The sequence below is a fragment of the Clostridium sp. D5 genome (assembly GCF_000190355.1).
Lineage (GTDB): Bacteria > Bacillota > Clostridia > Lachnospirales > Lachnospiraceae > Faecalicatena > Faecalicatena fissicatena_A.
Map to the genome: position 1 here is coordinate 1,456,494 of NZ_GL870809.1, position 57,671 is coordinate 1,514,164.

The window sequence follows — 57,671 nt, forward strand, 5'->3', positions numbered from 1 at the left end:
TGCTTCCTTGCGTATTTTGCGAAGCCAGTAGTAGTAGCTCTTTTCGCTGATGTCATGATCCATCATCCACTGTTTGGCAGTCTGTCCTTCCGGTCGCTGTTGACATTGCTCAATAATTGATTTCCAATTAGCAAGCCTTACTTCATGAGTGGTTTTATCCATAGTATTTACCTCCACTTGAAAAAACTAGTTAGTTTTTTGCATTTTTTCAAGTGTGCCATAAAACTCATCAGAAAGAAAGGCGGATGGTTTGACGTTTACAGTATTCCTAATCCCTCATCCAGTTTATAAATTAAGGAAATCTCCAACAGTGCCTGATAGGCTGGTTGACCGTTTGGTTCTTTCCTCGTCTGTCATTGCCTTTACCTAATCTTAAAAAGGCTCTTCTTGCATTCATTTTGTCAACAGTATATTTCTTCGCACTGAGCCCCTCTTTTTGTTAATTCCCTTTTCCAGAAGCCACTGCCCTCAAGTCTGCTCTTTCGGTATAATAAAACACATAAAAATGCACAAAAGAAACTTAATAAATAATAAAAAAACCAAAATATTAGACAATTAGAATAAAAAACAGCATATACAAAAACACCGAAAAAATATAGAATTTATATAAATTAGTAATTCATTTATGTAAAGGAGAGAGCGTATGAGAAAAAGATTTGGAGCAGCATTAGCAGCAGTGTTAGTTGTAAGTACTATAATAGGTGGATGCGGTTCAAGTGGCGGATCAAAAGAGGAAGTGAAAAAAGATGGGGGCAAGGAACAGATGGTCTTTATGGCAACAGGAACATCGAATGAACAGGCAGCCATTGATGCAGTTGAGGCAACTATTAAAGAATTTAATGAATCAAATGAGTTTAATGTAGAGATTGTACCAGAGTGGTACGAAACGGAACAGTATAAGACAAAGCTGGCAACATTAATGACGCAGGATCAGGCTCCTGATGTATTCTTTACTTATGAAGCATCATATATAAAGAATTTTGTAGATGCGGGAAAAATTCTTCCAATTACAGAAGAGTTAGATGCGGATCCGGAATGGAAAAATAAATTTTATGATGGTATTTTTACACCGCTTACTTTTGACGGAGAAATTTACGGAATGCCAATTACACAAGATAGTTGTATGATTTACTATAATAAAGCAACCTTTGAAAAATATAATTTAACACCACCGGAAACATGGGATGATTTTATTAAAATTGTCAAAACGTTAAAGGATGCCGGGGAGTTACCAATGTCTATGGGTTCACAGGATGCATGGGTTATGGGTAATTTGATGTTACAGTTGATTGGCGGAGTAGGTGGTCATGAAGTATATGACGATTTAATAGCCGGAAAAATTGACTGGACAGATCCAAGATTTGCTGAAGCGGGTGAATTGGTTAAAGTTTTAAATGATTTGGGTACATTCCAGGATGGGTATTTAGGAATATCTTATGATGAAGGAAGAGATACATTTACAAATGGAACAGCAGCGATGACACAACAGGGAACGTGGGAAACTGCTAATATCTCTGGTATTATGGGGGACAATGTTGGAGTATTTCTGATGCCAGGGTATAACAAAGAATATACGGATACTCAAATTTCAGTTTTAGGGAAAAGCTATGCGATCGGAAACCATTGTAAAAATAAAGAGGCAGCTGTAGCATTTTTAAAAGCACTATCTTCTGAAACGAGTATGAAGAGATATGTGGAAACTGTAGGTGCAATTCCAACCATGCCGGTAGATGCTGATGAAAGTAAATTAAGTCAAGCAGCACTTGATATCATGGAATTATTAGGAAATGTAAAATATACAATGTGTGCAATAGACAGGGTTTTAGGACCTAATGTAGGCGGAGAATTCAATAATGTTTCAGTAGCCATTGCCGGTGGAGCAGATCCGAAGGAAAAATTTGACTGGTTAGCAGATTATCAGAAACAGGAAGCAGAGCAATAGAATTGAGGTGGAATTTTGAATAGGTTACTATCAAGAAAAAGGTATATATTATTGTTTGTAGCCCCGGCATTTATTTTGTATTTCGTGTTTGCACTGGTTCCTCTGGTATATAATGTATATTTGAGCTTTTTTAAAACAAACTTAATGGGTAATCAGTCTTTTATAGGACTTGCCAATTATACAAATCTAATGAATGACCCATTTTTTATTCAGGCAGTAAAAAATAATATTATATTTGTTATTACATCTTATATAGCACATATGGGAATCGCACTTGTGATTTCCTATGTGCTCTACCAAAAGGTGAAAGGGGCAAACTTTTTTCAAAGTGTTTTCTTCATGCCATCGGTTATTTGTGGTACAGCTATTGGTATGCTGTGGTCGTTTATCTATCATCCTAACTTTGGATTGATAAATAGTGTATTAAGGTTATTAGGCCTGGAAAATGCTACAAGGGTTTGGCTGTCAGATGAAAAAACAGTATTGCCATGTTTGTTTGTTATCAGTATGTGGCAGTTTATTGGTTATCATATTGTTATTCAATTAGCTGGAATGAAAAACGTGGACAGTTCCTTGTTTGAAGCAGCATCAATCGACGGGGCAAGTAAATTTCAGCAGTTTACGAAAATCATGTTTCCATTAATAAAACCGATATTAGCAATAGATTCCGTATTAATTGTTACTGGGTCATTGAAATTATATGATTTGGTTGCAGTTACAACCTCCGGAGGTCCAAATCACGCCAGTGAGGTTATGAGTACTTATATTTTTTCACAGTCATTTCGTGCATATAAATATGGATATTCCAGTGCAATGGCTGTAGTGCTGCTTGTTTTATGTATAGCATTTACTATGTTAATCCGTTTTTGCTTTAGAGAAAAGAAGTGAGGTGCAGCATGAGAAAAACAAGTAAAACAAAAAAGATAGCAGTTTACACGTTGCTGATATTGTTTACAATTGCATGCATATTCCCATTATTATGGTTGATTTTAAGTTCATTTAAAACGCAGGAGGAATTATTTGTTAATGTGTGGGGATTACCAAAGGTCTTTACATTACAAAATTATATTGACGCAGTCACGATTGGGAATGTTGGCATATATTTTAAGAATTCTGTGATTAATGGATTCCTGACGGTTATTATTACATTAACATTAGGTGTTATGGCATCTTATGGAATTACGAGATTGAAATGGAAATTGTCTGGAAAAGTATTGGGATTGTTTGTTTTAGGAATGATGATACCTACTTATGGTTCCATTATTCCATTGTACAGCATGTTTATAAAGATGCATATTTTGAATCATAGAATTTCAGTTATCATACCATTAGTAGTATTTGGTCTTCCTATGGCAATTTTTATTCTTACAGGTTTTTTCTCATCCCTGCCAGATGAGTTAGAAGAAGCGGCAGTCATTGACGGGTGTTCGGTGATCGGATCTTTTTGGCGAATTATTTTACCGTTGGTTAAACCTGGGACTGTAACAGTAGCGGTTATCACCTTTATTAATGCCTGGAATGATTTATTGTTTTCACAAATCTTTTTAACGGATAAATCAATGATGCCTTTACCGATCGGACTCCTGGAGTATAATGGAATGTATAGTACAAACTATGTTGGAATGATTGCAGCAGTTGTAATTACAGTGATACCGGTTATAATTGTATATAGCTTGTTACATAAAAAGATTATTGATGGAATGATTGCCGGAGCAGTGAAAGGTTAAACAATTTAGAAAGATGGAGTGAATATATGAAGTTGCTGATTGTAGATGATGAAAAAATAATTCGGGAAGGATTACTGAAAATAGATTGGCAGTCAGTAGGCATTACAGAAGTAAAAGCTACAGATAATGGAATGGAAGCCCTGAGGATTATAAATGAATATAATCCTCAAGTTGTTTTAGCAGATATTCAGATGTCAGGACTGACAGGAATTGAGCTTGCAAAAGAATTAATACATAAATCTTGTAAAGTTATTTTGTTATCTGGCTATGGAACGTTTTCTTATGCACAGGCAGCAGTGCGCTATGGTGTGTTTGATTATATTTTAAAACCATCCAGTCCGGAAGAAATTCTGAATGTAGTTTCCCGGTGTCTGGAAGATGTAATTGAAGAGCCGGAAGAACTATCTATTTCTTATGACATTAGTAATAATGAAATGACTAAGATTATAAAATATCTGGGAACGAATTATATGGCTGATGTGTCATTACAAAGCTTAAGTGAGTATATACATTTATCACCATCGTATCTTTCTAAACTGATAAAAAAAGAAACAGGTTATAATTTTACCAGAATACTATCTTCTATTCGGATGATGAAAGCAGCTGAATTGTTGAAAAAAACTGAATTAAAAATATATATTATCTGCCAAAGAGTAGGGATTAATGATCAAAGGTATTTTAGTCAGCAGTTTTTCAAAATATATGGGAAAACACCAATGGAGTACAGAAAAGAAAATCAAAAAACAGAAAAAAAAGGTATGATTAATATCATAAAGGGGATTTAGTGGTGTATGCGTGAAAAGGCAAATCAAATTTGGGGAAATTTTTCGATTAAAAGAAAATTGCTTATTAGCATGTTGGGCATCACTTTCTTTTGCTGTATGATTATAGGTTGTATTTCTTATGCTATAAGCTATGAATTGGTTTCGGATTATTCAGATAAATTTGTATGCAATACTATGAGTCAAGTTGCAAACGAACTTAATGGAAAAGCAAAATATATGAATGATATTGTTTATGATATTTCTCTTTCTGGAGATCTGCAGGCAAATATAAAAAAATTAAAGCAAAAGAATGTTAGTGATTATGAACGTTTAGAAAAAATAAGAAGCATTAGAGAATTTTTAATGGTTCAATTATGTAAAAGTCCGGAAATAAATGGTGTATATATTTATCCATATCAAGAGGATTGTGTTTATGCATCACAATTAAATGCTGCCAAACCATTAAATCTGTCTAAATATTCGCAAAAAAAAGGATATAGCTTTTGGACATATAATGATGAGGAACTCATAGTTGGCAAGGCTATCTATGATATTTCCAATATGAATTATTTGGGGAATATTATAGTTACTATAAATAAATCTTATTTTTCTGATGCGTTTAGTAAACTAAGTTTTACTCAAGATGATAATTACCTGATAGTAGATGAGCGAAATAAACTCGTATATTGTGAAAAGAATGTTGATGAAGATTTGTTTTGTAAAATTGAGTCTGGAAATAAAGAAAATGTATCTACATTTGCATACGGCGGAAAGACTTATCAGAGTTGTACATTTGATATTCAGTTGTTATCCTGGACGGTATCTAATGTAATACAAGATAGTTTTAAACAAAATGCGTTGTTCCGATTGAAAATGATTACGGGGTTAGTATTTGCAGGGATTTTTATTTTCGTTATAAGTACAATATCAATTATTTCCAAGCAGATTTCTTATCCGTTAGTGCGGTTAAGCGAATCTATGGAAAATTTGACAAAAGGAAAGTTTAAGACGAATTTAAGCGTAGGGGTTAAATATAAAGATGAAATAGGCATCCTTAGAGACTCATATAATCGAATGGTTGTGGAGATGGAAGGGCTTTTGAGGGAATGTGAGACAGAAAAAATTCTGAAGCAGGAGGCTAAAATTCATGAACTGCAGATGCAGATGAATCCTCATTTTTTATATAATACACTTGATACTATTAATTGGCTGGCTAATGATATTGGTGCGAAAGAGATCAGTGAAGTTACAAGAGCTATGGGAATTTTATTTCGATTTTCACTTGGGAAGGAAATGTGGATTTCTTTGGAAGAAGAATTGGATGCGATTGAGCAGTATATGATTATACAGAAGTACCGTTATGGCGAAAATTTGTCCGTTAACGTGGAAATTGCCGAAGAACAGTTATACGAAGAGATTCCGAGACACCTGATTTTGCCTCTGGTAGAAAATAGTATTGAACATGGATTCTGTGAAACCAGAAAAAAACTTACTATCGCAGTAAAGATTCAACAAAAAGAGGATGAAATGATTATTCGTGTTGAAGATGATGGGGCTGGTATGACTGAAGGAGAATTGAAAAGCTTATATCAGTGGATGAATAAATCTCAGTCAGCAGATATAAGAAAACAAGAACATATGGGCATTGCACTGAAAAATATAAATGCAAGATTAAAATTATATTATGGTGAAGAAAGTGGTGTAAGTATTTTTAGTCAGAAATATCAAGGAAGTGTAATTGTTCTTTCTATTAAAAACAAACAAAGAGAACTAAAGGTTTTAGAAAGAAATTTATTTGATTAAGAAAAGGAGATGAAGATATGACGAGAAGAGAAGCAGTTATTCAGACCTTATTACATAAAGAAGTATTTCCGATTCCATTTCATATGGATTTTACTGAACAGGCACTGGTTCAGTTAATTGAATATACAGAAGATGCAAATATTGAAGAAAGAATAGGGACATCTTTATACTACAAACAATATTGGGGATGGCCAACAGAAATTCCAGAGAAACCAGGATATTTTCGAGATGATTTTGGCGTAGTATGGAATCGGAATGGAGCAGATAAGGATATAGGCCTTCCAGAGGAAAATGTGATTGAAGATTTAGAAGATTATGATTATGAATTTCCACAGGCAGATGAAGCAAGATTGCGTGCAGAATTCGAAGAAATGACCAAAGATAAGGAAAAGGATGACCGTTTTATCATGTATGGTTTTGGCTTTTCTATGTTTGAAAGAGCCTGGTCGTTAATGGGAATGGAAAATATTTTATGTAGTATGATCGCCTGCCCGGAAGAAACAGAAGAGTTTTTTGGAAAAATAGGGGATTACTTTGGTCATTTGGTTGATATTGCTTTGGAATACGATTTTGATGGAATTTATTTTGGAGATGACTGGGGACAGCAAAAAGGATTAATTATGGGTCTTGAACATTGGAGACATTATATTAAACCTCAAATGGCAAAGTTATATAAAAAAGTAAAAGATAAAGGATTATTTGTATTGCAGCATTCTTGTGGTGATTGTCACGAATTATTTCCGGATTTGATTGAAATGGGATTAGACTGCTATCAGACTTTCCAGCCAGAAGTGTATGATGTTGTCGAAATGAAGCGTTTATATGGTGATAAATTATCATTCTGGGGTGGAATTTCTACCCAGCAATGTCTGCCTTATAAAACAGCAGAAGAAGTGAAAGAGGAAACAGTTAAAATGTATCATGCACTGCATGAAAATGGAGGATATATTATTGCACCAACACATGCTTTGGCATTTGATGTTCCACCTGAAAATATTATGGCAATGGTTGAGGTATTCCATAACCAAGAGAAATATTTTAAATAACAGGAGGTATGAATAGATGATTAGAGGAATCGATTTTAATGAAAACTGGAAGTATCATTTTGGAGATATTGCGCGCGGCCATTTGCAGGAAGCAGATGAGACGGCATTTCGCTGTATTACATTACCCCATGATTTTAGCGTGGAGGGCTCATTTGATCCTGAAAATGGAGAAGCATGTACTGGTTATCTGATGGGCGGAGAAGGATGGTATCGAAAGCATTTTCAGACTACAGAAGAAATGGCAGACGGAAAAACCTTCTTAAATTTTGATGGAATTTATGAACGGGCACATGTATATGTAAATGGGGAGCTGGTTGATTTTCATCCCTATGGATATTCTCCTAAAATTATGGATATCAGTGGCTATTTGTTAGAAGCAGGAAAAGATAATCTGGTGGCAGTTCATGTAGATCATACCAGATATGCCAATAGCAGATGGTATACAGGTTCTGGAATTTATAGAAAAGTAACCATGTATGTCATGTCTAAAGTATATATTCCAGTATGGGGAACGCAGATTGACTCCAAAATAGAAGCGGATGGATCAGCAGCAGTAGACATTCATACACAGGTAATTAATGAAACAGGAAAACAGCAGAGAGTATATTTAAATGTAGATTGTTATGACAAAGAAAATAAAAAAGTCGCTAATGCTGTCACAGCAGTTTCTTTGGAATGCGATGAAGAAAAAACGGTATCTTTGAAATTTACCATTGAAAATCCTTATTTATGGGAAATTCTAAAGGGAGGATGCTATCAGGCAGAAGTATCTCTTAAAAGGGAAGGCGTCATACTGCAAAAAGAAACAGAAAGCTTTGGTGTTCGTTATTTTCGCTTTGATACAGAAAAAGGATTTTTCTTTAATGGTGTGAATACATTGATTAAAGGTGTATGCTTACACCATGATGCAGGGGCAGTTGGAGCCGCCGTGCCTTTAGATGTTTGGAGAAGACGGCTGGAAAATTTAATCTCCTGTGGCTGTAATGCAATTCGTACTGCGCATAATCCGGCATCTGAAGATTTCCTGAATTTGTGTGATGAGTTGGGGTTAATTGTTCAGGAAGAATTTTTTGATGAATGGGATAATGCAAAGGATAAAAGACACAATGGATTATTAGATAATCAGGGAATGGATTATATTACTGAGGCTTATACCTCCTATTTCAGGGATTATGCAAAGCAGGATTTACAAAATACGGTAAAAAGAGATTATAATCATCCATGTATCTTTCAATGGAGTATTGGGAATGAAATTGATTTATCTTATGCGAGATATAATGATGCTACAGGATATAATGATGCGGCAGCCAGCCTGGAAGACGGAATCGGATATCTTGGATACTGGTACGAAATGCCGCCAAATAGTCATGAAGAGATTGTCAAAAATATAAAAGAAATCCCCAGACATAAATATGATATAGGATCAACTGCCAACAAGTTATCTAAGTGGGTAAAAGAATTAGACACTTCCCGGGTGGTTACTTCTAACTGCGTATTCCCGGAGGTGGGATACGAAACAGGTCTGACAGATGCGTTAGATGTAGTGGGATTTAGTTACCGCGGGAATATTTATGATTATTGTAAAGAGTATTACCCGGAAAAACCAATGCTTGGTACAGAGAATGTGGGGCGGTACAGAGAGTGGAAAACAGTGATGGAACATGAGTTTATTGCAGGTGTGTTCTTATGGACTGGAATTGATCATATGGGAGAAGCCTGGGTACAAAAGTCTTATCCAAGAAAGGGATCTAATTTGGGCTTATTAGACTTTGCAGGAAACGAAAAACCCTCTTATTACATGTTTAAGTCCCTTTGGACAGATGAAACAGTGATTCGGATGGAAACCCAGACTTTGGAGAAATCATTGTATACATACGATGAACAAATGAATCTGATAGAAAAGGAAAAAGATGCCTGGAAACATACAGAGTGGCATTGGCAGGATGTAAATCCTTACTGGAATTACAAAGAAGGTGAAGATGTAGTAATCGAAATGTATTCTAACTGTGATTCAATCACATTATATTTAAATGACAAAGAAATTTCTACACAGAAACTGGCATCTTTTGAAGACCATATTTATAAGTGGTGTATTCCATTTGAAAAGGGGGTATTAAGGGCAGCAGGTGTTCGTAATGGGGAATCTTTTGAAGAGATACTGGCAACAGAAGATGCACCGGATCATATGACCATCGTTTCGGATAAGAAAGAGATCATGGTTCACCCGGATTCGGTTGCACATGTCAGTGTACATGTTTGGGATCATAATGATAATCCAGTTAGAAATGTAGAAAGTAAGATTACATTTACAGTTTCAGAGGGAGCAAAGATCCTGGGTATTGATAATGGAAACCCGGACAATGTAGAAGATTATCAGAATAATCAAATACACACCTGGCATGGAACATGTATGCTTTATGTACAAGCTTTGCAGACTGGTACTGTAGAAGTAAAAGCTGGCTGTGAAGATATGGAAGATGTGATGGTTACAATTGAAGTGAGATAAAATAAGCAATGGAACTATGGAAATCAGGAGGGATGCCGGAAACAACGGTCCTGCATAATATAGATTCTGCAGGGGATGAATGTCATATATGGCAGTAAAAAGATACAGACGGCTCAGCAAAACAACCATCGAATTACGTTGGAATTGCAGACACATAAGAAATACCAGCTTTTAGTAGAAGCAGAAGTGGAGGATGGAACATGTGAAAAGGTATCTTTCATCAGTGGAATTTGTAAGCAGGAAGGGCATTTACTTAAAGAAATAAAATGGATACCCGATTTTATTTGCGAGTGGGAAAAAAGATTGATAAAATAAGAGCATATAAAAGCCTGAAAATACAACCGGAAAAACAATCCAGGAAAATGATTGACAGTTAAAGAAATAAATGGTAAACTTTATCAACAATCAGAAATATCCGTGAGGGAGTAGTTAGCATAGTGAATATGTGGCAAGTCAACATACTGACCATGAAGGTCTGGCTTGTCTTAAATAACGAGACTCATGTATAGCGTAATAGTTATACATGGTCTCTTTTTTTGCCCAGGTATAGCTTTATCCGCTATACCTGGGTCTTTTTGATTGCAATAAGATAATCAAGGAGGAAACATATGGACGCATTCATGGAACGCCCGGAGCAGACATTGGCACGTCTCGGGTCGGATAGTGAAAAGGGGCTGTCTGACAGTCAGGTACTGGAGAACAGAAAAAGATGTGGGGAAAATTCATTTTCTAAGGAGGCCCCCATTCCGCTGTGGAAAAGAATCTGGGAGGCAGCGACGGAACCTATGCTGATCATGCTGCTGATTGCCGCATTTATTACGTCAGGCGTGAATATCGCCAGATATGCAACAGGCGGTGAAGCCGATTTTCTGGAGTGTGCGGGTATTTTTGCCGCGATTTCGCTCTCGGTTGTTATTACCGTAGTAATGGAAGGCAGAAGCGCAAAGGCATTTGAAACATTAAGTAAAATTGGAGAAGATACTCCGGTAAAGGTAATCCGGAATGGGGAAGTCTGTCTTATTCCGCAGAGGGATGTGGTTGTGGGAGACATCCTTTGTGTGGAGACAGGAGACAAACTTCCCGCGGACGGTCGTATTTTAGAGTGTTATGAACTTATGGCGGATGAATCGGCGCTGACGGGGGAAAGTATGCCGGTACATAAAAATGCAGAGGCCGTTCTTGAGAATCCGGGGACCCCGGTTGCGGAACGTGTAAATCTTTTATATTCAGGCTGTTTTATTACGGGTGGCAATGGAAAAATTGTGGTTACCGGCGTGGGCGACAATACGGAGTTTGGCAAAATTGCCAGGGAACTGGCAGCAGCCGATAACAGCAGCACACCCCTCCAGGAGAAGATGGCGTCGCTGGGGAAAAAGATCACCATTCTGGGATCAGCTGCCGCGGCCGTGGTATTTATGATCCAGCTGGTGATTTTCCTCAGGAACGGGACCGCTTCCCTGGATACAGTGTCCGAGGCTTTTATCACCAGTATAGTTCTGATTGTAGCTGCAGTACCGGAAGGGCTTCCTACTATTGTCGCAGTTTCACTTGCAGTGAATATTATTAAGATGTCAAAGCAGAACGCTCTGGTAAAAAAGATGATTGCCTGCGAAACCGTGGGGTGTATTAATGTAGTCTGTTCAGATAAGACGGGGACACTGACAGAGAACCGGATGACGGTGACGGATATATACAGCCATAAGCGCATGCTGAAACCGAATGAATTAAAGAATGTCCATTTGATAGAAAATTTTTGTATTAATAGTACTGCAGATATCCAGTTTGAGGGGCAGCAGATGAAATTTATCGGAAATCCCACGGAATGTGCGCTTTTGGCAGCAGTCCGCCAGAATGGAAGTGATTATACTGCTGTAAGGGAGACGATGGAAGTCCTGCATGTCTATCCGTTCAGTTCGGAATTGAAGTATATGACTACCGTGATAGACGGGGGAGATGGGATCGAAGTGTTTGCAAAAGGAAGTCCTGAGAAAATTATGGACATGTGCAGCATGGCGGAAGCGGAACGGGAAAAGGCTGTCCGGCAGATTACGGAGTTTCAGGAAAAAGCACGCAGAGTCATTGGATTTGCCCATAGAACAATGAAGCCAATAGACGATTATGAAAAGGATCGGCAGGTACTTGAAAAGGAGATGGTGTTCGACGGGTTTGCGGCAATTGCGGACCCAATCCGCGGCGATGTGTATGAGGCTGTAAAACGGTGCAGCCATGCGGGCATTGAGCTGAAAATACTAACCGGCGATAATATAGTAACGGCCACGGTAATAGCAGAGGAACTTGGGATTTTGGATGAAGATCACATCGCAGTGGAATCACAGGAAGTGGAAACGCTTTCCGAAGAAGAATTCCTAGAGAAAATAAAACACGTCCGTGTAATAGCCAGAAGCACACCGGTTATAAAAATGAGGGTAGTTAAGGCGTTAAAGTCACAGGGCAGCGTTGTGGCAGTTACGGGAGACGGAATCAATGACGCTCCGGCGCTGAAGCATGCGGATGTGGGAATTGCCATGGGAATCACAGGTACGGAAGTGTCCAAAGAGGCCAGTGATATTGTACTGTTGGACGACAGCTTTTCAACGATTGTAAAGGCTGTCCAGTGGGGGCGGGGAATCTATGAGAATTTTCAAAGATTTATACAGTTTCAGCTAACGGTCAACCTGTCTTCGGTAATTGTAGTTCTGGCATCTATTTTGGCAGGGTTTACGGCCCCATTTAGCGCGCTGCAGCTGCTTTGGATTAATATTATTATGGATGGACCGCCGGCACTTACGCTGGGGTTGGAGCCGATACGCGGAGATTTGATGGAACAGAAACCGACTCCGAGAAACACTGGAATCGTATCTAAATCAATGCTTTCCCGTATCGTTGTAAACGGAGTTTATATTTCCTGTGTATTTATGGCACAGCACTGGGGAAATTTCCTCGGAGGGAACCAGGAAGAGATGCCGACGATTCTGTTTACACTGTTTGTCGTGTTCCAGCTTTTTAATGCCCTGAACAGCCGGGAACTGGCCAATGCAAGTATTTTTAAGAATATAGGCAATAACAGACTGATGCTTGCTGTATTTGCAGGAACGTTTGCATTGCAGGTAGTAATTACACAGTTTGGCGGTATGTTCTTCGGGACAGTACCGCTTGGTTTTGTAATGTGGCTGAAAATATTAGGGACTGGTTTTACTGTAGTTGTGATTTCAGAGATTATGAAGTTGATAAAAGGAGCTGTTTAGACAGGGAATGAACTGGTGGCTCGTTCAGACCGTGCCGTGCACTCCGCTGCACTAAGGTTCCTGCATAAAAGTGCATTGACAAGCTAAAATACACATGGTATGATTTTACAGTAAGATTTTAAGGGAATGAGGTTCTCCCGTGGAGTATTCCAAAAGCGCATTTTGCTGATGACTTCTGTGTAAAAGCAGGGTTATCAGCTTTTTTTGTCTAAAGCTGTATCTGCAGATCGCAGTCCGTTTTTTAATTGACCAGAGGATGAGAAGAGGATTGGGCTGCCTGCCGTTTGTTTTAGACACGCTAGAATTGGCAGGAGTCTGCTATAGACAGAGGGAACGGCGATGGGATTGAGAAGAATCTTTTTTCGAAAATGAGAGAGAGGAAGAAAGAATATGAATGACAGAATAAAGAGGACATTCCGGACTTATGAAGAACTGGTGGTTTTGGGGCTTCTGGGAATTCCGATCGGGTTCGTGGTCGGCGGAATCGATGCGGTATTCGGGAGAGTTCTGCTGGCAATTACGGATTTCAGGAACGGGCATCCGATGCAGCTGATTCCATTTCTGGCTTTGGCAGGTGCTGTTATTGCATTTTGTTATCTTAAGTTCGGAGGGAAGAGCAGTAAGGGTATGAATCTGATTTTTGAAGTCGGGCATGGAGAAGAGGAAGTGATTCCTTTGAAACTGATCCCCTTTATCATATCCGGAACATGGATCACACACCTGTTTGGCGGCAGTGCCGGACGGGAGGGGGTAGCAGTACAGATTGGCGCCACTTTTTCCCATTGGGTGGGCAGGAAAATCCCATTGAAAAACAGCGCCCATATTTTTCTTGTGACAGGTATGGCCGCCGGATTTGCCGGACTTTTTCGGACACCAATTGCAGCTGTATTATTTGCAATGGAGGTTCTGGTAGCCGGGGCATTGGAATACCAGGCGCTGCTGCCCGCTGTTACGGCTGCATTTACAGCCAGTGCAGCTTCGCAGCTTTTTGGGCTTGAAAAGTTTTCATTTTCATTGACAGCAAATCTGAGTCTGGATGTTCCGAATATGGGAAGGCTGGTCTTAGTGGGAATTTTATTTGGAATTGTAGGCGGCGCTTTTGCCTGGTCTTTGAAATACATGAAAGGAATTCTTTCCAGGCTTTGGAAACAGCCGGTTCTCCGGATTTTTTTCACAGGTCTTATTTTGAGTGTTTTGCTGCTCCTTTTATATAAAGGCAGATATGCGGGGCTTGGAACGAATCTCATCCATGCAAGTTTTTTCGGTCAAAAAATCTGGGGATATGACTGGATATTGAAATTCATCCTTACGATACTGACGCTGGCAGCAGGTTTTCAGGGCGGAGAGGTCACACCTCTGTTCGCCATCGGAGCCAGCCTGGGAGTAGCGGTTGGTCCGGCTTTTGGCCTGCCTGTGGAGCTTGCGGCGGCGTTTGGCTATGCAGCAGTTTTTGGAAGTGCTACGAATACGTTCCTGGCTCCGGTACTGATTGGCGCGGAGGTGTTCGGGTTTGCTTACCTTCCACATTTTTTTCTGGTATGTGTATTTTCATATTTGTTTAATTTGAACAAATCCATTTATTCCCTGCAGAAAATAAGGCATGGACGCTTGGGAGAAGCGCAGCGGGAGCAGCAGAAAGAATATACGGATGTTGTGCAAGGCAAAACAAAACCGGCAGAACAGCTCGAATAGCGCTTTATGCAGCTGTGTGATTCTTAAGGTTACAGGTTTTCCCATGCAGAGAACAGTAAATCATCCAGTATGTTGGTTCTGATTCACCGTTAATCTCTAACAGATCAATATTATAATCATATCCGTCAATTGTAATTGTACTGCAGTTGAGATCCGGATGGGCTCTGTATATTAAGCAGTGTTCACGGCAGAAATGTGCAATTAAATCAAGGATTGCTTTATTATTTTCCGGCTTCTGTCTGCTGAATAAAATGTATGCAGTTTTCATAAGATACCTCCACTTACATGAAATTGATTATTGATTGTGTTTTAAAATGGAACCCGAATTTCCGGGAGTATGTATTGTAACAGAACTCATACGTTTCTTACAGTTAAGCAGATTGTATTTCTGCATTGTGGAATATAGTTTTTCGGCCATTGTTGCGTCCATGTCGCAGAGGGGAAGCCTGCAGGGGCCGGCCTGATAACCTAATGCGCGCATGGCCTGCTTAATGGGAATGGGGTTGACATCTAAAAACAATGCTTCAATCAGCTCCAGATATTTGAGCTGCAGGCTGTCGCTCTCGCTGCTGTTTCCATTAAAGTATGAGGCGCAGATGGCATGCACTTCGGCAGGCACGATGTTGGAAAGGACGGAAATCACGCCTTTTGCGCCCAGGGCCAGAGCTGAAGTTATCTGATCATCGTTTCCGGAATAAATAGCAAGGTCGTCCTTGCAGAGCGCAGCGATTTTGGCGATTTGGGAAAAATTGCCGCTTGCTTCTTTGACTGCTACGATATTCTCTATTTCACTGAGCCGCTTGAAGGTTGCCGGATAAATATTTACGCCGGTGCGGGACGGTACGTTATACAAAATGATCGGCAGATCCACTGCCTCAGCACATGCCGAAAAATGTAAAAATAACCCCTGCTGGGAAGCCTTGTTATAATAGGGCGTAACATGGAGCAGAGCGTCTGCACCTGCTTTCTCGCATTCTTTCGACAGATAGACGGCATGGGCGGTGTTGTTGCTGCCGGCTCCCGCGATCACCGGAATCCGTCCCTTTACATGCCTGACTGCATGTTGTACGAGTGTGATATGTTCGTCATCAGTCAGTGTGGAACCTTCCCCGGTTGTTCCTGCAACGATGACGGCATCTGCATTTTCACCGATCTGCATATCTAACAGGTCGTCAAAGGCAGGAAAATTGATTGAAAAATCGTTATTCATAGGGGTAATGACTGCAGTACCCGCTCCTTTAAAAATTAATTTTTTCATTATGCTGTCTCCTTATCTGGATTGTTGTTTGAGTTACTATTATCATATAAATTTCCCTGTAAAAAAGGGATAATAGTTTTAGCAAATGTTATTAAAACCGTATAAGTATTCTAAACCTTTACTGATTAACCTGTTGCTATGTGATTAAGTCACAGTTAAAATCTTCGGAATTATGTATGCTGGGAACAAATGAAGTCGGAGGTTATTGATTGTGGCTGATAAGAAAATGCGTAGAAAGGCTTTTATTGAACGTACAGAATGTGTGGCATGCGGATGCTGTGTGAAGGTATGCCCGAAAGATGCAATTCAAATTGAGAAAGGAATTTTTGCCGATGTTGATCTGGCAAAATGTGTTGGCTGCGGTAAATGTGCCCGCGAATGTCCCGCATCCGTGATCGGAATCCGGGAGGTGCTCGTATGAAAAAACACTGGTATGATTATCTATGGATATTTTCAGCGGTTTATCTGCTGCTCGGTTTTTTCAACATCCTTTTTGCATGGATCGGTCTGCTTTGTTTTTTTATCCCATTGATTATTTCAATTGCCGGGGGCGGCAAGGGGTATTGCAACCGCTACTGCGGAAGAGGGCAGCTGTTTTCATTGCTGGGCGGACGGTTTGGCCTGTCCCGCAAAAAAGATCCGCCGAAATTTTTGCGCAGCAAGTGGTTCCGCTACGGGTTTCTGCTCTTTTTCTTTACCATGTTTTTCCAGATGCTGTGGAACACCTGGATGGTATTTGATGAGGTGCATGGACTGAGGCAGATAGTGACCGTCCTGTGGACGTTTAAACTGCCATGGCACTGGGCGTATCACGGAACGGCAGTTGCCCCGTGGGCAGCACAGTTTGCCTTTGGATTTTACAGTGTTATGCTGACGTCCACGATACTTGGCATGATTACGATGGTGCTGTTTAAGCCCCGATCCTGGTGTGTATACTGCCCGATGGGTACGATGACACAGCTTATCTGCAAAGCTAGATCAGGCCGGGATGTGAGCGTGTCACAGACTCAGGGACAGAATATTGGGAGGATCTGAGTAAGAGGCAAACAGGGATTGGTCTTATCGAATAAATACTTAAATCAGGGCGTGCTTCTGGAATAAAAAGGAGTGAAATTTAAATTGCCTGCTGTAGCCGTATATGATTCTGAAAAATCATACTTCGGCTGCATTTTTTTGTGCTATACTGAGAAAAGAAGTGTACAGAGGGGGACAGACTGCGTGAGGTGTATTTTCTGCAAAGAGCCGTCGGGATTTTTTAAGGCATACCATGATGATTGCTATAATAAAGTTCAGGCAGTGCTTGGAAAGATGGAACAAATTGTGAATGAGTATACGCGGAGAATACATCAATAGAAATTCATTGTTATGGTCTTATATGGTTCGAATCCCTGATTCAGACAAAAGTGGGAACTATAAATATTCAGTATGATGGAATTAGGTGTGCCGTTGATTTTGGTATGTTCCCGCACAATTCTTTCTGCCACGCTTTTAACAGTCCAGAATTTGTAAACTACAACATTGAGTTTCACTTCTCTTGACTGATCGGTTGATACACTCAAGTCATTTACTATTTCATAGTCCGGAAGTAAGTTAACCATCGTTAGAATTAAGACCAGAGCTATTAAAATAAGAGATAATTTCTTTTTCATGGATGATTCCTCCTATAAAAATCATAGGACGGAAAAAGCCACAAAGCTACTGGTAAAATATGGTAATTAAATAGCGGTATGAATGTGGAAAAAATTATATGTGACGGTGTATAATGTAGATAAATTACAGAAGTCTGAAATAGCTGCTGTGTATGGAAGGACATATATTACAGACTGGGAATATAGCCGGAAAATATAAACGGTAGAAGAGGGCGCTATGGCAAAAGGATTAATAGATTTATTATTGGATAATATATTTGACGCCGAGTGGATAGGACGCCGCGGGGAAAAATTAACAGAGGGGGAACTTAATCTGGTCAGATTGTTTGGGCGGAGCGGCAGGGTGCTGCGCAACATTTATGTGCCAAAGGATAATGGAGAAACGTCTGAGATAGATGTTTTATTTATTACACAGAAAGGTGTTTTTGTAATCGAAAGCAAAAATTATTCCGGTTGGATTTTCGGTGATGAAAAGGCGGCGTACTGGACGGCAATGCTGCCTAATAAAGCAAAGAATCGTTTTTATAATCCGATTAAGCAGAATAAATCACATATCAAATGGCTGGAAAAATATCTGGATGATGATATACCGTTGTTTTCAATCGTTACTTTTTCTGAGCGCTGTGAATTGAAAAAGATTAACGTTGAAAGTCCAGATATTTCAGTTATAAAAAGAGATAAGTTGTATGCGGCTGTACGACTCACCTGGGGCAATGCCGAGGACAAACTTGATAAGCCTAAGATATCTGAAATATATGATAAACTCGAAGTGTTAACTCATGTAGATCAGGCTGTAAAGGCAGCACATATAGATAAAATAAAAACCAAATATATGAAAGCGGAAATTCAGACAAATACCAAACAGATTGAGCCTGCAGAACCAACGGGTGAAACTTTGATTTGCCCTCACTGTGGAGGAAAACTGATACTGCGTGTTGCAAAGAAGGGAGCTAATGCAGGCAATAGCTTTTATGGCTGCGCAAATTTTCCAACTTGCAGATATGTACGCAATATAGATGGAGAATTCGAAAAGAATAAGGAATGACTGGAGAAAAATATGAAAGAAAGATTTGAGACAGAGCGCTTAATACTGAGACCATGGAATACCGGGGACGCAGAGGCGTTGTACCGCTATGCCAAAGATGACAGGATTGGTCCAATTGCGGGATGGCCGGTGCATACCAGTGTGGAAAACAGCCGCCAGATTATAGAAGATGTACTTTCCGCCAGGGGAACCTATGCGGTTGTATTAAAGGAGAGTAACCTTCCCGCCGGGAGCATCGGCCTGATGACAGGAGATGCAAGCAATCTGGTAACTACGGAGGCTGAGGCGGAGATCGGTTACTGGATCGGTGTTCCGTACTGGGGCCAGGGATTGATTCCGGAGGCAGCACGGGTACTGATAAAATATGCATTCGAAGAGCTGGGTATGGAAAAGCTCTGGTGCGGTTATTTTGATGGTAACAATAAGTCGTTCAGAGTACAGCAGAAATGTGGTTTCGTATATCACCATACGAATGAGAATATTTTCTGGCCGCTTATGGGCGATATCCGAACGGAGCATATTACCTGCATGACGAGACAGCAGTGGGAAGAAACTGGCGGGGCAAAGTGCAGAGATAAAGAACTGTTGTTAAATTTGGATAAGCTGCATACTACCGATTTGGGAGTTGGACGGATCAAAAAGAATCTCTGTATTGACACAGATGATGTGAGCGAATGGTGCAGAGCGAAAATACAGGAGCCATGCAGCAGTATTACAAGAAGAGGAAAGAACTGGTATATCAGCTCGGAAGATTGTATCATAACAGTTAATGCAAATAGCTATACTATTATTACGGCGCATAAGCACAAGTAATAGAATTGCTTTAGTGCCGTATATGAAACTGAGAGTTTTTGTCAGTTTATTGCACCTGTTCGTTTTCTGAAATTCACTATAACTAAAAACAGGAAGACGAATAAAAGCTGATAATAAAAACGAAAAAAGGCTTTGACAGGTGGATGGAGATGCGGATTTAAAGAATATAAGAGATACCACAGCCTGGTGGAGACACTAGAAAAGAGCAGGACATGGAGATGAAAGAAATGGATATAGAATTGAGAGTTGAACGTCCGGAGGATTACAGAGAGACAGAGAATCTTGTCCGGGAAGCATTCTGGAATCATTATTCACCAGGCTGCAGTGAACATTATCTGCTGCATATTATGCGTGATTGTCAGGAGTTTGTACCGGAGCTTAATATAGTTGCGTTACACCAGGACAAAATCGTTGGCAATGTTGTTTATATGAAATCCAGAATAGAAGGCGATGACGGAAAGACATACGAGGTTTTAAGTCTGGGACCGATTGCGGTACTGCCGGAATTTCAAAGTTCGGGAATCGGTGGACGAATGCTTGATTATACAAAGAAAATCGCACGTGATATGGGATTTCGGGCAGTTCTGCTCTGCGGTGATCCGGATTATTATTCCCGTCATGGATTCATACCGGCGGAAAAATTGGGGATCAGAACAGCCGATAACAAATATGCTGCGGCCCTTCAAGTCTGTGAGTTGTATGAAGGTGCATTGTCAGGTACAGGCGGGAGATATTATGAAAGTTCCATATATGAAGTAGATGAGACTGCCGTAAAGGAATTCGATAAATATTTTCCTGTGAAAGCAATTGTGACAGGAACGTCGTCTCAGGAGCGTTTTCAAATACTTTGTGCAATGGTGAAAGATGCTGATTAAAGCAGAGGTCAGTAAGGAAATGAAACAATAGAACAGATATGTCATGAAAAACTGGTATGAGGGCAGCGTCCTTATGCCGGTTTTTTTGATATATTCTTAAATATATTTCAGGCACTTATCGATTCGATGCACTATTCTTGTCGTATTGCAGTGTTTGATGTTAATATATAATTAACTATTTTAAGAAATCCGAAAGGAAATGAAATTATGAAGGGAATAAAGCGCTATGTAAAAAACCTTGGTATCAATCAAAAATTTATCCTGAGTCTGTTGACTTTTCTGATCATTCCGCTTGTTATACTATTGTTTATTGTAAATTATAATATTCGTCTCAATACGAATACAAATACCTGTGAGACGAACCTGGAGATACTGAAGCAGACCAGAAACGGTATTTCCAACTTTATCAATGACATCAAGCTGGTTTCCCTGAATGTTGGGACAGATGATGATGTGCAGGATCTGATTCGGATGTATAATCATCAGGTTTCGACTTCTGAAAAAGAAAAACAGCGGGTCGACACCTCTTTTCGGGTGATAAGCTCTTTGGAGGCGCGGGAGAGCGTAAGGAGCATATCTATATTCAACAAAGATGAAATCATATACCAGTATGGAGATTTTGTGCTGAAAGAAGACAGACAGTTTATAAACGATCTGGATCAGCTGGACGGAATTCCGCTCTGGACCGGTATACACGAAGGGGAAACTACAAGCTACGGTGCTTTTTATCAAAAGCTATACCTGCTTCAGGCAATTAAAGATATGCGTACTTTTGAGGTGATCGCATACGAAAGGCTGACTGTTGATGAAGCTGATCTGAGGGAACACTATAAGGGATTGCTGGAAGGGAAAAGCAGGATTGTAATATTAGGGAGTGATGGGAAAATTCTATCGGCTTCAGAGAAAGATATACTGGGAAAAGATTATACGGCAGCGGGAATTAAAAGTCTTCCCGAGGATGATCATGGCTATCAGATACAAGGAGACAGGGTTACGACGTGGTATAGTTTAGAAGAACCCGGATGGACGGTGGTAAAGCTGGATTCCGCCAAAGAACTGTTCTACAGCAATATGCTGGGCAATAGTATCATAATGTTATGTATCCTTTTAACGGTTATATTCGGAGTCATATTTATGCTGCTGCAGAGACGGACTATGATAAGACCTATTGTAAGACTGTCGGAGGAGGCCAGGGATTTTAAAAAAGAAAATTTTAAAATGCCTCTTTTGACTGACAGTAAGGACGAAATCGGCAGGTTGAATCAGAATCTGACGCAGATGGTGGAGTATATTCAGGATCTGATTCTAAACCAGTATGAAAACAAAATTAAGCGCAGGGAAATTGAATTGAAATATATGCAGAGCCAGATCAATCCGCATTTTCTTTATAATACTCTTGACAGTATCCGTTGGATGGCAGTGATAGAGGGCAAAGCGGAGATCGCAGAACAGGTTGAAGCACTATCAGATATATTCCGTCATGCACTGAGCGGTGGCAGAGAGGTGGTAACGGTAGAGAAAGAAATCGAACATCTGAAGAATTATATTTTGATTCAAAAAAATCGTTTTGGGGACAGGCTGCAGGTAAATATTCAGGTGGGGGACGGCACCCGGGAATGTGAGGTTATGAAACTGATTTTACAGCCGCTTGTTGAAAATGCCATTGTACATGGCCTTGAAAGCAAAATGGAGGGCGGCACCGTGCGGGTAATTGTGAAGAAGGAGGAAAACACACTGCTGTATTGGGTGGAAGATGACGGGGTGGGGGTAAACGAAGATCTGATTAACCGATGCCTGAAGGAGAAAGAAGAAGAGCATAATGTTTTCGCTCTAAAAAATATCGATGAGCGGATAAAAATAAAATATGGAGAAGGTTATGGCCTTTCCTTCCATTCAGCAGTTGGCGTCGGCACCAGAGTCGAAGTACGGCTCCCGTTTGTGAATGGGAAATCGTAGAATTACAGGTGTTTTTGTAGTTTTGCAGGAAGAAAAGGGGAATACTGAAAGGCTATAATAACAGGAGGAGGGCGGAAACTATATGGAAATAAAATTGCTGGTGGTAGATGACGAGGTAAAGATCCGGGCGGGGATTGAGAAGGGAATCTCCTGGAAGAAACTGGGGATCTGCAAAGTACAGTCTGCTCCAAATGGTGTTGCGGCATTGGATATTATTCATACAGAGCGGATCGATATACTGATAACGGATATACGTATGCCCGGGATGGACGGGCTGGAGCTTGCCAGAAAAGCGAAGGAAGTACAGGAAAATATACATATTATCATTCTTAGTGGATTTTCTGAATTCGAATACGCAAAACAGGCAATTAGTATCGGTGTAAAAGATTACCTGCTGAAACCAATAAAGGTAAAAGAACTGACGGATAACGTCAGCGGTATTGTAAAGGCAATACAGGAAGAAGAGAATGCAAAAAGCCTTATGGATATGAGACAGACTGAGGAAAGAATCGTTCAGTACCTGTTGAGGAAGGAGAGCGATAAAGCAGAATTTACAAATTTAATCCATTCATTATCCGGCCTTACCGGCGAAGATAAGGTTTTGTGTATTCTTCTGGAATCTGACACAAAAGAGATGAAAGAGGATAGTGATATACGGGAAAGGATATTCGGACTGTTTGAAGAAGAGGCCGCAGCGCGTAGACATGATTTCGTGCTCGGGCTTCCTCGGCATATACTATATGCTGCACATATGGATTTAAGCCAGTCCAGAGCCCAGGTTATCCGGTGGATCCAGGAGATATTAAAGGGACTGAACAGAATATCGGCAGAGGAAAAGCTGCCAACTCTATCAGCAGCGGTATCGGAAAATTGCTTTCTCAGTGAAATGCCAGATGCTGTGAGAGCATGTATATGGCTTTTAAATAAAAGGCTTTATATGGGACCTGGTGTGGTCATAACGAATGAAAAAGAGCCGGTCAGAGAGCATATATCCTTTTATATAGATAACGAAGAACAGATTCGGCAGTACATTATAAGCTTTCAATATGAGGAAATTCAGAAATGTATCAGAAAGCACTTCCAGAAAATGAAAGAGATGAGAATATCTTCCTATGATTTGGTAAAAGGGGTCTGTTTGACGCTGAAGCAGCTACTGTTCCGCAGTATCCGTGAAACCGGACTGGATGCGGAGAAAGTTCTGGAGAAGAATAAAAATTTTATGCTGGAGGTTCCTGATCTCTTAACGATTGATGAATACGGGGATTGGATCTGTAATCTATATTATTTGATTTTAAAAGGCGTTGCGGAGCACACAGAAAGAAATGTAAGCAATACTGTTATGACCGCAGCGGCATATATCAGCACACATTATCAGGAAGAACTTAGTGTAGATAATCTCTCCGCATATGTGAATAAATCTAAAAATTATTTCAGCTACCTGTTTAAAAAAGAAATGAAAATATCATTTACTGAATATCTGAACAGATACCGTATAGAGCAGGCCTGTGTCCTTTTGGAGACAACGCTGGATCTGGCGGGAGAGATCGGCCAAAGGGTCGGGTTTAAAGATGAGAAGTACTTTTCATCTGTGTTTAAAAAGATTATGGAGTGCACTCCATCCCAGTACAGAAAGAACCGGGGCCTGGAAAAACAATCGTAGAAATTTAAGAAAAATCGTAGTTCTTTTACCTGCAAGGAAACAAAAGCCGGGAGTATTATAAAACTATCCTAAGTGATAGCGAAACAAAGGTTGAGAACAAAAGGAGGTAACGAAATGAAAAAGAGAGTATTGGCAGTATTGCTTACGGGGTTAACGGCAGCGTCCATGATCCTGGGCGGTTGCGGGGGAAACAGCAGTGCAGGAAAGAATGAGGGAGAGAAGAAGACAGAAGGGAAGACAAACATTAAATTCTATGGCAAGGTAATAGAATATACGTCAGGTCCAAAAATGACAGATGCACTTCAGGAACAGTTGAAGGACAAATACAACATTGATGCAATACAGGTCGACTGGTCTAATCTTGAGAAGGTGATCCGCACGGGGCTGGCTTCCGGTGATCCATGTGATGTTTATAACGTTGGTACTTATGACATGGCAAATTTCGCAGATGCAGCCGTAGATTTAACCCCATATCTGGACAAGGATCCGGAATGGAAAGATGCAATCGGTGAGGAGGCACTAAAGCCAATTACCAAAGACGGTAAAATTGTTGCAATTCCATGGGAATCGAATTTTTCAGTGATTCTTGGAAATAAAGCGCTTCTTGAGAAGGCAGGTGTGAAGGTGCCTGAGCAGTGGAACTATGATGAATTCAAAGAAGCATGCAAAAAGATTCAAGATAGTGGAGCAGCGCCATTCGGCAATTCGGCGGATCTTTCCCATGCTGAATGGCTGTTTAGGGCAGCGATGCTGACGCAGGTAATAGATAATGGAACCTATGATGACTATATCGCGAGAAAACTGTCCTTCGATGGAACAGAAGGCAGAAATACTTTGGAAACATTGAAGTCTCTATATGATGAAGGCTATATGTATCCGGGGGAGGGTGCAGTTACGGTAAAAAGTGATGAGCTGAAAGCTGCGTTTGCCCAGGGTAAACTTGCCATGATGACAGATATCGGGGCCGGCGCCAAGGTGACCGCGGAAGAAATGAAAGAATCCGGGATTGAATCCGTTGTGATTCCGTGGCCAAGCGCCGGTAAAAGAGCGGCTACACCCGGAGGCGGAAATTGCCTGTTTATTCCGAAGACAAGCAAGAATATTGATGCAGCGGTAGAAGTAGTTAAAGCTTTTACAAGTGCGGAAATCCAGGGCATTCATGCGGAAGACGGATATATTCCGATTAACAAGAATGTCAAGATTGAGGATGAATTTATAATAGAATTGGTAAAACAATCTCAGATATGCGTTCCCGATGTAGTGTGGCCGGCAGAAATGAATGATTACAGGAGCAACAGTCTAATACCGGATCTGATTCTGAACGGCGGCGTGGATACTGTAATAAGCAACCTGGAACAGAAACGTGAAAGTGCATTGTCAAACGAGTAGCATTATGATATGGAAGCAGGCGGTGAATTTCTGCTGCCTGCTATTTTTATACCCAAAGGCACCCTGTAACACATGCCCTGCGGGCGGGTCTGCGGCTGTGCCGCAGAATAAGGTATACCCAAATGAAAGGTGAGAGGAATGAGGAAAAAGAGAAGAATTAATTCGAAAAGAATAACTGGCTTTGTATTTCTGGCACCTGCAATCGTATTTATCCTTTATGCAACGGTCATCCCGTTTATATGGAATTTTATACTGTCTTTTCAGAAGTGGGACGGTTTCAGCGATATGGAATTTCATGGAATTCGGAATTATCTCACTGTATTTCAGGATTCTGCAATTTTCAAGAGTATAGGAAATTCAGTATATTACGCGTTAGCATCCACCATAGGAGGCCTGGTAATCGGAATTCTGCTTGCAACCCTGATATTTCAGCTTGCAGGAAAAGAAGGCTCTTTCTTCAGATTGGTTTTATTCAGTCCTGCAATGCTTCCGATTGCTGTAGTAGGTCTGATGTTTTCATTTTTCTATAATCCCGAAATGGGGCTTTTGAATAATTTTCTGAAGCTGATTGGGCTGGAAGGCCTGCAGCATGTATGGTTGCAGAACCGATCTACGGCCATGATCTGCATCATATTTGTTGCGGTCTGGAAATGTGCCGGACAGGTTATGCTGCTGTGCTTTGCTTCCATGCAGACAATACCGGAATCGCTGTATGAATCCTCCAAACTGGACGGTGCCGGTTACTGGAAACAGGTCAGATATATCACCCTGCCACTGATCAAACCTATGATTCTGCTGGCGGCGATCAATACACTGGGGACACAGTATAAATCCTATGACTTGATCTATACCATGACGCAGGGAGGCCCCGGGGATCTGACTACGACCATTCCGATCCGTATGACAAGGATGGCGTTCTCCTACGGTAAGTTCGGAGAATCAGCGGCAGCAGGAGTTGTATTTACGGTTGTAGTAGTGGGGAGTATTTTGATTGTAAAACATTTATTGAGGGGGGAAGAATATGAGTTCTAAAGCGGTGGCGGAACTTCCTGTGGGGAGGAGAAGAGAGTTTAAGGTATTCAAGCCGGGCGAGCATATTTCAAAGTGGGCGGTGCGCCTGATTCTGCTCGTATTTGTCCTAGCTACGATTTATCCGATGCTCTTCGTTCTTCTTACTTCGGGAAAAACAACAAATGATTTTTACAATAACATTTGGGGACTTCCCAAATCCATCGAATGGGCAAATTACAGTTATGCATGGACAACAGCCGGGATCGGCCGATATTTTGTGTCCAGTATTATTGTAGTAGTCTCTGTAGTTGCGGTAACCCTGGTTCTGTCGGCATTGGCGGGCTATGCACTTGCCAAGTTAGATATACCAAGAGCAGATACGGTGATGATTGTCATTTTTATGCTGACGATGCTGCCTTCGGAGTCTGTACTGATGCCGATGTATCTAATGACGAGTAAGATGGGGATACTGGGGACACATTTATCATTGATTTTACCTTATATAGGATGGGGAATGGCGTTTGCCGTTTATATATACAGAAACTTCTTTAAGACGGTGCCCACGGAAATTATGGAGGCGGCCAGAATTGACGGATGTACGGAGACATCAACATTTTTAAAGGTTGTGATGCCGATGATGCTTCCGGCTACAGCCACAAACGCTATTTTCTGTTTCTTAAACTGGTGGGGAGAGATGCTGTGGGCATCTGTAGATTTATCTACATCCAGTATAAAAACGCTGCCCCTGGGAATTACGGCTTTTGTTCAGAGCGCGGGGACGGACTGGGGACCTCTGTGTGCGGCAAGCTGTATTATTCTGCTTCCGGTTATCATTTTCTTTTTATTTACACAGAGATATTTTATAGCCGGGCTCACGGGCGGGGCTGTTAAAGGGTAGAGATCACGTCAAATCGCCCGTTAGTATCTATAGATGCAAAAAGGCAAAGCCAGGGAGCGTATTATTTATGAGACAGACAGTGAATGATTCTAATAAGAATAAGGAGATATAAAAATATGGAAAGAGAAAGATATAAAAGCAGATTTATGATGAACCAGGTCGGTTTTTTACCGACAGCATCTAAATTATTTACATATTGCGGAGTAAGTAAAAAGTTTCAGGTTAACCGGCTGCAGGATCTGGTTCTCACACCGGTCTTCGAAGGGGTGATACATACTTGTGATGATACCTACGGTATCGGTGACTTTACTGAACTTACAGAGGAAGGGATTTACAGAATCAGTACGGAAGAGGGCAACAGCAGATGCTTTATAATTGGCAGAAATGCTTATGGAACTACAGCGCGGGTGCTTACCGGTTATTTTACTTGGCAGCGCTGCGGAGATGATCTGGGGTGGAATGGGCGGTGCCACAGTGACGATGAGATTATCTTTCACAGCGGGGAAAGACGCCGATTAGCCGGAGGGCATCACCAGTCCAGTGACCTGCGGAAATGGGCATACGGGACATCTATTGGAATTGAGGGGCTTGCAGAATATGCGCTCACAGAACATCCCTTATGGGATAAGGGCGGTCTGGCAGAGGATCTGTGGCACAGTGTGAAGTATTACCTTTCCCTGATTACAAAAGAAGGATGGATGCTTGACTGTACGTGGGTTCCGGAAGGGTACGATAAGTCAAAGGCCGGTATTGGATACGGAGATTATGAGTTCAGCTGGAAGCGGCGGCAGTATTTTGAAAGCCCGGACAACGAACATACACACTGGCAGGTTATAAAAGTTCTTTCTCTGGCAGCCCGGTATTTTGCTGAAACGGATAGAGAGAAGTCAGAGAAATGTCTGGAAGGGGCCGAAAGAATATGGAACTACATGGAGACGGAAGGCAGGCAGATGCATGACTATGATTTGCCGCTTTATCCTCCACTGGGTCATGACGGAATGAAGAAAATGTATCAGGGGTTTTATGAAGGCTCAGCCCTGAGGCATGCATCCAGGGCTATAGCGGCATGCAGGTTATATCTTGTGAAAAAAGATGACAGATATAAAAAAGCTGTGTTTGAAGCTCTGGATGCGCTTTGCCGGCTCCAGGCGGAGGGTGATGTACAGAGCAATCCGGCGTCGGCATGTTTTTGGGAAAGTCCGGAATCGAGCCGGCTGGCAAACAATTACTACTATTTTTTTAATATTAATGTTCCCATGGCATTCGCAGATGCTCTGGAAATCTGGCCGGATGCGGAATCTGCGCACTGCTGGATGGAGTGCATGTGTCGGATTGCCGAACAGCATGTGCTTATGAGTGGACACAATCCCTTCGGACGTGTTCCGGCAACCTGGCATACGGCTGGGCATGACATATTTGCAGAGTCTGCCATATTTAGTTTCAGTACCGAGACCTGTCCTGTTAAACAGCAGAATATGTTGGGGAAGATTGCACATAAAGGGGGGATATATGAGATTGCCTGTGAAGACTATAGTTTCTGTTATAATTTGGATTTACTCGCAACCGGGGTATTTCTCTGCAAGGCGGCGAAACTGACGGGCTGCAGCCGATACAGGGAAACCGCACAGAGGCAGATGGACTGGCTGCTGGGAGCAAACCAGTTTGATGCAAGCAGTGTGGAAGGCGTGGGATATAACCAGCCTCACAGAGGCGTATTCGGAGAATTCTTTCCGCCGGTGCCTCAGATACCCGGGGCTGTATTTACGGGAATTACGGAAGAAAGTTTTCAGGAGGAAGCTTTTGGGTATGACTGCGAGTATGATATGACTATGGTTGGGTGGATGCTCTATTTGATTGCACAGGTGCAAATGGAATAGGAACCAAGGAAGTTCAGATCCGGAATCAGGAGTGAAAATTGATTCTGGATCTTTTTATCTATAGCGCATTATTATGATAAAAAGATGTGTCTGCTAAAATAATAGGAAATCAGGCTGGAACATAAAGTTTTACATATGACAACTGGAATGAAAAAATGAGCAGAAATGTGGTGAAAAAATGTTTCAAAAGGAAATACACATATAGTTGCTTATTGAAACATTCTGCGCTATAATTAAGAAAAAGGAAAGGTATGGTACGAGATGAAAACAAAGTTTCATGAATATCTGGTCTTATTTCGCAAACTTAAAGGATATACGCAGGCGCAGATGGCGGAGAAACTGGAGATTTCCCGTTCAACCTACACCAATTATGAAATAGGGAACCGTTCTCCGGATCTGGAGACCCTGGAGAGAATCAGCGAAGTATTGGAATGCTCCCTTGATGAGCTGTTTGGAAAAACACCGGTCCGTACTGCTGATATGGTGAGTGAAACACCGGTGCCATATAGAGTAAGCTCAAAAGAAGTACCAAAAGTGAAGGGCAGAAAACTGGCAATTGGGCTGCAGGATTTCCGCAGGTTACGTGAAAAGAACGGCTATTATGTGGATAAGACGAAGATGATAGAGGAGTTTTTGGACTCCGATTATCAGATAACACTTCTTACTCGCCCAAGACGCTTTGGAAAGACGATGAATATGTCCATGCTGTCGGAGTTTTTGGATTGTTCAAAGCACTCGGCAGATCTGTTTACAGGAATGAAGGTCAGTGAGAGTTTTGTAATGGCGGAGTTGAATAAACATCCGGTTATTTTTGTCTCATTTCTCAACGTAAAAGGAGATACAGCGGATGGAATGCTGTATCAATTGATGTGTACGATCAGGGAGGAATACCAAAGGCATCTTACGGCACTGGATGACGGAACGCTTTCAGATTCGCAGAGGAAAGAACTCGATTATATTTATGAAGGCTTATGGCAGACTCCGGATTCAAAAGAGGCTGGTAACTGTATCATCAGGTCTGTTATAGTGTTGTGCCAGGCATTGGAGAACTATTATGGAAAGAAAGTATACCTTTTAATTGATGAGTATGATACTCCTTTTATTGCAGCTAATGATGGGGGATATTATGATAAGGTGAGAGGAATTCTGTCAGGTATGCTGAGTTCTTCTCTGAAAGGAAATCCTGCACTGGAGAAGGCACTGCTTACGGGAATCCAGAGAGTTGCTAAGGAAAATATTTTTTCGGGATTGAATAATCTGGCAGTCTGCACAGTCTGTAATCAGGAGTATTCTGATTATTTTGGATTTACCCCGGAGGAGACCAGCGAATTGCTGCAATATTACGGTTTAAAGTTAACAGAAGATGTAAAGTTAATGTATGATGGCTACCGATTTGGAGCAACAGAAGTGTACAATCCCTGGTCAGTTACATTTTATGCAGCCCGAAAAAAGCTGGAACCATATTGGGTGAATACAAGTGAAAACAGTATTATAAAAAATGCACTTGAGCAAAGAGGGGAGAAGTTTGCAGGCGCATACAGAAAGCTGATTGAAGAAGGCACAGTAAGTGTACGGACAGAACTGTCAACCTCCTATTATGAGGCTGCGGATGATGCGTCCCTCTGGGGGCTGCTGATCAACGCAGGTATGGTAACAGTTCAGAAAGAACTTGAGGAAGGCTTCTGTCAACTGAGGATACCAAACTTTGAAGTGCGCAGGGCGTTCCAGGAGCTGACTGCGTTCTATTTGAAATTAGAGGAAGGGCATATTGCGAGCATGCTGAGGTATCTGAGGCTGGAGTCTATGGATGAATTTGCAGAAGAGTATCAATGGATTCTTTCGGAACTTCCGTCCTATCATGATCTGAAAAACGAGAACAGCTATCATATGATGATGCTGGGAATGTGTGCTTTTCTGTACAGATATTATGATGTAAGAAGCAATCGGGAAAGCGGCAATGGAAGAAGCGACATACTGCTTTATGCCAAAAGTCCGGAACTGCCTCATATGATTCTGGAATTTAAATATACGAAGGATGAATCACAGAATCTGGCAGAACTTGCCCGGGAAGCGATAAAGCAGATAAAGGAAAAGAAATACGCCGCGGGAATGAAAGGAACGGTATATTATATAGGCCTGGCACATTTGGGAAAGACTGTAGAAGTGAAGTGGGAAAAAGCAGTGACTGAATAAACGAATCACATGAACGATAATCGGTGCAACGGTCATGGATAAGTTTATAAAGGCCTTTAAGTGAGCGGAATTTATTGTATTTTGATAGATAGTGTAATATAATTATGGCAAATGTAATGCAGACGCCATTTTGTTAATGCAGATGTAGTCTTTTAAAGGCTGCATCTCAGTTTTTAATTGAGGATACTAGATATTGAGAGGAGACGCGCGGGGATGGCCAATGAAGAATTAAAGCAAGCGAACATGGAACGCGTTATCCAAACAACAGTTTCTTATATGCAGACTATACCGATTCATAATATTACAAGAGAAATGATTGCACATAAAACAGGATTGTCAGTACGTTCATTGCAGCGTTATTTTGGAACACTTGATAACCTGATGTTTATCGCAACCAAACGATATTATCAGGCGTTTGATGAGTGTTTCAGTAAAGAATTCTACAGCAGGAATATAGGGGATAAGTCTGGATTGGAGCAGCTTCGGTTTATTATTGAGTCTTTTTCATTTTTGCTTCATCCTGATATGCCGTCGATTCTGACGCTTCATCAGATTGAACAATATTGGTGTGAACGGGAACCTTATTATTTTGACTCATTGGTTCCCAGTGCTATTCTCTCCTGTTATGGTCTCCGGGATGATCATTACAATTTTTTAATGACGATATTTGAATGCGGGATGCAGGACGGCAGTATTCGTTCCGATTTGAATAAGAAGTTAGCATACGAGTGGATCTATGGCGCATTTACCGGGTTGCTATATCGAATCGGTTTTGTGAATGCCTACTTTCAACATAAGAATAGTGACTGTGAACCTGAGCAGATTATCAGCTCTTTTACTGATGCCGTAATTTCTTACATTCGGGCAAAATGAGAGCTGCATTTTTAATGCCTAAATCAGTCCTGATATGGGACAGAAAAGATTTATGGCATTTGCTGTAATTACTTTATAATTCTTGCGGGATAATGAGACCTGAATAAAAGGAGGCAATCGGAACATGAATCTAATTAAGATCCGGCTGAAAAAAATAATATGTATGGCATTTGTGTGCCTGCTCTGCACTTCTATATGTACGCCTGTCTATGCTGCCTCACAGAGCAGAAGCGCCGCTCGCACGATCCGGGTTGCTTTTCCGCGGCAGGAAGGATTTGTGGAGATCAGTACCGACGGAAATTACAGCGGTTATACCTTTGAATATCTGGAAAAAGTTGCAGAGTATACAGGCTGGGAAATTGAATATATCACCTTTGATGAGATGGATCTCAATGAATCTATCCTCGCTGCTATGGATATGGTGGCCTCCGGTGAAGCAGATATCATCGGTGGGCTGCTGAAAAACGAAACGCTCACGGAAAGGTATGATTTCTGTGACAATAGTTATGGGCTTGTGTATACGACGCTGGCAGCACGGGAAAACAATACATCAGTATCCGAGGATAATTTCCGGCAGATATCTCCCCTGCGGGTGGCAGTATATGATAAAGCAAATACGCGTAATGCGGAATTAGAAGATTATCTGAAAAAAGAAGGGGTGGTCTATGAACTGGTTCCCTGTGCAAGCGTACAGGAGCAGATGGACGCTCTGGAAAACGGTACGGCGGATGTGGTGAACAACGTTTCTCTCAGTAATTATTCAGGAACAAAAATCATTGCGAGCTTTGCGGCAAGGCCCTACTATTTTGCTGCCACAAAGGGGAATACGGAGTTGGTTTCCGAATTGGATCAGGCTCTGTGCGATATTTCTTATGCATTTCCCTACTTTCAAAAGCAGCTGCAGTCAAAATATTTTGAGCAAGGTACTGGAGTCTTTGCACTTACAGGAGACCAGGTGAACATGCTGGCGGACAAGCAAACCCTTCAAGTCCTGTGTGTGGACGAATCAGCGCCCTTTGTGATGCAGGATGAGAAGGGACAGCCGTGCGGGGTGTTGGTTTCGCTGATGGATGCTTTTGCTAAAGAAACGGGAATTGCCATTCAGTATGACATCTATGACCGGTCGCTCCTTTTTACAGAGCAGTTGTCCAAAAAGGATTATGATTGCATTTTGGGCATTCCTGTTAACCAGAATTATGCGACAAAATATGGATTTATCCGTTCAATGCCGCTGGACACAGTAGATATGGTGACATTTTACCGGCCTGCACTGGGAAAGCCATTGAGCGAATGTACTATAGCCCTTGTGGAGGAATCAGACTATGCAAAAAACATGGAGTGCAAAGAAGTAATTTACGCGAGCACTGTAGAAGAATGTATCCGCCTGGTTAATGAGAAAAAAGCGGATCTCGGTTTTGATAACCGAGCTACTGTAGACTATTACATTTATGACATCTATGCCAATCTTGTCACAGATCTCCGAGCCGGTCATAGTGCTGATATCTGTGTGACAGTATCCGACAGGAGCGGAAATGAGCTGCTTGCAATCCTGAACAGCTATATAGGCAGTGTTGGGGAGGATGTGCTGGAGGAATACTATGCCGAGGCCAGTATACATAATCAGAAAAATACCGTTGAGCTGTTGGCCCGTTCCAACCCGCTGCTGTCAATGTCGCTTGTCAGCGTGTTTATCATCGCCCTATTTGCCGCGGTTTTGTTTGGAATTGCCAGCAGCCGGAAAAAGAAGCAGTATGCGTTGCTTGTAAAAGCAAATGCCGCAAAAAGTGATTTCTTATCGCGTATGAGCCATGATATGCGCACGCCGATGAACGCCATCATTGGCTTCGCACATATCGGTATTGAGAGCCATGATCCGGACGAGTCAGCTGAATGCCTTCAAAAAATCAAGGCATCCGGTCATTATCTTGAGGGACTGATCAACGATGTGCTGGATATGAGCAAAATTGAAGAAGGAAAACTGGAGCTTCACCCGGAGCCGTATTATTATACAGAATTCGAAGAAACGATTCGTACCATTCTCATGCAGAAGGCCCAGCAAAAGGGGGTTATGTTTGTGATGCGTAACTCGGTGAAAGTCCATAGTGCAGTGGCATTGGATAAGCTTCGAACCCAGCAGGTGTTTGTAAATCTGATCGGTAACGCCATTAAATTCACACCCAGGGGTGGCAGGGTTGAATTCTCGGTCACAGCGCAAGCAGCAGAACCGGATGGAACGCTTCCGCTCACCTTTATTGTCCGGGACAATGGTATCGGTATGTCTGAGGAGTTTCAAAAAAGCAAGTTGTTTCATTCCTTTGAGCAGGAGCATAATAGTGTCCTGCAAGTTGAGGCGGGAACAGGACTTGGCCTGTCCATCGCAAAGCAATTGGTGAACCAGATGGGAGGAAGCATTGAGTGTCAGAGTGAACTGGGAAAAGGGACTGCTTTTACAGTAAAGTTGTATCCGAAAGTGGTTCAGGGCCAAACAAACAAGACCAAACAGTCTGAGGAAATTTACGATATTCTTCGAGGAAGAAGAATTCTGTTGTGTGAGGATCATCCCATGAATGCTCAAATTGCCACATATCTCTTACATGAGCAGCATATGGAGGTCGTAGTTGCCGAAAATGGAAAATGTGGTGTGGAGTTTTTGCAAAATCACGAGCCAGGTTATTTTGACGCTATCTTAATGGATATTCAAATGCCCGTAATGGATGGCCTTGCAGCGACCAGTGCCATCCGGGCCATACCCAGACCGGATGCAGGAACAATCCCTATCATTGCCATGACTGCCAATGCTTACGATGACGATGTAAAGCGATGCATAGACGCTGGAATGAACGCACATTTGGCAAAACCAGTGGATCCTCAGAAACTGTATCAAACGTTGGCTGAGCAGATTGATAGTCATGAACCCATGTGAAGTTTGCGACGAAGTACGCTTAAAATCTCAAAAATCTCAAAAATCTCAAAAAAGTATTGACTTTGAGTTTACTCCAGGGACTATAGTGAATACAGAAAGTCAAAGGAGATGATATTTAAGTGAAGTATGAACAGTTAGGAAATTCCGGCATTGAGGTTTCAAAGCTCTGTGTTGGATGTATGAGTTTTGGTAAGCCGTCCGCAGATTTTCATGAATGGACATTAAATCAGTCGGAGACAGAGACCGTGGTTAAAAAAGCGTTAGATCTTGGCATTAATTTTTTCGATACAGCGAACACCTATTCCCACGGGACCAGCGAGGAGTATCTGGGCACCGCATTGAAGGCTAATGTTGCGAGAGACAAAGTGGTCATAGCAACCAAGGTATATTTCAATGAAGGAAATTTGTCAAAAGAAGCAATCACCAGAGAAATTGATGGTTCTCTGAAACGCCTCGGAACGGATTATGTGGATTTATATATTATTCACAGGTTTGACTATCAGACACCTATAGAAGAAACCATGCAGGCACTGGATGGTCTGGTTAAAGCGGGAAAAGTACGTGCACTGGGTGCTTCTGCCATGTTTGGCTATCAGTTTATGAATATGCAGCATACAGCGGATAAAAACGGCTGGACCAGATTTGTATCTATGCAGAACCATTATAATCTGCTGTATCGTGAGGATGAGCGAGAGATGATCCCGATCTGCAGGCAGGAGAATGTAGCCCTGACACCTTACAGTCCCCTGGCAGCAGGCAGGCTGTCCCGGTTAGAATGGAAGGCAGATACGAAGAGGAGCCAAACGGACAAAACGGCTGCCCAAAAATATGATGGTACGCAGGAAGCAGATATTCTGATTGTAAAAAGGGTTGCAGAACTGGCAGAAAAATACGGAGTTAAGATGTCCCAGATTGCGATTGCATGGCAGTTTGCGAAAGGAGTCACATCGCCGGTTATCGGGGCCACAAAGGCTGCATATTTTGACGATGCGGCTGGTGCACTGGATATCGAACTCACGGCTGCGGATACTGCCTATCTGGAAGAACTCTATCTTCCGCATAAAATTGTTGGTGCATTGCCGGCAGCGGATAAATAATTGAAGGAGGCATATTATGGAGAAACAGACAGCGGGAAGGGATGCTCTTGGTAAGATTGCCCCCAAATTTGCAGAATTAAATGATGATGTCCTGTTTGGTGAGGTATGGTCAAGGGAAGATAAACTGTCACTTCGGGACCGGTCGGTCATAACGGTAACGGCTCTTATGACAAAAGGAATTTTTGACAATTCCTTGCAATATCATTTGCAGAATGCAAAAAATCATGGTGTAATAAAAGAAGAGATGTCAGAAATCATAACACATCTGGCCTTCTATGTGGGATGGCCAAATGCGTGGGCAGCTTTTAACCTAATGAAAGAAGTTTATAAGGAGGAAGAAAATGAATAAGAAAAAACTGGCAGCATATTTTTCATGCAGTGGAGTTACGAAAGCCGCAGCAGAATCGCTTGCATCTGCAGCAGGCGCAGATCTTTTTGAAATCAGGCCGGAGACGCCCTATACAGATGCAGACTTAAACTGGAATGACAGTAAGGCACGCAGTACCATAGAGATGAATGATCCATCATCACGGCCCGCGATTGCAGAGATGATGCAAAATATGGATGAGTATGATATTGTTTTTATTGGATTTCCGATTTGGTGGTATGTTGCTCCTACCATCATCAACACCTTCCTCGAAAGCTATGACTTTTCCGGAAAGAAAATCATCTTGTTTGCAACATCCGGTGGAAGTGGATTTGGAAAAACCGTGGAGAAACTGAGAGTAAGCTGTCCGAATTCGACTGAAATAATCGAAGGAAAGCTCATGAATGGGAAATACACGACAAAAGATCTTGTCTCCTGGATTGAGAGCCTTGAGCTGTAAAAAAAGCCGGGGCAGCAGTGGCAGACAAGTCTCATCCGTATCACTTACATATGTACATGATGGTAATAGTCTAAAGCATACCCAAAGGGACTGCATTACGGGACCCTTTGGGTATACTTTTGCTTAAAAGAAGAAAAATAATCTACAGAATAAAAACGAATCACAGAAAGGGAACAAAAATGAGAAAAGTAATTTTATACATTGCCATGAGCCTTGACGGCTACATTGCAGACAAAGAAGGCGGTGTAGACTGGCTGAACGAGTATGGCGATATAGAGGAAAACGACAGCTATTCTATATTTCTGAAAGAAATTGATACTATCATCATGGGATATACCACTTACCATCAGATCGCGACAGAGCTGTCTCCGGATCAATGGGTGTATGAAGATTTAGATAGTTATGTGATTACGCATCATACAATTCCTTCCTCGCCTAAAATTAAGTTTGTAAATGAGAATCCCTGCAAGTTAGTAGAAGGGCTGACGAAAAAAGAGGGGAAAGATATCTGGATATGCGGCGGTGCAAACATTGTTGACCAGCTGATGCAGGGAGACATGATAGACAGATTTTATATTTCTGTAATTCCGACGATTCTGGGAGATGGCATCCGGCTTTTTGGAACGTTGGATTTTGAAAGGAAACTAAAGCTAATCCGTACCAGGGATTATGATGGGATAACAGAGATTGTATATGATCGTGGATAAACATCTGGCGGGGACGCTAAAAAAATGCATCAGCTAATGCCCCCTGGGAAAGCGGTTCACTGGTGGATTCGATATAATAATCCACCAGAAGCGGATTGTCTGTGATAATCCCGTCGACATGGTATCTCAGATTCTTATCAATTGCAGCCTCGGAATTTGCCGTCCATCCGTATACTTTTTTATTCTGCATTCTGATGGAGGAGGTGATATCTCTCGAAAGGGAGGTGGTTTCAACGCTGTATGCATCGATATAGTCAATGTCAAAGTTCCGGGAATAGAGCAGGGGGGTAATATATACGGTGTCTATCTTAGGCTCCGTTTTTTTGATATTTTCCAGAAGTTTGAGATCCATGGAAGCAATGGTGCACTGATTAATCATGCCGTATCTGTTAATCAATTCAAGAGTCTGGGTTTCAAGGCTGCTTCCCTGTCCGCGGCCCGTCAGTTTCAGTTCAATCATCAGATTGATTTTATTTTTTGCGATTTTCAGCATGTCTTCCAGTGTGGGAACCGGCTCTCCTGCGTAATCAGGGGAAAAGTAGAAGCCTGCATCATAGTCTTTTATCTCAGGATAGGTAACCTCCCATACATTTTTATTAACGCCGGTAGTACGCTTGAAATTGCTGTCATGCATGACAATCAGTGTGCCGTCTTTTAACTGCTGGACATCGATTTCCGCCGCATCAGCTCTGTCCTCTATGGCCTGGTTAAGAGCAGCCATTGTGTTTTCAGGAGCGAAAGTGGCTCCGGCACGGTGGGCAATGATCTGGGTAGAGGAACGGTCCGGATAAATAAAATTGCCGCCCAATTCTGTCTCACTAAAAAGCAGTAACAGTATCACGGTTCCGATGATGATGACCGTCCGTTTTACGATTGAGAAAAGGTTCTTTGGGGTTTTAATCGGGGCGGGCCGGGAATCTTCTCTGTAATTGTGAAAGAGAACGATGATAACAGAGAACAGCCAGATCGTTCCGATTGTACCGGCAGTGAGAAACAAGGGACTGCTCCAGCGTTTATATAGGAAGCGGAAAACGGCTTCTGCTTCTGTCGCGGGATAGAACAGCTTTGTATAAGCAGCGAGGCAAAGGACAGCCAGGACGATGATAATAAAAGTGCCGAGGAAAAAAGCTGCATAAGAAAACAGGATTTTGCCAATTGTGCCGGCTTTGCGGTTATTTATAAGTGATGTACCTTCTCTCCAGGAGCTTTTAACATTCTTTTTAAATAAAATAATAGACGGCAGAATGAAAAGATAAAGAAAAAATACATAATTCAATATGATCAGCAAAGCTGCATATACGATGAAAAACAGCCTGTTTTGTGTAATGAATCCCATAATGAATTCCGGTATTTTAATCCAGCCTAAGACATGCTGAGAAAATGTGGAAACTGCCAGAAGTACAGTAAGCATGAATCCCCAGAAAAACAACAGTGTTTTAATGTGCAGCAATCCACGGCAGTTACGCGCGGCATCTTTCACTAGCTGCCGGACGGTCAGTGACTCATGTTTCCAGCCTTTTTCGCAGTAAACGTACAGCGCGGAAATTTCAAAAAATGTAACGACCGTTATCAAAAGAAGAAGCAGAATCAGTAAAATAACTGAGAGCGGGGCTGTCAGGAGCTGACCTGCATTTTCAAAACTTAAATAAGAGATATTAGCTGTTTTTAAAGCATAATTCAGGATATCCTGGCTGAGTGAATAAACCAGGGAATAGCAGATTACTTTATAAAATAACTCAAACAACAGTAAAGTTGTCCAGTTGCTAAGGGAAGTTCCAACTGCTTGTTTAATGATTGCTTTCATAGTTTAGTACCTTTCTGTTTGCCTCGGCAGTAACATAGTTCTCATTTTCCTATCTATATGCTATCATTCCCATACTTATTTACTTTTAACTTTTTTCAAAATATTTCTTAGAATAAAATAAAGAAATTTCTTAGATTGGCGGGAAACAGGAAGAAAAGCTGGTATATACCGGTCTCTCAGGGGGAGTGGTTTCTTATGCTGGTATGTCGCAGACCTGTCACAGGAAAATACAATGATAGAGGCTCTGAGATATTTTTTGTGAAGATGAAACTCATGTTTGTGATCAGGTGTTTTTTGTAGTATATTGAAAGCATGGTAGAAGAAGGCAGCCATTTTTCCGTGAACGTATGAGTGGGATTCTGTTATGCTGTAGGGGGTAGAATATGAATATAGAAGCAATTCAAACCAGAAGAAGTATAAGAAAGTATAAACCAGAGGAAATTTCCAGGGAAGTGGTGCGGGAGATCATTGAGGCCGGTCGCCTGGCTCCTTCCGGGAAAAATAAGCAGCCATGGAAATTCATCGTTTATGGCGGCAGCAGCAAAAAAGAACTTTTGGATCAGATGGAGGCTGGGATCAGGCGTGAAAAAAGCGGGGAAGCTTTGTTGATAAAGTCTGCTTACGGCCTGCCGGATGCGGAAAACACGCTGCGCATTATGCGGGAAGCCCCGATACTAATTATAGTTTTGAACACAGCGGGTAAGTCGCCGTTTGAGAGTCTTACAGCAGACGAAAGATTTACTGAAATTGTAGACTCCATGTCTATAGGCGCTGCGATTGAAAACATGCTGCTGTGTGCGGAGGATCTGAAGCTTGGAAGCCTATGGATTGCAAATACATGTTTTGCCTATCCGGAACTGGTAAATCATATCGGGACAACTGCACAGTTAATGGGGGCTGTTGCGCTGGGAACCGCGGATGAGTCGCCCAGGCAGAGGCCCAGGAAGGCAATGGAAGAGATTGTAGAATACAGGCTTTAATGGTAACCACTTTCTTTACCAACACTGCATTTTTATAATGAATTGCTATCATGGTTAAAGAATATTAATGAAAGAAGGTATTATCATGGCAGATCATATTATAAAAGTAGATTCCGAAAAATGCATTGGCTGCGGCATGTGTGTCAAAGACTGCGGCCCATAATATTGAATTAAACGGAATTCAAGCAATTCATGATGTAGATGTTGAAATTTTATGAAAAATGAATTCTGAAGGATAAACTTTTTAAAGAACAGTTTAAAGATGGAACATGATGAGTTTATGAAAGAAAAAATTACAGATGTTACGGCAGACCCCAATATTAGGTGCTGACTGATATAGGGCTGCAGCTCTGTTCAGGCAGAAATTATTTGTAATAAAGTCTGAGCATGTTATTTGTATCTACAGTAAAACAATCTTTTTCATAGATTCTTATAACACCTGTTGGACCGCTCATAAAAACGCCTATTGGAAAATGAATAGAAAGCTCAAGCGGAAATAAAAGAAAATTACCGTGATTATCAGAATTAGAAAATCCTTTAAACAGTTTTGGTTCTTTTGAATCTGTTAATAATGAATAAAAACAATATTTCATATTAGTCAACCTCCTTTCAAGAAATATATGTTTAGTATACAGGATAAATGTGTCTTAGATATGTACAAATGAAAAAACAGGCACAGAGATGATGATATTTACTGAATTGTGTGACAAAATACACTCATATCAGATGGAACTGCCGTATTTTCTACTGCTTTCAAGGAAGTCATTCAGAGATTTCTTGATGCAGACGTTGGAATTGTTCAGATGCCTTGCCCGGAGCTTTGCTGTCTGGAGCTGGACAGGGGGAACGTACGGGGGGCGGACAGCCCGGTTGTAGTCGAAAACACAAGGAGCAGAAAAGAGATGCAATATGAAAAGCTGGCTGTCCTACAGATTAGTCATCGGCCTTACAGTTGGCTTCGTTCACCAGGATTGTTGCAAGGGTATCCCCAAGCTGTGAAAAAATCGCGGCAAGGAGCTCCAGCTCTTCTGAGGAACAGTTTTTTGAGAGAACACATGCAATTGATGATATATAAGTAACAAGTTCACAGGAATTCAAAGTAATCACCTCCCTGTATATAGTATGCCGCTATGTTTTCAGACGTGATAAATCACAATCATGTCTGCTGATAAGCGCAGATATCCGGGAAGAGTACAGTTTTTTGCAAAGGAGCAGCAACGATGAGCAAAATAGTAATTTTGACAGGCAGTATGAGAAAAGGCGGAAACACAGATTTGCTGGCAGGGGCATTTGCCGAGGGGGCGCAGGAACATCATGAGGTAGAAATAGTATCAGTTGCCGAGTATCAGGTTCATCCATGCATTGGCTGCAATTCCTGTTTTTCAAGAGAAGGCAGTCAATGTTTTCAGGAAGACGATATGCGGATGATCTATGGAAAATTGTCGTAGGCAGACGAGCTGGGCAGAGGCCTGGAAACGGAGGGGGGGTATCTGATAGATAAATGGAAGCCTCGTGATATCGCGAGGCTCTAAGATCTATGTTGATAATTCTAATAGCTGAACACAGTTATTATTCTTCAGGCTTTTACAGTATTCACTGGGATTTAATTTAGTATATCGTTTAAATTGATTAGAGAAATAATTTACATTACAAAAATTCAAAAAGTCAGATACCTGGGTTATATTGTAGGTGTCTAAGCATAGCAGTTCCTTTGCTTTTTCTATTTTGAGCTGAGTGTAATAATTCATCACAGAAGAAGTGGTATACTTTTTAAACATAGCTGATAAAGTGGACTTGGAACAGTGTAGTTTTTGACAGAGCGAGGACAGCGTCAGGGAAGAAAAAAGACATTGTTTCATTATCACTATCGCTTCGTCTACTAAAGGGGGATATCCCGTTTTTGGCACATGATGATCATGACAGAGAAGCGTATCCATAGAAATCAATAATTCTAATAAAAATGATTCCAGATTATTGATTAACAAGTGTTCTTGTTCCAGGCTATGGTCTGGTGATATAACCTGATAAATCATGTTCTGAGTGTCTATAACAGATGAAAATATCTCGCTGCAGTATTTAAGAGCATTAAAAAAATAACATTTAGCAGAATTCGTTAGAAAGATCGATTTGCCAGCCAGTCTATCGAGAGCATTCCCGTTGTAATAAAAGGCGCCGTTGCATATAGATGCTTTTATGTTCTTCATAGATTTATGCTGATGATATTCATTAGGTTTATGGAAATAAATATGGCCCTCTTCAAGTATGACAGTCTTAGTTTCAGTTATGATTTCTACACTGCCAATATCCGAATAAATAAACTCCCAATAATTATGCGTTTCGCCAAAAGATTTAAAATTAGGATTAAGATCGCAATAAAAAAGACTCACTATATTATCCAATTGAATTACTTTATTAAGCAATGACGGTTGAAATAATTTTTCCATGTTTACGTCCTTACCTTTCGTTTTGTTCTTCTCAATCTTAGCAATTTAATTTTACTTCTTTATAAAATATAACATAGTATGGAATATCTTACAAATATCATGTAAGAAATTGTATGTATTTTGATGCTAATATAAGGTATTATCTAATAAATCTTAACTATATATGAGTATTTAGCAGGAGGAGAAAAATGAACGGCAGGGAAAGAACGTTAAATTTTATGAATGGCGAAAAAGTAGATTATATTCCATTTCATCCATTAGTTATGCAGTATGCAGCCGAATATGCAGATATTCCATTTAGAGATTATTGCCTGGACTATAGGAAACAATGCAATGCAATGATAACGTTTGCAGAGGAATTCGGAGTTGACTGGTTTCATCCGTCAGGATTTGCGTACTGTGAGGCAGGTGCGTATGGAATGGAAATAGAGTTTCCGGAAAATGATTGCCCGTATCCCAAAAAGCACCTGATACTTGATTTTGAAAGAGATTATAAAAAGATTCGAAAATTGGATATAAAAAATAATGACGCGATGATGAACCGCGTAAGAGGAGTTAAGTATTATAAAGATACGGTTGGTGATGAGTACTTTATAGCTGGACATTTAGAAGGACCTTTAGCCGAATATACTGATTTAAGAGGAATATCTGAGGGACTGATAGATTTGCTTGATTATGAAGAAGAGTTGTCGGAGGTATTTCAAATTATCGTGGATAATTCTAAACGCTGGATTGACTTACAGGCAGACGCAGGAGCAGAATGCATCAGTATAGGTGATGCTATTTGTTCTCAAATAAGCGAATCCATGTATTTAGAACGTATTTTTCCATTTCATGTGCAATTAATTGAACATGCAAAAAAGGCTGGGGTGTATACTAAATTTCATATCTGTGGGGATTCTTCCAGGATCCTGCCGCATTTAATAGAGGCGGGAGCCAATATCTTAGATATAGATTCTTTGGTGAAAGATGTACCCTCACTGGTAAGGCGGTTAGGAAAAAATCAGGTTTTATGCGGGAATTTGGATCCGGTTTCCGTCTTAAGATTTGGTACGCCGCAGATGATTGAGGATGAAGTAAAGAAAATAATTGATGATACAAGGGGAAAATGTATGATCGGAGGTGGTTGTGAGATACCGAAAGGGACACCATCTGAAAACATGTATACATTTTTAGAAGCCGTTAAAAAATATTCTAATTAGAGGAACTATAGAAGAAAAAATGATTTACTTTAAAGAGGAGCAGCTGCCTGGAAAAACAGCTATAAGTTTAACCTTGGGAAAGGCCTGTCATGTATACTTAAACTGCCGGACTGTGTTATAATGGGGCATATACAGATATAGCAGTAAATGCATACTTTAATCTGCGGCTTAGCCGCAGACCCGCCCGAAGGGCATGAGTTACGGTGTGCCCTTGGGTATACTTTTTTTCCCGGAAAGGGCAGGTATCAGCAGTATGCGGAGGAGGAATAAGGTATGCTTGAATTACCAGAGGTATTAACGATTTCATCACAGCTGAGAGATGCTGTCTTGGGGAAAATCGTCAGGGAAGTTCTGCCCCCAGTGAAAGCACACAAATTCTGCTGGTTTAACGGAGATCCGGCAGAGTATAATGCTGCTCTGGAAGGGCGGAAGGTTGTGTCGTCAGAGGGATTCGGTATCTACGCCGAAATTATTTTTGAGGAGGGCTTAAGGCTCTGCTTTAATGACGGTGTGAATGTGCGGCTGCTTCCGCTGAAGAAGGTTCCGAAAAATTATCAGCTTCTGATTGTGCTGGACGATGACACGGCGCTGGTTTTCACAGTGGCAATGTACGGCGGTATTATTGTACACAGGGAGGACTACTGTAATGAATATTATGAGAAAAGCAGACAGGCCGTATCTCCGTTTTCACCGGAATTTGAGTTTCAGTTCCATAAAATGCTGGAGGAGTGCAAGCCCGGTATAAGCGTAAAAGCACTGCTCGCTGCAGATCAGCATTTTCCGGGAATCGGAAACGGCGTTCTGCAGGATATTCTGTTTGAGGCGCGGATCCATCCAAAGAGAAAACTGCAGACATTAAACGAGGAGGAGAAGAAGAGACTGTTGTGCTGCACCGTCGGTGTTCTGCAGGAAATTACGGAAAAAGGCGGCAGGGATACGGAGAAAGACCTGTTCGGCAATCCCGGGGGATATAAGACCAAGCTGTCAAAGAACACGTGGAAGGAACCATGTCCGGTCTGCGGCGGGGCAATTACAAAAGAGGCTTACATGGGCGGATCAGTCTACTATTGTCCGGTATGTCAGCCCCTGGCCTGATCACTGCAGATTTGTCATTGTTTTTATTAAAGGGGAGTACAGATGAGACATTATAAAACCTCTGAAGTTACAGCAATCATCGGCATTCATCCAAATACAGTGCGGCTGTATGAGGAATTAGAACTGATCCCAAAGCCAAAACGGCAGTCGAACGGGTACCGCATATTTACTGATTTTCATATCGCGCAATTCAGACTCGCACGCCTTGCTTTTCAAATAGAAGTACTGCAAAATGGACTGCGAAAGAAAATTATCCGGATGGTAAAAGTATCTGCCGCGGGTGATTTTGATACAGCTTCCGTACTTACGCATGAGTACTTAAAGCAGGTGCGGCAGGAGCGGGAAAATGCGGAAGAAGCGGTCACACTGGTACAGCAGATTTTATCAGACAATGCCAGCGGAATTACTCATTTTTTAAAGCGAAAAGAAGTATCGCAGTATCTTGATATAACGATGGACACATTGCGGAATTGGGAGATGAACGGCCTATTAAAAGTCCGGCGCAAGAAAAATGGTTATCGTGTTTATACGGATGACGATATACGGCGGCTTAAAATAATCCGCTCCCTGCGGTGCGCTAATTATTCGTTGGAGGCCATCCTGAATATGCTCAGTCTGTTGTCCGAAAATACTGATATTGACATCAGGGGAGCGCTCAACACACCGAAAGCGGATTCAGAGATTATTGCGGTGTGCGACAAACTGATGACATCGCTCACGGAGGCAGAGAATAATGCACTGAAAATACTCGATATGCTGCAGGAAATGAAAAAGCAATTTTTATAACCCTCCATTATGCCACCAATGTTTCGATTGGTGGTATTCTTTTGCTGTAAATTATGAAGTGGAGGTAGAAATATGCAGGAAGTAATCAAAGTCGGGCAGCTTACAAAATCTTATACCCAAAGGGCACCCCGTAACGCATGCCCTGCGGGTGGGTCTGCAGCAAGCAGCAGAATAAAGGAGAATCTGCTGAAGGCAGTAGGCAACGTCAGCTTTTCCGTGGGCAGAGGCAGGGTTTTCGGGCTGCTTGGGGCCAATGGTGCAGGAAAGAGCACGACAATGGAATGTATTCTGGGAACTAAAAAAGCAGACAGCGGCCAAATATCCGTTTTGGGTATGAACCCGCTGACAGACCGTAAGAAACTGTTTGAGAGAGTAGGTGTTCAGTTTCAGGAAACAAGCTATCAGGAACAAATCACTGTAGGGGAGCTCTGTGAGGTGACAGCGTCCTTATACCGCAATGCCGCCGACCCATGGGATCTGCTGAAAAGGTTTGGAATAGCAGACAAGAAAAAAAGTTTGGTAAAGGACTTATCCGGAGGGCAGAGGCAGCGTCTGTTTATCATCCTTGCCCTCATTCCCGATCCTGAGCTTGTATTCTTAGACGAACTGACAACCGGGCTTGATGCAAAAGCCCGCAGAGAAGTATGGAAAATTCTTTCAGAGCTTAAAGAAAAAGGCTTAACTATACTGTTGACTTCTCATTTTATGGACGAAGTTGAGGCCTTATGTGACCAGATCTGTATTTTGAAAGGCGGAAAGACTGTATTTTACGGAACTGTTTCAGAAGCAGTAAAAACCAGTCCATACGGAAAATTCGAGGATGCCTATCTCTGGTATACAGACGAGGAGGAAAAAGAAGATGAAAACCTTTAAGACGATGTTAAAAACGGAGTTGAAGTTATCACTGCGGGGGATGGATATGTTTATATTTGCCATCTGTGTTCCCCTGGTGGTACTGATCATCCTTGGGATGATTTATGGACAAAAACCGGCCTATGACGGTGCAGAATATTCCTTTCTGGAACAGTCATTCGGAGCACTTGCAGCTATCTCTATCTGTGCAGGCGGCGTGATGGGGCTTCCGTTAGTAGTATCAGACTACCGCAGCAGACATATCTTAAAGCGCTACAAAGTAACCCCCGTCAGTCCCGCGCTGATTTTGTTGGTACAGGTAACCATCTACACAATGTACGCAGTGATTTCCCTTTTGCTGTTGTTCCTTGCGGCTAAATGTTTCTTTGGTTATCAGTTCAGGGGATCACTTTCAGGCTTCTTGGGCGGCTATCTCCTGGTTCTTGTTTCCATATTCAGCATTGGCATGATGGTAGGCGGTATAGCGCCAAACACAAAAATGGCCGGGGTCATCGCCAGCATCCTCTATTTTCCCATGCTGATCTTTTCCGGAGCAACGCTGCCATACGAGATCATGCCTCCGGCGCTGCAAAAAGCCGCTGATATCCTGCCGCTGACACAAGGAATCAAGCTGCTGAAATCGGCTTCTTTAGGGCTCCGGACGAAGAATATTCTGGTTCCGATCCTGGTTATGATTCTCATAGCCGTAATCTGTATAGGGATATCCCTGAAATTCTTTAAATGGGAATAACAGACTCATATAGTAAAACTGAAGAACTATGAATGAAAGGCCACCCGTCCAGCTTTTCGTGCTGTACAGGCGGCCTTTACCCCCAAAATTATCTCCACTCCAATCCGCCACTCCCGAGAAAATCCCCCAGCAATTGTGCAAGCCTGACATACCGGATGAACGCAGCCTGACTGATCTGGGGAGAGGGACACCGGCCGGGAAGACAGGGGGCTTTCTGGAAGTATAGAGCGCACGGATTAGAAGTACTTGCGCAAGAGGAGCTGTCCATGAGGGATGGAAAGTGATTTACCAAAATCACTTTCCAGTCCGGCTTAAGGCGAGAAAGCATCAGGCTTTCTCGCTGCATGCCGGACGTGCCCTCATGGACAGCTCCTCTTGCGCTAGTACTTCTCCGTAAGCGGGTTACTTCCAGAAAGCCCCCTGTCTTCCCGGCCGGTGTCCCTCTCCCCAGATCAGTCAGGCGACCCTTTCTCCCCCTAGTCCCCCGTACAATTAAAAATTTTCCCCTATTTTTATAAGTTAAAATGTGGTAAAATTTTATCCAATGATATAGTTCTTGGTGATCCAGCAGGGAACCTTTTTCCCTGCTGATTTTAAGTGAAAGGTGTTTATTGAATGGAATATAATCAGTCTGAACTGGAATTTGAGAATAGAAGATTAGCTGAAACCACAGCGCTTGCTGCTAGGCAGCTGGAACGTGCCCGAAAGCGTAACGAGGAGAATAAGTCTGATATTATAGCTGCTAAGAAGGAGCTTCGTGATAATACATCCCATTCAATACCGGATCTTTGGTCCTCAGATGGGTTTGAGGCTCTTGCCGAATTGAGTCAGGATATGAACTTTGTTTCGGATAAAATCACAGCTTATGAGGAAATGGAAAATAAAATAATATTGCTGGAAAAGATCATAAAGTCGCCATATTTTGCACGGATTGATTTCAAATTTGAGGAGGAAGAGGCATTCGAAAAAATCTATATCGGACGGTCTTCTCTGAAGGAAGAAACATCGCATGAAATGTATGTTTACGACTGGAGATCACCAATTGCGAGTGTTTTTTACCGCTTTCTGACGGGAAACGTTTTTTATGATGCACCGGCAGGGCGGATCACAGGCGAGGTGAACTTGAAGCGGCAGTATGAGATTAACGACGGTAAACTGGAGTATTTTTTTGATGCGGATGTGCAGATAGTGGATGAATTTCTGCGGCAGCTGCTGTCTCAGAATACATCCACAAAGATGAAGGCGATTGTTGAGACGATACAGCGGGAGCAGGATATTGTGATCCGGGATATGGAAAATGATCTGATGATGGTACAGGGGGTGGCGGGCAGCGGCAAGACATCTATTGCGCTTCACCGGGCTGCATACCTCATGTATCAGGGGCTGTCGGGAAGGCTGTCGGCAAATAATATCCTGATTATCTCGCCGAATACCCTGTTTGAACAATATATTTCGGACGTTCTGCCGGAACTGGGAGAGAGTAATGTTGTCTCTATTGTATTCGAAGATATCCTTTCATCTGTTCTGAAAACAAAGCGCATCCAGTCCAAAAATAAATTTCTGGAAAATCTGATTACAAGCAATGGGTACCATAGGATTATTAAAAGCAGCATAGAGTTTAAAACCTCACTTCAGTTCCTGGAAATTTTAAACCGGTTTATCAATGATCTTCCGCATAAGTGGATCGAGTTCGAGGATGTGTACTATGAGGATAAGTGTATCGTTAAAAAAGAAGCTCTGAGAAATAAGGTGCTGGGCAGAACGGAAACACCACTGGGAATCAAATTAAAGCAGCTGGAAGATATAATCATGGATTTAATCAGGGATTCTAAAAAGGGCCGGATTAGAAATTCTGAAAAGGAGCTTATCAGGCAGGGGATTCAGAAATTTACCGAGCCTGATATTTTCAGCCTTTATAGGAAACTGTTTCGCGATAAAGATTATTTCCGTAGTCTGGCAGGGGATTCCGGGGCCTGCGGCAGTCTGGAGGAAATACTGGAATATACACAGGAAAATCTGGATACCGGCTATCTATATTACGATGATGCCATTGCCCTGGCATATTTATATCTGAAGATGAACGGCGCTGGCAGGTATTCGCAAAGAACGCCACAGAACGCATATCCTGCCGGCGGGGGAGCAGAGGGGGGCAGAATCAGGTATCAGGACATCAAACAGGTGGTAATCGATGAGGCTCAGGACTATTATCCCCTTCAATATGAGATCTTTCACCTGCTGTTTTCGAATTCTAAATTCACGATCCTGGGGGATATTAATCAAACGTTGGAAAAACAGGAGAATCTGACTTTATATGAGCAGATAGGAGGTATCCTGAAAATGAGAAGATCTTCCCTGATTACTATGGATAAAAGTTTCCGTTGCACGAATGAAATATTAAATTACAGCCTGAAATTTATTGATCACAGGCCTGAGATCAAGAGCTTTAATCGAAATGGGGATGAACCGGAGATTCATATGGCAGGTGATCAGAAGAAACTGGATAAAATGATAGCTGATGAGGTCAGTTACTGCTTGGTAAATGGGTATCGGTCCATCGGGTTGCTCTGTAAAAGCGAGAAAAATGCCCGTATCCTGTTTGAAAGCCTGAAGGACAGGTCGGATATTCAGCTGGTACAGGAAGGGAGCATGCCGGAGCTTCAGGGGGGATTTATTATGCCGGTTTATATGTCAAAGGGGCTGGAGTTTGATGCGGTCTTAATCTGCGATGCCGACCAGAAGAACTATAAAAGTGAAGAAGATAAGAATCTTTTGTATATTGCATGTACAAGAGCTCTTCACCGGCTTGGATTATTTGGTATCGGAGAAGCCAGTCCATTACTTTAAAGTGATGGACCGGCATATCAGCTTCAACACGATAGGAACCATAAAGAGGCAGATGAATAAATAGCATGCTATGAAAAGTGATCGTTCATTCAGTAAGGTGCTGTTTTCTGAATTCATTGGGGGTACATCCATAGCTTTTGGAAAAAAACTTGGAGTAATAGCTGAGATGATTGAACCCGCAGGCCGTTGCAATCTCTGTGATCGTGAGTGCGGTAGTTTTCAGCAGGCTGCAGCTTACCTCCAGCCGGTAATGATTTAGGAAGTCTATAGGGGACTGCTGCAGATATTGCTTGAAGATAATGCAGCATTTACTGCGGCTGACGTTTCCTGCGGCGGCAATATCTGCGAGTGCTAATTTTTCTGCGTAATTCTGATAAATAAACGATACCATGTCTTTTTGAATTGCCAGATCAGAGTCAGGCAGGACCTCAGGTTTTGAGGAGGCCATTTGAGGGATTCCGAGAAGACGGTTCCACATGAGCATCATAGACCCCATTACTTCCAGCTCATATCCCGGGACAGCCTGTTCCTTCAGCTGCATGATCCGGTCAAGCAGTGACATCATCTCATCGTGAAGGATATCCTGCGGTCCAAAGTGGAGATATTCCAGGCGGGAATTATCCAGGACGGGCACAAAATATTTCTGTTTCAGCAGCTGATTTGTTGCGAGAAGCCGGGGATGGATCAGGATACATATAAATATACAGTTCTGCTGGTTCTGCGAATATCCGTAATGCATCTGCTTTGCGTTCACCATAAGGCAGTCATTTTCATTTAACAATATTTTTTTCCCATTGATACTATAATTCATCTTGCCTTTCAGGACCCTGATAAATTCAATATCCTCATGCCAGTGGCAGAGGGCGCGTTTATCAGGATAATTGGACAAATTGCCGGTTTTGATATATAAAGGAATGCCGGCTGTATCATAGTGAACAATTTCAGAAGCATCGTGCGTAAGATCCAGATTGACTTTAGCCATATTACACCTCATAAATACGATTATTATAAAAAATGAAGAATATATTGATAGAAAAGGGCGAATTTGAATAATATCATTATACTATACCGCGGAAAAAATAGAAACAATCAACATGCTGTATTTGTGAGGAAAACCGATGAAAGTAAAAAATAATGAATTTTATAAAAAGCTGTTTGCCCTTGTCCTGCCGATTACCGTGCAGAATCTAATGACAGCTCTTGTCAGTGCATCGGATGCCCTGATGCTGGGCTTTTTAAACCAGAGTGCACTGTCTGCAGTATCACTGGCAACCCAGGTACAGTTTGTGCTGAATCTTTTTTATGCTGCACTGACCATTGGGACGACTGTTCTGGCGGCACAGTACTGGGGAAAAGGTGATGCAGAGTCTGTGGAAAAGGTGCTGGCAGTTGTTTTGAAAGTATCCTGTCTGATTTCGTTTGTATTCTTCCTGGGAGCGGTGCTTATCCCCGGCCTTCTGATGCGTATATTTACGAATGACGCAGAGCTGATCATGCTTGGAATCCCATATCTCAGAGTAGTCAGCCTGTCCTATCTGTTTACCGGAGTCTCTCAGATCTACCTGTGTATTATGAAGAACAGCGGCAGGATAATGAGAAGTACAATATATGGTTCTGTAGCCGTGGTCCTGAATATTCTGTTAAATGCAGTTTTGATCTTCGGATTACTGGGATTCCCGAAAATGGGAATTGTGGGGGCAGCGCTTGCCACAATATTCTCGCGGGCAGTGGAGTTACTGCTTGTACTTCTGGAGAACAGAAAGAAAAGTACAGTCCGCATCCGGTGGAAATATCTGAAAGCAGACAGCGGGGGACTGAAAAAAGATTTTTATCATTACACAGTTCCTGTATTAGGAAACGAACTTGTATGGGGCTGCGGATTTGCAATGTTTTCCGTGATTATGGGGCATCTGGGCAGTGACGCGGTAGCTGCTAATTCCATCGCAAATATTGCGAAAAATATCATTGCCTGTATGTGTCTTGGAATTGGGACCGGCAGCGGAATTCTGGTGGGAAACGAACTGGGCAGAGGGGATCTGGAGCTGGCAAAGGAGTATGGCGGAAGGCTCTGCAGACTTTCACTGGCTGCTGGAGCGCTGTCGGGTGGCCTGCTTCTTGCATGCAGTCCGCTGATCATACGGTTTGCATCCACTCTCAGCGGGCAGGCGCAGGAATATCTGAAAATGATGCTTTTTATATGTGCCTATTACATGATAGGGAAGGCAATGAATTCTACCATAATTGCCGGAATCTTCTGTGCAGGGGGTGACACCCGGTTTGGGCTTTTCTGCGATCTGATAACAATGTGGGTGATTATCGTACCTATCGGTATACTGGCCGCATTTGTGTGGAAGCTTCCGATTCTCGTAGTCTATTTCCTGCTGAATCTGGATGAATTCGTGAAGCTGCCCGCGGTTTACCTGCATTATAAGAAGTATAAATGGATGAACAATCTGACAGCTGATACAATATAAGAAATGACTGGTACATGTAGATTCAGGTCAGTCTAACAGGCAGATAGCAGGTGCTATATGCACACGTACTTGGAGAACGGATTACTAGTATGCAATGGAACATTTAAAAACAGAGAAAATGATCAGGAGGTAGTGAATATGGATAACAGAGAACGAAGAGACCTGGGGATGGCGTATATTTCCGATGATTCCGTAATGGAGGAACAGAAGCGATGCAGAAAACTGATGCAGGAACTGAATACTGCGGACCGCTCAGACTATGAGGGGATTAAAAGAATAATTAAAGAAATGCTTGGCAAATCTGAAGGCGCCTTTATTAATCCGCCGTTTTATTGTGATTATGGTTCCAACATCGAAGTGGGAAAGAGTTTCTTTGCAAATTATAACTGCACGATTATAGACGTGGCTAAAGTCACAATCGGTGACAACTGCCAGCTGGCACCCAATGTCTCGATCTATACGGCGGGGCACCCGGTACACCCGGTATCCAGAAAATCCAAGTATGAGTACGGCATAGCAGTTTACATAGGAGACAACGTGTGGATCGGCGGCAACACAGTGATTCTTCCGGGAGTACATATCGGAAGCAATACAGTCATTGGTGCGGGCAGCGTGGTGACTAAGGATATCCCTGACTGGGTAGTAGCAGGCGGGAATCCGTGTAAGGTGATCAGGAAGATCACGGAGGAAGACAAAAAGTTTTATTATAAAGATAAAGAATTTGACACGGAGGCCTGGGAAGTGGTACAGAACCTCAGAACAGAGCAGAGATAGCAGGAAATAAAGGAGAAAACAGGTATGACAATGAAAGAAAGAATTCGGGCAACTGCAATTTTGTAGATGACGTGAGCATCACGATCGGAGAAAAAGTGCTGTTAGGTCCGGCAGTGACGATTGCAACAGTCGGACATCCTGTCAATCCTGAGATGAGAGAATATATGTACGCGGATCCGGTAATCATAGAGAATAACTGCTGGATTGGCGCGGGTGCCGTGATCTGCCCGGGCGTGCGTATCGGAGAAAACAGTGTGGTCGGTGCGGGAAGTATCGTGACAAAAGACATTCCGCCCAATTGTGTCGCGGCTGGAAATCCGTGCAGAGTGATTAGGGAAATTGATGACCGAGATAAGAAATATTATTATAAAGACAGGAAGTTTGAAGAAGCAGATCTGCTGGAAGAGGCAGAACTTCGAAACAGCTGAAGCAGGAGGAAAAAAATGCAGGCAGATTATCATGTCCATACTTATTATAGTGATGATTCCGAGTGCCCTATGGAAGCGATGGCGAAAAAGGCGGTTCAGGTGGGGCTGGAGGAAATCGCATTTACAGAGCACGTGGACTATGGTGTGAAAACGGACTTGAACTGTGACTATGAGAACTATTTCAAAGAACTGGAAAGAATCAGGCAGAAGTATCAGGGAAAACTGACGGTGAGAGCGGGGATTGAATTTGGCGTACAGCTCCATACAATGGAACGTTTTCAGCAGGACTATGAAAAATATCCCTTTGATTTTGTGATTCTCAGCAATCATCAGGTCGATGACCGGGAATTCTGGAACTATGAGTTCCAGAAAGGGAAAACACAGGAGGAGTTTCAGTGTGCATATTATGAGGCCACATATGAGGTGGTAAAAAGATATAAGAACTATTCGGTTCTGGGACATCTGGATATGATCAAGCGTTATGACCAGCATGGGGAATATCCGGATGAAAAAATCATGGGATTTGTGGATAAGATACTCGGTCAGGTCATTGCAGATGGAAAAGGTATCGAAGTGAATACGTCCAGCTTCAAATACGGGCTGAAGGACTTAATGCCGTCCCGGGCAATTCTCAGGCGGTATTATGAACTGGGCGGAAAGATTCTAACAATTGGGTCTGATACACATGATACGGTGCATCTGGGGGATCATATTGAGGATGTAAAAGAAATATTAAAGAAAATTGGTTTTCGTAAGTTCTGTACTTTTGAGAATATGATACCGGTATACTGGGAGCTGTGATATAATGAGCGTTAGTGAGGAAAGCGTGCCTGCACATTTTCCGAACGGCGAATGACGATCATGAATCTCTGATTCATGATATAATGAGCATCAGTGAGCAGGAGGAAGGTTATGATTTTTTATTTTTCCGGAACAGGAAACAGCGAATACGCAGCAAAACAAATTTCGGAGGTTCTTGGGGAAACGGCCGTAAATTTAAATGACAAGATCAAAGAGAAAGAAGGAACCGCTGTCAAACCGGAAGAGCGGCTTGTTTTTGTGGTTCCGACCTATGCATGGCGGATACCGAGACTGGTGGAGGCGTGGATCCAAAAGGTAAGATTTGAGGGCACCCATAAGGTCTATTTTGTTATGACTTGCGGCGGTGGGATTGGGAATGCAGAGAAGTATCTCCAGAAACTTTGTGAGCAAAAGCATTTCACATATATGGGGTGCGCAGAGATTGTGATGCCGGAGAACTATATTGCCATGTATCCGGCGCCGGAGGAAATGGAAGCGAAAATGATTGTGACTAAGGCCGTGCCGGAGATCCGGAAAGCAGCAGAGTATATCCGGGATGGCAGGAAGCTGCCGGAGATAAAGATTACGCTGCAGGACAAAATAAAGAGCGGCATTATCAATGACATTTATTACCCTGTATGCGTACATGCAGACAAGTTTTATGCGAAGGATAACTGCATTGGATGCGGAAAGTGTGAGAAGGCCTGTCCGCTTAATAACGTGAAGCTTCAGGATAACCGTCCAGTCTGGGGAACGCGTTGTACACATTGTATGGCCTGTATCTGCGGTTGTCCTGTGGAGGCGATCGAGTATGGGAAAAAGAGCGTGGGACAGCCTCGCTATCAGTGTCCGGTGTAAACATACAGGCACAATTTGCAGGAAAATGGACTGACAAGATACTGGTATATCGTCTGGTAATTGACTTACAATGTACAAGGAAAAATGAAAATTTATTTACCGGCAGGGTACCCGTTCAGGATGCCCTGCCGGTGGTGCGTGACCATACAGCAGATCATAAAGCAGTTAATAGAAAGGGAATAATAATGATTTTAGAAACAGAAAGATTATATTTACGCGAAATGAACCAGGGGGATTATGATTCACTCTGCAAAATTCTGCAGGATCCTGAAGTCATGTATGCATATGAACATGCATTTTCAGAAGAAGAAGTACAGGACTGGCTGGACAGGCAGATACATAGATATGACGAATATGGTTTTGGCCTGTGGGCGGTGATACTGAAAAAAAACGGTGAGCTGATTGGGCAGTGCGGATTGACCATGCAGGATGCCGGCGGCCGGGAAGTCGTTGAAGTGGGCTATCTGTTCCAGAAAGCATACTGGCACAAAGGATATGCCGCAGAGTCTGCCATTGCATGCCGGGATTATGCATTTGAAAAACTACAGGCAGAAGAAGTGTATTCCATCATTCGGGATAACAACATTCCTTCACAGAATGTGGCCAGGCGAAATGGCATGGCCGTGTGCGGTGAGATTACAAAACATTATTACGGAATGGTGATGCCCCATCTGCTGTATGCGGTGAAGCGGGAAAAAAATTAGTTGAAAAAGTTAAGGGGTGTATAGTATCATGCATATTCATTTTGAACCAATTACCAGCCAGAACAGGGAGATAGCCCTGAATCTGAAAATTGCCGACAGCCAGCATGGTTTTATTGAGTCTGTACAGCAGTGTCTTTCGGAGGCAGACCGGTGTAAGCGCTGGCATCCGGTGGGAATCTATGACGGAGATACCATGGTTGGTTTTGCCATGTATGGATTCTTCCGCTGGCAGTATCTTCCCTTCGGCAAGCTGTGGATGGACCGGCTGCTGATTGATGAAAAATATCAGGGGAAGGGGTACGGCGGCGCCGCTTTATCCGGGCTGCTTCATCTGCTGACACGAAATTACCGGTGCAGGAAAATCTATCTGAGCGTGATTGAAGGAAACGATGCCGCTGTCCGCCTGTATGAAAAGTTTGGTTTTTCTTTTAATGGAAAGCGCGATATGCACGGAGAGCATATCATGGTGTATCAGGTAAAGCCTCAATTTTAAATATAACGGGACGCAGGCCGTCGTTACAGCTGCAGATGGCTGCCCCGGGCTTACGGATCCTGTCTCCATAATAAAAAACCTCTTTCCCGGCCCCGTGAGAGAGTGCCAATACATACTGGCAGATCGCTTTCCTGGCTTCATCACAGAATCCTTCCGGCTTTGCATAATCCGCGTAAAATACCTGCCCCTTTTCCATCATGGGACATGGTACCATCGTCTTATCATCACAATCCAGCTGTACATCCAGCGGTGCTATGAACATTCTGCATCCTCCGCCCTTTTCCCTGATATAGTTATAAAATAAATGGCCCAGGCTAAACGCAATAATCTGGTGGGAACCGCCGGGTGATACCATGTTATAAAAAACTCCGTCGATCAGCTCGACCCGCCGTTCTTCCGGCTGGGTATAGTAATCCTTCAGAGTATACGGCCTCTGTACTTACGAGAGCATAGGCGATTCTCTTATGAAATCTGGTTCTTCCTCCCCTCTTAATATGTGCTCCAATGTCTGAAGCATCTCATATTCAGGGGACTTTATTTCACCGTTGAAAATTCTGCGGATTGTTTTTACTGAAATCCCCGATAAATCTGACAGCCGCTTAAAA

At 42.1% G+C, this 57,671-nt stretch carries 51 protein-coding genes, 2 pseudogenes and 1 riboswitch (1 of these 54 only partly in view); of the genes and pseudogenes, 43 read left to right on the top strand and 10 right to left on the bottom strand.

Annotation, left to right across the window (positions count from 1 at the left end; all coding sequences use genetic code 11):
* Positions 1–643 precede the first annotated feature (643 nt).
* The 9 genes from HMPREF0240_RS06095 to HMPREF0240_RS06140 all read left to right on the top strand — a co-directional run bounded on the left by HMPREF0240_RS06095 (position 644) and on the right by HMPREF0240_RS06140 (position 14,725).
* Positions 644–1,942, top strand: a complete 1,299-nt coding sequence (locus HMPREF0240_RS06095; protein WP_009002568.1) for an extracellular solute-binding protein — start codon at positions 644–646, stop codon at positions 1,940–1,942.
* A gap of 15 nt (positions 1,943–1,957) precedes the next feature.
* Positions 1,958–2,830 (top strand): sugar ABC transporter permease, encoded by an 873-nt coding sequence (locus tag HMPREF0240_RS06100; protein WP_009002569.1) that lies wholly within the window; start codon positions 1,958–1,960, stop codon positions 2,828–2,830.
* 8 nt (positions 2,831–2,838) lie between these two features.
* A complete protein-coding gene (locus HMPREF0240_RS06105; RefSeq protein WP_035312447.1) occupies positions 2,839–3,669 on the top strand; it encodes a carbohydrate ABC transporter permease in 831 nt (276 codons plus the stop codon).
* A gap of 26 nt (positions 3,670–3,695) precedes the next feature.
* The gene (locus HMPREF0240_RS06110; protein ID WP_009002571.1) at positions 3,696–4,454 is read left to right on the top strand and encodes a response regulator; all 759 of its coding nucleotides are present in this window, start codon (positions 3,696–3,698) and stop codon (positions 4,452–4,454) included.
* A gap of 6 nt (positions 4,455–4,460) precedes the next feature.
* The gene (locus tag HMPREF0240_RS06115; RefSeq protein WP_009002572.1) at positions 4,461–6,236 is read left to right on the top strand and encodes a sensor histidine kinase; all 1,776 of its coding nucleotides are present in this window, start codon (positions 4,461–4,463) and stop codon (positions 6,234–6,236) included.
* 17 nt (positions 6,237–6,253) lie between these two features.
* Positions 6,254–7,282 carry a uroporphyrinogen decarboxylase family protein gene (locus HMPREF0240_RS06120; RefSeq protein ID WP_009002573.1) on the top strand — a complete coding sequence of 343 codons (1,029 nt, stop codon included), beginning with the start codon at positions 6,254–6,256 and terminating at the stop codon, positions 7,280–7,282.
* A gap of 16 nt (positions 7,283–7,298) precedes the next feature.
* On the top strand, positions 7,299–9,788 hold the full coding sequence (locus HMPREF0240_RS06125; RefSeq protein ID WP_009002574.1) for a glycoside hydrolase family 2 TIM barrel-domain containing protein: 2,490 nt from the start codon (positions 7,299–7,301) through the stop codon (positions 9,786–9,788).
* A 608-nt stretch (positions 9,789–10,396) separates the two neighbouring features.
* Complete coding sequence (locus HMPREF0240_RS06135; protein ID WP_009002575.1) at positions 10,397–13,033, top strand: calcium-translocating P-type ATPase, PMCA-type; 2,637 nt, start codon at positions 10,397–10,399, stop codon at positions 13,031–13,033.
* Between the two features lie 113 nt (positions 13,034–13,146).
* Positions 13,147–13,218: riboswitch (Fluoride riboswitch) on the top strand.
* Between the two features lie 205 nt (positions 13,219–13,423).
* Positions 13,424–14,725 (top strand): chloride channel protein, encoded by a 1,302-nt coding sequence (locus HMPREF0240_RS06140; protein WP_009002576.1) that lies wholly within the window; start codon positions 13,424–13,426, stop codon positions 14,723–14,725.
* Between the two features lie 4 nt (positions 14,726–14,729).
* Here HMPREF0240_RS06140 and HMPREF0240_RS06145 read toward each other — a convergent pair whose 3' ends face one another.
* Positions 14,730–14,993 (bottom strand): hypothetical protein, encoded by a 264-nt coding sequence (locus tag HMPREF0240_RS06145; protein WP_009002577.1) that lies wholly within the window; start codon positions 14,991–14,993, stop codon positions 14,730–14,732.
* A 27-nt stretch (positions 14,994–15,020) separates the two neighbouring features.
* A complete protein-coding gene (dapA, locus tag HMPREF0240_RS06150) occupies positions 15,021–15,983 on the bottom strand; it encodes a 4-hydroxy-tetrahydrodipicolinate synthase (protein WP_009002578.1) in 963 nt (320 codons plus the stop codon).
* A gap of 226 nt (positions 15,984–16,209) precedes the next feature.
* Here dapA and HMPREF0240_RS06155 point away from each other — a divergent pair, with 226 nt between their 5' ends.
* A complete protein-coding gene (locus tag HMPREF0240_RS06155) occupies positions 16,210–16,404 on the top strand; it encodes a 4Fe-4S dicluster domain-containing protein (RefSeq protein WP_035312588.1) in 195 nt (64 codons plus the stop codon).
* Positions 16,401–17,018: a hypothetical protein gene (locus HMPREF0240_RS06160; protein WP_009002580.1), complete on the top strand. Its 618-nt coding sequence runs from the start codon at positions 16,401–16,403 to the stop codon at positions 17,016–17,018. Before HMPREF0240_RS06155 ends, HMPREF0240_RS06160 begins: the two co-directional genes overlap by 4 nt.
* Positions 17,019–17,329: 311 nt before the next feature.
* Here the strand turns inward: HMPREF0240_RS06160 and HMPREF0240_RS06170 are convergent, their stop codons facing one another.
* A complete protein-coding gene (locus HMPREF0240_RS06170; protein ID WP_009002581.1) occupies positions 17,330–17,632 on the bottom strand; it encodes a hypothetical protein in 303 nt (100 codons plus the stop codon).
* 217 nt (positions 17,633–17,849) lie between these two features.
* Between HMPREF0240_RS06170 and HMPREF0240_RS06175 the strand changes: the two genes are divergently transcribed.
* From HMPREF0240_RS06175 to HMPREF0240_RS06250, 17 genes and pseudogenes are all read left to right on the top strand, one after another.
* A complete protein-coding gene (locus HMPREF0240_RS06175) occupies positions 17,850–18,677 on the top strand; it encodes an NERD domain-containing protein (RefSeq protein ID WP_009002582.1) in 828 nt (275 codons plus the stop codon).
* Positions 18,678–18,689: 12 nt separating this feature from the next.
* Positions 18,690–19,223: pseudogene (locus HMPREF0240_RS06180) on the top strand (GNAT family N-acetyltransferase); the annotation flags it as partial.
* Entirely contained in the window at positions 19,206–19,490 is a 285-nt protein-coding gene (locus tag HMPREF0240_RS24590; protein ID WP_198137771.1) for a DUF3781 domain-containing protein, read from the top strand. The pseudogene HMPREF0240_RS06180 and the gene HMPREF0240_RS24590, both read left to right, overlap by 18 nt.
* 218 nt (positions 19,491–19,708) lie before the next feature.
* The gene (locus HMPREF0240_RS06185; protein WP_347462554.1) at positions 19,709–20,365 is read left to right on the top strand and encodes an N-acetyltransferase; all 657 of its coding nucleotides are present in this window, start codon (positions 19,709–19,711) and stop codon (positions 20,363–20,365) included.
* Positions 20,366–20,572: 207 nt separating this feature from the next.
* Positions 20,573–22,321, top strand: coding sequence for a histidine kinase (locus HMPREF0240_RS06190; RefSeq protein ID WP_009002585.1), 1,749 nt, complete (start codon positions 20,573–20,575; stop codon positions 22,319–22,321).
* Positions 22,322–22,403: 82 nt separating this feature from the next.
* Positions 22,404–23,981 carry a response regulator gene (locus tag HMPREF0240_RS06195; RefSeq protein WP_009002586.1) on the top strand — a complete coding sequence of 526 codons (1,578 nt, stop codon included), beginning with the start codon at positions 22,404–22,406 and terminating at the stop codon, positions 23,979–23,981.
* 114 nt (positions 23,982–24,095) lie between these two features.
* Entirely contained in the window at positions 24,096–25,370 is a 1,275-nt protein-coding gene (locus HMPREF0240_RS06200; RefSeq protein WP_035312450.1) for an extracellular solute-binding protein, read from the top strand.
* A gap of 138 nt (positions 25,371–25,508) precedes the next feature.
* Complete coding sequence (locus HMPREF0240_RS06205; RefSeq protein WP_009002588.1) at positions 25,509–26,402, top strand: sugar ABC transporter permease; 894 nt, start codon at positions 25,509–25,511, stop codon at positions 26,400–26,402.
* Positions 26,392–27,279 carry a carbohydrate ABC transporter permease gene (locus tag HMPREF0240_RS06210; protein ID WP_009002589.1) on the top strand — a complete coding sequence of 296 codons (888 nt, stop codon included), beginning with the start codon at positions 26,392–26,394 and terminating at the stop codon, positions 27,277–27,279. Before HMPREF0240_RS06205 ends, HMPREF0240_RS06210 begins: the two co-directional genes overlap by 11 nt.
* Positions 27,280–27,395: 116 nt before the next feature.
* The gene (locus HMPREF0240_RS06215) at positions 27,396–29,156 is read left to right on the top strand and encodes a glycoside hydrolase family 9 protein (RefSeq protein WP_035312451.1); all 1,761 of its coding nucleotides are present in this window, start codon (positions 27,396–27,398) and stop codon (positions 29,154–29,156) included.
* Between the two features lie 261 nt (positions 29,157–29,417).
* On the top strand, positions 29,418–31,349 hold the full coding sequence (locus tag HMPREF0240_RS06220; RefSeq protein WP_009002591.1) for an AAA family ATPase: 1,932 nt from the start codon (positions 29,418–29,420) through the stop codon (positions 31,347–31,349).
* A gap of 213 nt (positions 31,350–31,562) precedes the next feature.
* Positions 31,563–32,222 carry a hypothetical protein gene (locus HMPREF0240_RS06225; RefSeq protein ID WP_009002592.1) on the top strand — a complete coding sequence of 220 codons (660 nt, stop codon included), beginning with the start codon at positions 31,563–31,565 and terminating at the stop codon, positions 32,220–32,222.
* Positions 32,223–32,346: 124 nt separating this feature from the next.
* Positions 32,347–35,145 (top strand): transporter substrate-binding domain-containing protein, encoded by a 2,799-nt coding sequence (locus HMPREF0240_RS06230; RefSeq protein WP_009002593.1) that lies wholly within the window; start codon positions 32,347–32,349, stop codon positions 35,143–35,145.
* Positions 35,146–35,264: 119 nt separating this feature from the next.
* Positions 35,265–36,242, top strand: coding sequence for an aldo/keto reductase (locus HMPREF0240_RS06235; protein ID WP_009002594.1), 978 nt, complete (start codon positions 35,265–35,267; stop codon positions 36,240–36,242).
* 16 nt (positions 36,243–36,258) lie between these two features.
* Positions 36,259–36,591 carry a carboxymuconolactone decarboxylase family protein gene (locus tag HMPREF0240_RS06240; protein WP_009002595.1) on the top strand — a complete coding sequence of 111 codons (333 nt, stop codon included), beginning with the start codon at positions 36,259–36,261 and terminating at the stop codon, positions 36,589–36,591.
* Positions 36,584–37,069, top strand: coding sequence for a flavodoxin (locus HMPREF0240_RS06245; RefSeq protein WP_009002596.1), 486 nt, complete (start codon positions 36,584–36,586; stop codon positions 37,067–37,069). Before HMPREF0240_RS06240 ends, HMPREF0240_RS06245 begins: the two co-directional genes overlap by 8 nt.
* 179 nt (positions 37,070–37,248) lie before the next feature.
* On the top strand, positions 37,249–37,776 hold the full coding sequence (locus tag HMPREF0240_RS06250; protein WP_009002597.1) for a dihydrofolate reductase family protein: 528 nt from the start codon (positions 37,249–37,251) through the stop codon (positions 37,774–37,776).
* Between the two features lie 16 nt (positions 37,777–37,792).
* Here HMPREF0240_RS06250 and HMPREF0240_RS06255 read toward each other — a convergent pair whose 3' ends face one another.
* Entirely contained in the window at positions 37,793–39,580 is a 1,788-nt protein-coding gene (locus HMPREF0240_RS06255) for a glycerophosphodiester phosphodiesterase family protein (protein ID WP_009002598.1), read from the bottom strand.
* Positions 39,581–39,963: 383 nt separating this feature from the next.
* On the opposite strand from HMPREF0240_RS06255, the gene HMPREF0240_RS06260 reads away from it, so the two are divergent.
* The gene (locus HMPREF0240_RS06260) at positions 39,964–40,560 is read left to right on the top strand and encodes a nitroreductase family protein (RefSeq protein ID WP_009002599.1); all 597 of its coding nucleotides are present in this window, start codon (positions 39,964–39,966) and stop codon (positions 40,558–40,560) included.
* A 365-nt stretch (positions 40,561–40,925) separates the two neighbouring features.
* Here HMPREF0240_RS06260 and HMPREF0240_RS06265 read toward each other — a convergent pair whose 3' ends face one another.
* Entirely contained in the window at positions 40,926–41,153 is a 228-nt protein-coding gene (locus tag HMPREF0240_RS06265; protein ID WP_035312592.1) for a hypothetical protein, read from the bottom strand.
* Positions 41,154–41,493: 340 nt separating this feature from the next.
* On the bottom strand, positions 41,494–41,658 hold the full coding sequence (locus tag HMPREF0240_RS24595) for a DUF6774 domain-containing protein (RefSeq protein ID WP_198137763.1): 165 nt from the start codon (positions 41,656–41,658) through the stop codon (positions 41,494–41,496).
* Positions 41,659–41,780: 122 nt separating this feature from the next.
* On the opposite strand from HMPREF0240_RS24595, the gene HMPREF0240_RS06270 reads away from it, so the two are divergent.
* Positions 41,781–42,008 carry a flavodoxin family protein gene (locus HMPREF0240_RS06270; RefSeq protein ID WP_035312593.1) on the top strand — a complete coding sequence of 76 codons (228 nt, stop codon included), beginning with the start codon at positions 41,781–41,783 and terminating at the stop codon, positions 42,006–42,008.
* A gap of 87 nt (positions 42,009–42,095) precedes the next feature.
* On the opposite strand, the gene HMPREF0240_RS06275 is transcribed toward HMPREF0240_RS06270, so the two are convergent.
* Positions 42,096–43,004, bottom strand: a complete 909-nt coding sequence (locus tag HMPREF0240_RS06275; RefSeq protein WP_009002601.1) for an AraC family transcriptional regulator — start codon at positions 43,002–43,004, stop codon at positions 42,096–42,098.
* 188 nt (positions 43,005–43,192) lie between these two features.
* Here HMPREF0240_RS06275 and HMPREF0240_RS06280 point away from each other — a divergent pair, with 188 nt between their 5' ends.
* The 6 genes from HMPREF0240_RS06280 (at position 43,193) to HMPREF0240_RS06305 (ending at position 50,534) form a co-directional block, all read left to right on the top strand.
* Positions 43,193–44,206 (top strand): uroporphyrinogen decarboxylase family protein, encoded by a 1,014-nt coding sequence (locus tag HMPREF0240_RS06280; RefSeq protein ID WP_009002602.1) that lies wholly within the window; start codon positions 43,193–43,195, stop codon positions 44,204–44,206.
* Between the two features lie 273 nt (positions 44,207–44,479).
* Entirely contained in the window at positions 44,480–45,301 is an 822-nt protein-coding gene (locus HMPREF0240_RS06285) for a DNA-formamidopyrimidine glycosylase family protein (protein ID WP_009002603.1), read from the top strand.
* 42 nt (positions 45,302–45,343) lie between these two features.
* Positions 45,344–46,087, top strand: coding sequence for a MerR family transcriptional regulator (locus HMPREF0240_RS06290; protein ID WP_009002604.1), 744 nt, complete (start codon positions 45,344–45,346; stop codon positions 46,085–46,087).
* A gap of 72 nt (positions 46,088–46,159) precedes the next feature.
* Complete coding sequence (locus HMPREF0240_RS06295) at positions 46,160–46,960, top strand: ABC transporter ATP-binding protein (RefSeq protein WP_009002605.1); 801 nt, start codon at positions 46,160–46,162, stop codon at positions 46,958–46,960.
* Positions 46,947–47,690: an ABC transporter permease gene (locus tag HMPREF0240_RS06300; RefSeq protein ID WP_009002606.1), complete on the top strand. Its 744-nt coding sequence runs from the start codon at positions 46,947–46,949 to the stop codon at positions 47,688–47,690. Before HMPREF0240_RS06295 ends, HMPREF0240_RS06300 begins: the two co-directional genes overlap by 14 nt.
* A 615-nt stretch (positions 47,691–48,305) precedes the next feature.
* Complete coding sequence (locus HMPREF0240_RS06305; RefSeq protein ID WP_009002607.1) at positions 48,306–50,534, top strand: 3'-5' exonuclease; 2,229 nt, start codon at positions 48,306–48,308, stop codon at positions 50,532–50,534.
* An 85-nt stretch (positions 50,535–50,619) separates the two neighbouring features.
* On the opposite strand, the gene HMPREF0240_RS06310 is transcribed toward HMPREF0240_RS06305, so the two are convergent.
* Entirely contained in the window at positions 50,620–51,516 is an 897-nt protein-coding gene (locus HMPREF0240_RS06310; protein ID WP_009002608.1) for a helix-turn-helix domain-containing protein, read from the bottom strand.
* A 136-nt stretch (positions 51,517–51,652) separates the two neighbouring features.
* Between HMPREF0240_RS06310 and HMPREF0240_RS06315 the strand changes: the two genes are divergently transcribed.
* From HMPREF0240_RS06315 to HMPREF0240_RS06345, 7 genes and pseudogenes are all read left to right on the top strand, one after another.
* The gene (locus tag HMPREF0240_RS06315) at positions 51,653–53,008 is read left to right on the top strand and encodes an MATE family efflux transporter (protein WP_009002609.1); all 1,356 of its coding nucleotides are present in this window, start codon (positions 51,653–51,655) and stop codon (positions 53,006–53,008) included.
* A gap of 138 nt (positions 53,009–53,146) precedes the next feature.
* The gene (locus HMPREF0240_RS06320; RefSeq protein WP_009002610.1) at positions 53,147–53,782 is read left to right on the top strand and encodes a sugar O-acetyltransferase; all 636 of its coding nucleotides are present in this window, start codon (positions 53,147–53,149) and stop codon (positions 53,780–53,782) included.
* A 62-nt stretch (positions 53,783–53,844) separates the two neighbouring features.
* Positions 53,845–54,210 (top strand): annotated as a pseudogene (locus tag HMPREF0240_RS24600) (DapH/DapD/GlmU-related protein); the annotation flags it as partial.
* A 15-nt stretch (positions 54,211–54,225) separates the two neighbouring features.
* The gene (locus HMPREF0240_RS06330) at positions 54,226–55,011 is read left to right on the top strand and encodes a histidinol-phosphatase HisJ family protein (protein WP_009002612.1); all 786 of its coding nucleotides are present in this window, start codon (positions 54,226–54,228) and stop codon (positions 55,009–55,011) included.
* 111 nt (positions 55,012–55,122) lie between these two features.
* Positions 55,123–55,869: an EFR1 family ferrodoxin gene (locus tag HMPREF0240_RS06335; protein ID WP_035312452.1), complete on the top strand. Its 747-nt coding sequence runs from the start codon at positions 55,123–55,125 to the stop codon at positions 55,867–55,869.
* A gap of 185 nt (positions 55,870–56,054) precedes the next feature.
* Entirely contained in the window at positions 56,055–56,573 is a 519-nt protein-coding gene (locus tag HMPREF0240_RS06340; protein ID WP_035312595.1) for a GNAT family N-acetyltransferase, read from the top strand.
* 28 nt (positions 56,574–56,601) lie between these two features.
* A complete protein-coding gene (locus tag HMPREF0240_RS06345; protein ID WP_009002615.1) occupies positions 56,602–57,066 on the top strand; it encodes a GNAT family N-acetyltransferase in 465 nt (154 codons plus the stop codon).
* Here HMPREF0240_RS06345 and HMPREF0240_RS25175 read toward each other — a convergent pair.
* Complete coding sequence (locus HMPREF0240_RS25175) at positions 57,035–57,487, bottom strand: TIGR04076 family protein (RefSeq protein ID WP_083806121.1); 453 nt, start codon at positions 57,485–57,487, stop codon at positions 57,035–57,037. The two genes, HMPREF0240_RS06345 and HMPREF0240_RS25175, sit on opposite strands and share 32 nt — an antisense overlap.
* Positions 57,488–57,505: 18 nt before the next feature.
* Positions 57,506–57,671, bottom strand: partial view of a helix-turn-helix transcriptional regulator gene (locus HMPREF0240_RS23325; protein WP_157134229.1) — the 3' portion only. It continues 47 nt past the right edge of the window; the window shows 166 of its 213 coding nt (coding positions 48–213); its start codon lies off the right edge, out of view — the gene reads right to left on this strand; it ends in the stop codon at positions 57,506–57,508.

Bases quoted from the DNA above. Each gene is read 5' to 3' on its own strand.
- HMPREF0240_RS06115 (WP_009002572.1), top strand. From the start codon at position 4,461: ATGCGTGAAAAGGCAAATCAAATTTGGGGAAATTTTTCGATTAAAAGA.
- HMPREF0240_RS06120 (WP_009002573.1), top strand. From the start codon at position 6,254: ATGACGAGAAGAGAAGCAGTTATTCAGACCTTATTACATAAAGAAGTA.
- HMPREF0240_RS06240 (WP_009002595.1), top strand. From the start codon at position 36,259: ATGGAGAAACAGACAGCGGGAAGGGATGCTCTTGGTAAGATTGCCCCC.
- HMPREF0240_RS06260 (WP_009002599.1), top strand. From the start codon at position 39,964: ATGAATATAGAAGCAATTCAAACCAGAAGAAGTATAAGAAAGTATAAA.
- HMPREF0240_RS06215 (WP_035312451.1), top strand. From the start codon at position 27,396: ATGGAAAGAGAAAGATATAAAAGCAGATTTATGATGAACCAGGTCGGT.
- HMPREF0240_RS06110 (WP_009002571.1), top strand. From the start codon at position 3,696: ATGAAGTTGCTGATTGTAGATGATGAAAAAATAATTCGGGAAGGATTA.
- HMPREF0240_RS24590 (WP_198137771.1), top strand. From the start codon at position 19,206: ATGACGAGACAGCAGTGGGAAGAAACTGGCGGGGCAAAGTGCAGAGAT.
- HMPREF0240_RS06305 (WP_009002607.1), top strand. From the start codon at position 48,306: ATGGAATATAATCAGTCTGAACTGGAATTTGAGAATAGAAGATTAGCT.
- HMPREF0240_RS06210 (WP_009002589.1), top strand. From the start codon at position 26,392: ATGAGTTCTAAAGCGGTGGCGGAACTTCCTGTGGGGAGGAGAAGAGAG.
- HMPREF0240_RS06140 (WP_009002576.1), top strand. From the start codon at position 13,424: ATGAATGACAGAATAAAGAGGACATTCCGGACTTATGAAGAACTGGTG.
- HMPREF0240_RS06320 (WP_009002610.1), top strand. From the start codon at position 53,147: ATGGATAACAGAGAACGAAGAGACCTGGGGATGGCGTATATTTCCGAT.
- HMPREF0240_RS06195 (WP_009002586.1), top strand. From the start codon at position 22,404: ATGGAAATAAAATTGCTGGTGGTAGATGACGAGGTAAAGATCCGGGCG.
- HMPREF0240_RS06345 (WP_009002615.1), top strand. From the start codon at position 56,602: ATGCATATTCATTTTGAACCAATTACCAGCCAGAACAGGGAGATAGCC.
- HMPREF0240_RS06135 (WP_009002575.1), top strand. From the start codon at position 10,397: ATGGACGCATTCATGGAACGCCCGGAGCAGACATTGGCACGTCTCGGG.
- HMPREF0240_RS06225 (WP_009002592.1), top strand. From the start codon at position 31,563: ATGGCCAATGAAGAATTAAAGCAAGCGAACATGGAACGCGTTATCCAA.
- HMPREF0240_RS06155 (WP_035312588.1), top strand. From the start codon at position 16,210: ATGCGTAGAAAGGCTTTTATTGAACGTACAGAATGTGTGGCATGCGGA.
- HMPREF0240_RS06205 (WP_009002588.1), top strand. From the start codon at position 25,509: ATGAGGAAAAAGAGAAGAATTAATTCGAAAAGAATAACTGGCTTTGTA.
- HMPREF0240_RS06160 (WP_009002580.1), top strand. From the start codon at position 16,401: ATGAAAAAACACTGGTATGATTATCTATGGATATTTTCAGCGGTTTAT.
- HMPREF0240_RS06330 (WP_009002612.1), top strand. From the start codon at position 54,226: ATGCAGGCAGATTATCATGTCCATACTTATTATAGTGATGATTCCGAG.
- HMPREF0240_RS06280 (WP_009002602.1), top strand. From the start codon at position 43,193: ATGAACGGCAGGGAAAGAACGTTAAATTTTATGAATGGCGAAAAAGTA.
- HMPREF0240_RS06095 (WP_009002568.1), top strand. From the start codon at position 644: ATGAGAAAAAGATTTGGAGCAGCATTAGCAGCAGTGTTAGTTGTAAGT.
- HMPREF0240_RS06230 (WP_009002593.1), top strand. From the start codon at position 32,347: ATGAATCTAATTAAGATCCGGCTGAAAAAAATAATATGTATGGCATTT.
- HMPREF0240_RS06185 (WP_347462554.1), top strand. From the start codon at position 19,709: ATGAAAGAAATGGATATAGAATTGAGAGTTGAACGTCCGGAGGATTAC.
- HMPREF0240_RS06340 (WP_035312595.1), top strand. From the start codon at position 56,055: ATGATTTTAGAAACAGAAAGATTATATTTACGCGAAATGAACCAGGGG.
- HMPREF0240_RS06200 (WP_035312450.1), top strand. From the start codon at position 24,096: ATGAAAAAGAGAGTATTGGCAGTATTGCTTACGGGGTTAACGGCAGCG.
- HMPREF0240_RS06190 (WP_009002585.1), top strand. From the start codon at position 20,573: ATGAAGGGAATAAAGCGCTATGTAAAAAACCTTGGTATCAATCAAAAA.
- HMPREF0240_RS06315 (WP_009002609.1), top strand. From the start codon at position 51,653: ATGAAAGTAAAAAATAATGAATTTTATAAAAAGCTGTTTGCCCTTGTC.
- dapA (WP_009002578.1), bottom strand. From the start codon at position 15,983: ATGAAAAAATTAATTTTTAAAGGAGCGGGTACTGCAGTCATTACCCCT.
- HMPREF0240_RS06250 (WP_009002597.1), top strand. From the start codon at position 37,249: ATGAGAAAAGTAATTTTATACATTGCCATGAGCCTTGACGGCTACATT.
- HMPREF0240_RS06175 (WP_009002582.1), top strand. From the start codon at position 17,850: ATGGCAAAAGGATTAATAGATTTATTATTGGATAATATATTTGACGCC.
- HMPREF0240_RS06310 (WP_009002608.1), bottom strand. From the start codon at position 51,516: ATGGCTAAAGTCAATCTGGATCTTACGCACGATGCTTCTGAAATTGTT.
- HMPREF0240_RS06220 (WP_009002591.1), top strand. From the start codon at position 29,418: ATGAAAACAAAGTTTCATGAATATCTGGTCTTATTTCGCAAACTTAAA.
- HMPREF0240_RS06285 (WP_009002603.1), top strand. From the start codon at position 44,480: ATGCTTGAATTACCAGAGGTATTAACGATTTCATCACAGCTGAGAGAT.
- HMPREF0240_RS06245 (WP_009002596.1), top strand. From the start codon at position 36,584: ATGAATAAGAAAAAACTGGCAGCATATTTTTCATGCAGTGGAGTTACG.
- HMPREF0240_RS06170 (WP_009002581.1), bottom strand. From the start codon at position 17,632: ATGAAAAAGAAATTATCTCTTATTTTAATAGCTCTGGTCTTAATTCTA.
- HMPREF0240_RS06335 (WP_035312452.1), top strand. From the start codon at position 55,123: ATGATTTTTTATTTTTCCGGAACAGGAAACAGCGAATACGCAGCAAAA.
- HMPREF0240_RS06125 (WP_009002574.1), top strand. From the start codon at position 7,299: ATGATTAGAGGAATCGATTTTAATGAAAACTGGAAGTATCATTTTGGA.
- HMPREF0240_RS06295 (WP_009002605.1), top strand. From the start codon at position 46,160: ATGCAGGAAGTAATCAAAGTCGGGCAGCTTACAAAATCTTATACCCAA.
- HMPREF0240_RS06105 (WP_035312447.1), top strand. From the start codon at position 2,839: ATGAGAAAAACAAGTAAAACAAAAAAGATAGCAGTTTACACGTTGCTG.
- HMPREF0240_RS06270 (WP_035312593.1), top strand. From the start codon at position 41,781: ATGAGCAAAATAGTAATTTTGACAGGCAGTATGAGAAAAGGCGGAAAC.
- HMPREF0240_RS06290 (WP_009002604.1), top strand. From the start codon at position 45,344: ATGAGACATTATAAAACCTCTGAAGTTACAGCAATCATCGGCATTCAT.
- HMPREF0240_RS06145 (WP_009002577.1), bottom strand. From the start codon at position 14,993: ATGAAAACTGCATACATTTTATTCAGCAGACAGAAGCCGGAAAATAAT.
- HMPREF0240_RS06275 (WP_009002601.1), bottom strand. From the start codon at position 43,004: ATGGAAAAATTATTTCAACCGTCATTGCTTAATAAAGTAATTCAATTG.
- HMPREF0240_RS06255 (WP_009002598.1), bottom strand. From the start codon at position 39,580: ATGAAAGCAATCATTAAACAAGCAGTTGGAACTTCCCTTAGCAACTGG.
- HMPREF0240_RS06265 (WP_035312592.1), bottom strand. From the start codon at position 41,153: ATGAAATATTGTTTTTATTCATTATTAACAGATTCAAAAGAACCAAAA.
- HMPREF0240_RS06300 (WP_009002606.1), top strand. From the start codon at position 46,947: ATGAAAACCTTTAAGACGATGTTAAAAACGGAGTTGAAGTTATCACTG.